42 protein-coding genes (1 of these 42 running past the window's edge) are annotated in these 57,671 nt (G+C 71.9%); 18 read left to right on the forward strand and 24 right to left on the reverse strand.

The window, feature by feature from the left end; translation table 11 throughout:
* Positions 1–298: 298 nt before the first annotated feature.
* On the reverse strand, positions 299–1,015 hold the full coding sequence (locus ACYVOO_RS34510) for a GntR family transcriptional regulator (protein ID WP_461019668.1): 717 nt from the start codon (positions 1,013–1,015) through the stop codon (positions 299–301).
* A gap of 58 nt (positions 1,016–1,073) precedes the next feature.
* Here ACYVOO_RS34510 and ACYVOO_RS34515 point away from each other — a divergent pair, with 58 nt between their 5' ends.
* On the forward strand, positions 1,074–1,895 hold the full coding sequence (locus ACYVOO_RS34515; RefSeq protein WP_461019669.1) for a class I SAM-dependent methyltransferase: 822 nt from the start codon (positions 1,074–1,076) through the stop codon (positions 1,893–1,895).
* A 911-nt stretch (positions 1,896–2,806) separates the two neighbouring features.
* On the opposite strand, the gene ACYVOO_RS34520 is transcribed toward ACYVOO_RS34515, so the two are convergent.
* The gene (locus ACYVOO_RS34520) at positions 2,807–3,112 is read right to left on the reverse strand and encodes a hypothetical protein (RefSeq protein WP_461019670.1); all 306 of its coding nucleotides are present in this window, start codon (positions 3,110–3,112) and stop codon (positions 2,807–2,809) included.
* On the reverse strand, positions 3,102–3,650 hold the full coding sequence (locus ACYVOO_RS34525) for a bifunctional DNA primase/polymerase (protein ID WP_461019763.1): 549 nt from the start codon (positions 3,648–3,650) through the stop codon (positions 3,102–3,104). The genes ACYVOO_RS34520 and ACYVOO_RS34525 overlap by 11 nt, the downstream gene beginning before the upstream one ends.
* A gap of 392 nt (positions 3,651–4,042) precedes the next feature.
* On the opposite strand from ACYVOO_RS34525, the gene ACYVOO_RS34530 reads away from it, so the two are divergent.
* The gene (locus ACYVOO_RS34530; protein WP_461019764.1) at positions 4,043–5,281 is read left to right on the forward strand and encodes a hypothetical protein; all 1,239 of its coding nucleotides are present in this window, start codon (positions 4,043–4,045) and stop codon (positions 5,279–5,281) included.
* A gap of 16 nt (positions 5,282–5,297) precedes the next feature.
* On the opposite strand, the gene ACYVOO_RS34535 is transcribed toward ACYVOO_RS34530, so the two are convergent.
* A complete protein-coding gene (locus ACYVOO_RS34535) occupies positions 5,298–6,242 on the reverse strand; it encodes a phosphotransferase (RefSeq protein ID WP_461019671.1) in 945 nt (314 codons plus the stop codon).
* A gap of 365 nt (positions 6,243–6,607) precedes the next feature.
* Between ACYVOO_RS34535 and ACYVOO_RS34540 the strand changes: the two genes are divergently transcribed.
* Positions 6,608–8,128 (forward strand): CBS domain-containing protein, encoded by a 1,521-nt coding sequence (locus tag ACYVOO_RS34540; RefSeq protein ID WP_461019672.1) that lies wholly within the window; start codon positions 6,608–6,610, stop codon positions 8,126–8,128.
* Positions 8,129–8,173: 45 nt separating this feature from the next.
* Here the strand turns inward: ACYVOO_RS34540 and ACYVOO_RS34545 are convergent, their stop codons facing one another.
* Both ACYVOO_RS34545 and ACYVOO_RS34550 read right to left on the reverse strand, forming a co-directional pair.
* Positions 8,174–9,361 (reverse strand): LCP family protein, encoded by a 1,188-nt coding sequence (locus ACYVOO_RS34545; RefSeq protein ID WP_461019673.1) that lies wholly within the window; start codon positions 9,359–9,361, stop codon positions 8,174–8,176.
* Between the two features lie 64 nt (positions 9,362–9,425).
* The gene (locus tag ACYVOO_RS34550; protein ID WP_461019674.1) at positions 9,426–10,025 is read right to left on the reverse strand and encodes a transglycosylase SLT domain-containing protein; all 600 of its coding nucleotides are present in this window, start codon (positions 10,023–10,025) and stop codon (positions 9,426–9,428) included.
* Between the two features lie 762 nt (positions 10,026–10,787).
* On the opposite strand from ACYVOO_RS34550, the gene ACYVOO_RS34555 reads away from it, so the two are divergent.
* A complete protein-coding gene (locus ACYVOO_RS34555) occupies positions 10,788–13,736 on the forward strand; it encodes a tetratricopeptide repeat protein (protein ID WP_461019675.1) in 2,949 nt (982 codons plus the stop codon).
* 46 nt (positions 13,737–13,782) lie between these two features.
* Here ACYVOO_RS34555 and ACYVOO_RS34560 read toward each other — a convergent pair whose 3' ends face one another.
* Positions 13,783–14,310, reverse strand: coding sequence for a cupin domain-containing protein (locus tag ACYVOO_RS34560; RefSeq protein ID WP_461019676.1), 528 nt, complete (start codon positions 14,308–14,310; stop codon positions 13,783–13,785).
* A gap of 135 nt (positions 14,311–14,445) precedes the next feature.
* Positions 14,446–14,649 carry a hypothetical protein gene (locus ACYVOO_RS34565; RefSeq protein WP_461019677.1) on the reverse strand — a complete coding sequence of 68 codons (204 nt, stop codon included), beginning with the start codon at positions 14,647–14,649 and terminating at the stop codon, positions 14,446–14,448.
* A 196-nt stretch (positions 14,650–14,845) separates the two neighbouring features.
* Here ACYVOO_RS34565 and ACYVOO_RS34570 point away from each other — a divergent pair, with 196 nt between their 5' ends.
* The gene (locus ACYVOO_RS34570; RefSeq protein WP_461019678.1) at positions 14,846–16,042 is read left to right on the forward strand and encodes a Gfo/Idh/MocA family protein; all 1,197 of its coding nucleotides are present in this window, start codon (positions 14,846–14,848) and stop codon (positions 16,040–16,042) included.
* A 56-nt stretch (positions 16,043–16,098) separates the two neighbouring features.
* Here the strand turns inward: ACYVOO_RS34570 and ACYVOO_RS34575 are convergent, their stop codons facing one another.
* Positions 16,099–17,214, reverse strand: a complete 1,116-nt coding sequence (locus ACYVOO_RS34575; protein ID WP_461019679.1) for a ferritin-like domain-containing protein — start codon at positions 17,212–17,214, stop codon at positions 16,099–16,101.
* 178 nt (positions 17,215–17,392) lie between these two features.
* Here ACYVOO_RS34575 and ACYVOO_RS34580 point away from each other — a divergent pair, with 178 nt between their 5' ends.
* The 7 genes from ACYVOO_RS34580 to ACYVOO_RS34610 all read left to right on the forward strand — a co-directional run bounded on the left by ACYVOO_RS34580 (position 17,393) and on the right by ACYVOO_RS34610 (position 23,825).
* Entirely contained in the window at positions 17,393–18,367 is a 975-nt protein-coding gene (locus tag ACYVOO_RS34580; RefSeq protein WP_461019680.1) for an AurF N-oxygenase family protein, read from the forward strand.
* A gap of 156 nt (positions 18,368–18,523) precedes the next feature.
* The gene (locus ACYVOO_RS34585; RefSeq protein WP_461019681.1) at positions 18,524–19,276 is read left to right on the forward strand and encodes a TetR/AcrR family transcriptional regulator; all 753 of its coding nucleotides are present in this window, start codon (positions 18,524–18,526) and stop codon (positions 19,274–19,276) included.
* A 59-nt stretch (positions 19,277–19,335) separates the two neighbouring features.
* Positions 19,336–19,812, forward strand: coding sequence for a redox-sensitive transcriptional activator SoxR (gene soxR, locus ACYVOO_RS34590; protein ID WP_453345472.1), 477 nt, complete (start codon positions 19,336–19,338; stop codon positions 19,810–19,812).
* An 18-nt stretch (positions 19,813–19,830) separates the two neighbouring features.
* The gene (locus tag ACYVOO_RS34595; protein WP_461019682.1) at positions 19,831–20,103 is read left to right on the forward strand and encodes a hypothetical protein; all 273 of its coding nucleotides are present in this window, start codon (positions 19,831–19,833) and stop codon (positions 20,101–20,103) included.
* 191 nt (positions 20,104–20,294) lie between these two features.
* Complete coding sequence (locus tag ACYVOO_RS34600; protein WP_461019683.1) at positions 20,295–21,494, forward strand: chitinase; 1,200 nt, start codon at positions 20,295–20,297, stop codon at positions 21,492–21,494.
* Between the two features lie 35 nt (positions 21,495–21,529).
* The gene (locus ACYVOO_RS34605) at positions 21,530–22,414 is read left to right on the forward strand and encodes a protein kinase domain-containing protein (RefSeq protein WP_461019684.1); all 885 of its coding nucleotides are present in this window, start codon (positions 21,530–21,532) and stop codon (positions 22,412–22,414) included.
* 265 nt (positions 22,415–22,679) lie between these two features.
* Positions 22,680–23,825, forward strand: coding sequence for a C40 family peptidase (locus ACYVOO_RS34610; RefSeq protein ID WP_461019685.1), 1,146 nt, complete (start codon positions 22,680–22,682; stop codon positions 23,823–23,825).
* A 35-nt stretch (positions 23,826–23,860) separates the two neighbouring features.
* Here the strand turns inward: ACYVOO_RS34610 and ACYVOO_RS34615 are convergent, their stop codons facing one another.
* The 6 genes from ACYVOO_RS34615 to ACYVOO_RS34640 all read right to left on the reverse strand — a co-directional run bounded on the left by ACYVOO_RS34615 (position 23,861) and on the right by ACYVOO_RS34640 (position 31,319).
* Positions 23,861–25,099, reverse strand: coding sequence for an RNA-guided endonuclease InsQ/TnpB family protein (locus tag ACYVOO_RS34615; RefSeq protein WP_461019686.1), 1,239 nt, complete (start codon positions 25,097–25,099; stop codon positions 23,861–23,863).
* A 377-nt stretch (positions 25,100–25,476) separates the two neighbouring features.
* Positions 25,477–26,733 (reverse strand): styrene monooxygenase/indole monooxygenase family protein, encoded by a 1,257-nt coding sequence (locus ACYVOO_RS34620; RefSeq protein ID WP_461019687.1) that lies wholly within the window; start codon positions 26,731–26,733, stop codon positions 25,477–25,479.
* Between the two features lie 63 nt (positions 26,734–26,796).
* Positions 26,797–27,390 carry a GTP-binding protein gene (locus ACYVOO_RS34625; RefSeq protein WP_461019688.1) on the reverse strand — a complete coding sequence of 198 codons (594 nt, stop codon included), beginning with the start codon at positions 27,388–27,390 and terminating at the stop codon, positions 26,797–26,799.
* Between the two features lie 19 nt (positions 27,391–27,409).
* Complete coding sequence (locus ACYVOO_RS34630) at positions 27,410–27,835, reverse strand: DUF742 domain-containing protein (RefSeq protein WP_453345465.1); 426 nt, start codon at positions 27,833–27,835, stop codon at positions 27,410–27,412.
* Positions 27,832–28,401 carry a roadblock/LC7 domain-containing protein gene (locus ACYVOO_RS34635; RefSeq protein ID WP_461019689.1) on the reverse strand — a complete coding sequence of 190 codons (570 nt, stop codon included), beginning with the start codon at positions 28,399–28,401 and terminating at the stop codon, positions 27,832–27,834. Before ACYVOO_RS34635 ends, ACYVOO_RS34630 begins: the two co-directional genes overlap by 4 nt.
* Positions 28,398–31,319, reverse strand: coding sequence for a sensor histidine kinase (locus ACYVOO_RS34640; RefSeq protein WP_461019690.1), 2,922 nt, complete (start codon positions 31,317–31,319; stop codon positions 28,398–28,400). The genes ACYVOO_RS34635 and ACYVOO_RS34640 overlap by 4 nt, the downstream gene beginning before the upstream one ends.
* A 422-nt stretch (positions 31,320–31,741) precedes the next feature.
* Between ACYVOO_RS34640 and ACYVOO_RS34645 the strand changes: the two genes are divergently transcribed.
* On the forward strand, positions 31,742–32,581 hold the full coding sequence (locus ACYVOO_RS34645) for a protein phosphatase 2C domain-containing protein (RefSeq protein WP_461019691.1): 840 nt from the start codon (positions 31,742–31,744) through the stop codon (positions 32,579–32,581).
* Positions 32,582–32,645: 64 nt separating this feature from the next.
* Here ACYVOO_RS34645 and ACYVOO_RS34650 read toward each other — a convergent pair whose 3' ends face one another.
* Entirely contained in the window at positions 32,646–33,149 is a 504-nt protein-coding gene (locus ACYVOO_RS34650; RefSeq protein WP_461019765.1) for a MarR family winged helix-turn-helix transcriptional regulator, read from the reverse strand.
* Between the two features lie 260 nt (positions 33,150–33,409).
* Here ACYVOO_RS34650 and ACYVOO_RS34655 point away from each other — a divergent pair, with 260 nt between their 5' ends.
* On the forward strand, positions 33,410–34,258 hold the full coding sequence (locus ACYVOO_RS34655; RefSeq protein ID WP_461019692.1) for a lysozyme: 849 nt from the start codon (positions 33,410–33,412) through the stop codon (positions 34,256–34,258).
* A 244-nt stretch (positions 34,259–34,502) separates the two neighbouring features.
* Here the strand turns inward: ACYVOO_RS34655 and lon are convergent, their stop codons facing one another.
* Positions 34,503–36,914 carry an endopeptidase La gene (gene lon / locus ACYVOO_RS34660; RefSeq protein WP_461019693.1) on the reverse strand — a complete coding sequence of 804 codons (2,412 nt, stop codon included), beginning with the start codon at positions 36,912–36,914 and terminating at the stop codon, positions 34,503–34,505.
* Between the two features lie 235 nt (positions 36,915–37,149).
* Here lon and ACYVOO_RS34665 point away from each other — a divergent pair, with 235 nt between their 5' ends.
* From ACYVOO_RS34665 to ACYVOO_RS34680, 4 genes are all read left to right on the forward strand, one after another.
* On the forward strand, positions 37,150–37,860 hold the full coding sequence (locus tag ACYVOO_RS34665) for a spermine/spermidine synthase domain-containing protein (protein ID WP_461019694.1): 711 nt from the start codon (positions 37,150–37,152) through the stop codon (positions 37,858–37,860).
* Positions 37,861–37,948: 88 nt separating this feature from the next.
* The gene (locus ACYVOO_RS34670; RefSeq protein ID WP_461019695.1) at positions 37,949–38,728 is read left to right on the forward strand and encodes a response regulator transcription factor; all 780 of its coding nucleotides are present in this window, start codon (positions 37,949–37,951) and stop codon (positions 38,726–38,728) included.
* Between the two features lie 26 nt (positions 38,729–38,754).
* Positions 38,755–39,951 carry a HAMP domain-containing sensor histidine kinase gene (locus ACYVOO_RS34675; protein ID WP_461019696.1) on the forward strand — a complete coding sequence of 399 codons (1,197 nt, stop codon included), beginning with the start codon at positions 38,755–38,757 and terminating at the stop codon, positions 39,949–39,951.
* 284 nt (positions 39,952–40,235) lie between these two features.
* Positions 40,236–44,087, forward strand: a complete 3,852-nt coding sequence (locus ACYVOO_RS34680) for a multifunctional oxoglutarate decarboxylase/oxoglutarate dehydrogenase thiamine pyrophosphate-binding subunit/dihydrolipoyllysine-residue succinyltransferase subunit (protein ID WP_461019697.1) — start codon at positions 40,236–40,238, stop codon at positions 44,085–44,087.
* A gap of 162 nt (positions 44,088–44,249) precedes the next feature.
* On the opposite strand, the gene fxsT (ACYVOO_RS34685) is transcribed toward ACYVOO_RS34680, so the two are convergent.
* The 7 genes from fxsT (ACYVOO_RS34685) to fxsT (ACYVOO_RS34715) form a co-directional block, all read right to left on the reverse strand.
* Positions 44,250–47,267, reverse strand: a complete 3,018-nt coding sequence (fxsT, locus tag ACYVOO_RS34685) for an FxSxx-COOH system tetratricopeptide repeat protein (protein ID WP_461019698.1) — start codon at positions 47,265–47,267, stop codon at positions 44,250–44,252.
* Between the two features lie 68 nt (positions 47,268–47,335).
* Entirely contained in the window at positions 47,336–48,736 is a 1,401-nt protein-coding gene (locus ACYVOO_RS34690) for an aKG-HExxH-type peptide beta-hydroxylase (RefSeq protein ID WP_461019699.1), read from the reverse strand.
* 125 nt (positions 48,737–48,861) lie between these two features.
* Positions 48,862–49,074, reverse strand: coding sequence for a hypothetical protein (locus ACYVOO_RS34695; protein WP_461019700.1), 213 nt, complete (start codon positions 49,072–49,074; stop codon positions 48,862–48,864).
* 138 nt (positions 49,075–49,212) lie between these two features.
* A complete protein-coding gene (locus ACYVOO_RS34700) occupies positions 49,213–52,422 on the reverse strand; it encodes an SAV_2336 N-terminal domain-related protein (protein ID WP_461019701.1) in 3,210 nt (1,069 codons plus the stop codon).
* Between the two features lie 6 nt (positions 52,423–52,428).
* Positions 52,429–53,463 (reverse strand): AAA family ATPase, encoded by a 1,035-nt coding sequence (locus tag ACYVOO_RS34705; RefSeq protein WP_453345451.1) that lies wholly within the window; start codon positions 53,461–53,463, stop codon positions 52,429–52,431.
* A 39-nt stretch (positions 53,464–53,502) separates the two neighbouring features.
* The gene (locus ACYVOO_RS34710; protein ID WP_461019702.1) at positions 53,503–55,656 is read right to left on the reverse strand and encodes a VMAP-C domain-containing protein; all 2,154 of its coding nucleotides are present in this window, start codon (positions 55,654–55,656) and stop codon (positions 53,503–53,505) included.
* 253 nt (positions 55,657–55,909) lie between these two features.
* On the reverse strand, positions 55,910–57,671 hold the final stretch of the coding sequence (gene fxsT, locus ACYVOO_RS34715) for an FxSxx-COOH system tetratricopeptide repeat protein (RefSeq protein WP_461019703.1). It continues 3,050 nt past the right edge of the window; only the last 1,762 of its 4,812 coding nucleotides appear in the window; its start codon lies beyond the right edge, outside the window — the gene reads right to left on this strand; its stop codon occupies positions 55,910–55,912.

A 57,671-nucleotide genomic window follows, 5' to 3' on the forward strand; every position in this document is an offset into this window, starting at 1 on the left:
GGTGACGCCCCTCCGCAGATCTCTTGCTCGGGAACGTCGGCTAGTCGTAGCGCCGGGAAGCTCACTGTTCAGTTCTCAACCAGCAACCACTCCGGCGAACTGCGGTCTGACGCCCTCCGAGGAGGGAGCCGCCGGGCGGTGCGCTTGCAGGTCATAGACTGGACCGGTGGACCGGTCCAGTCAACCCATGCGAATGTGCTCGGAGTTGATACGACATCAAACATGCAGGTAGAACGGTTATTTGAGAAAATAAAAAGCTGGACCGGCGGACCGGTCCAGCTCTATGTGAGGGCGGGGGCTACATCGCATACGTCTCCACCTGCTCGTGAAGAGCACCGGGCGTGACGCCCTCCTCGCAGACCAACGGGCGCCCCTCTTGGTCGTATGCGGTGTGCAGGACCACGGCGACAGCCGCTGGGTGCGACAAGGCGAGGTGCTCGCGCTCTTCCTCTGTCGCCAAGCGCACCGTCGTCACGTCCACCCCTTCGGCGGGGAAGCGGCCGGTTTGTCGGCGCACGTAGCGGGTCGTCCCCTCGGTGATGGGGGCGACCTGGGCTAGCCGAGGTGAAGGTTCAGCGATGTCGGGCGGGAACCACGCCTGCACGTAGCTGTGCGGGCTGCCCTCCGGCAGTTGCAGCACGCGAACTCGCCGCAGAGCCTTTACGTCAGCGTCCAGCCCAAGCGCCGTCGCCACGTGGGGGGGTGGTGCGACCCAATCCGGCTCGCCCACGCGCAGGAACGGCATCCCGCCGCTCACCCGTGCCGAGCCTGCCCGACGGGCACCCGCTGGCCGCGCCACGGGCGTCTCGGTGACGACGAACCCCGTCCCCTGTCGCGCTTCGACCACACCGTCATTGCGCAGCGTATCCACGGCTTTGATGGCCGTAGCTCGCGAAACGGACCACTGTTCAGCGAGGTCTCGCCCGGACGGGATCGTCTCGCCCGGTGCGAACTCGCCTGCGGCGATACGGGACCGAAGGGACTCCGCGATCTCCTCGTACTTCAGCAGTGCCATGGCTCCCCTATCGGTAGCTAGGGTGGACTGGTCCACCGGTACACAGGATACTGCTGCCATGTCGAAACCAGAGCTGGCGCCCGAGGTCGAGCAGTTCTACTCCCGTGACGCGGATGAGGACCAGCGGCTGCGCGCATCGGCGGACGGGCGTCTCGAACTGCTCCGCACGAAGGAGTTGATGCGGCGGTTCTTGCCGAAGCCCCCGGCCCGGGTCCTGGACGTTGGCGGAGGAACTGGCGTTCACGCTGAGTGGCTGACCGGCGACGGCTACGAGGTTGAGCTGATCGACCCCGTAAGCCGACACGTCGAGCAAGCCGCCAAGGTGTGTGACGCCCGAGTAGGAGACGCACGTCACCTCACCGCGGCGGACGGAACCTATGACGTGGTGCAGCTCTTCGGGCCGCTCTACCACCTGCCGGAGCAGAAGGACAGGCAAGCGGCTCTCAGTGAGGCTCGCCGCGTAGCCAAGCCGGGCGGCCTCGTGGCTGCCGCTGCGATCAACCGGTACGCGTCCATCTTCGAGCACGTCTCATACGCGCACCTTCAAAAACAGCGAATGCAGGAGTCGATTTCCTCCATCCTCCGCACTGCCGTCTACGACGGGAAACGAGGCTTCACGCTCGCTTACTTCCACCGTGCGGAAGAACTCGCCCAGGAGATGCGGGAAACAGGGCTGACCGACGTTGCGGTGTTCGGCATCGAAGGTCCCGCATGGTCCCTCCTGAAGACTGCGGAGCAGCAGCCCGGCCCCGGGCCAACGGACGACCTATTTGAGTCTGCGCTGACAGCCGCACGACTGGCTGAGCCCTACCCCGAGCTGCTTGCAGCCAGCTCGCACCTCTTGGCGGTGGGCAGGGCGCCCGCTGACATCAACCTCTGATATCAACACGCGTACAACCCGCGAATCATGGGCGGTGGATGCGCCCTGCGACACACGCCCGACACGCCTCACTGCCAACCATGCCCGCCTGATGCTCCGCCGCAGGTCAAGAGGGGTTCCGATAGTGATCGGCGCGTTCTCTCCGGAGCCGTGTGCGCAGGTTCGAATCCTGCCGGGGGTACCTCACGCAAGGTACCGAAACGCCCCGCCACCAGGGATGTCCTGGGAAGCGGGGCGTTGTTGTGTGCGAGGGCGGGTGCGGAGGAAGCACTCGCCAAGTGCTTCGGAATACACCGCCCGAAGCTGCTCGCCTCCGGACTGGCCAGGGTGACGGCAAGGCGCAGCAGATTCGTCCACTCACCCCAGCCACACGCGCCCGCGCGGCATCCGCCGTGACACCGCAGGTCACTACGCCGAGGCCGACGGGCTCCAGCGGACGAACGCCGCGGACGCCGCCACCACCCGCACGAACACCGCACTCGCCCTAGCCGACCTCCCCCGTTCCCACCGGACGAATCACTGTTGGCCTTCGACGCCTTGGCCGAGCTAGGCCACGAACTTCACTTCACAGAACACGTCCGCACCCGCACGCCCCTCCCCGACCAAGCGCGGGCGCTGCGTCTGCCAGACGGGGCCCCGGTGCCCCAGCTCCGCCAGGTGGTCCGCGACGGGGTGAGTAAACCGCCAGCCTTGGAGGAGCCGCCCTTGCCGGGGACGACTTGGAGCTGAGCTATCGGGAAGTCGGAGTCCAGGCCGACGGCGGACAGTACCTCGGCCAAGGCATCAGCGCCCCGCCTGCCCTCCGCCCAGCCACGCACGTACGGGACTCCAGGCATCAGTTCTTCCGCGCTACAGGCGCATACGCCCCGTGGGTCGGTCATGGCTTCCGCTCCTCGTCGCCTCAGCATCGGTCAGTTGTCGGTCTTCGAGCCGCCGTCGTCGGCATGCCCCCCGTGCGGACCGTGCGGGCAGTCCAGCGCCAGCCGCAGCAGTTCCGCGACCCGTTCGGCGGTCTCCGGGGAGATGCGGCCGACTTCGATGAGGCCGTGGCCGAAGACGTTCAGGTCGGCGCGGAGGTAAGGGAACTCGCGCTCCAAGCCAGCGGCGATCAGGACGTCGCGCAGCGCGCTCACCGCGTCCCGCGCCGCGCGCCATTCGCGGCTGTCGAGCGGGGACCAGTGAGCATCGTCGCGAGGCTCTGCGGAGTCACCGTGCACCGGGAGTCTCCTCGTCCTTCGCCGGGACCGTCACGACCCTCTCGCGCTCCAGCCCGTAGCGGTCCGCGCGTGCCACCAGAGCCGCCGAGGCGACGAACATGGCCGCCAGCGCCGCGACGCGAGCCGCAGTGGCCTCCGGCCGACGCATCGGCGCGCGCAGCCAGGTGTAGCGGTCCCCGCTCAGCGGCATCGGCCCCGGCACCACGACGACGGAGTCGACGCTCAGGTAGCGGTACTCCAGCCGGTCGCTCGTCTCGCGCCGCATCATGCCGTCGAAGGTCGCTTGCATGCCGGAAGGCAGGAAGAAACCGGTCAGCCGGGAAGCCCAGTCGGCCATGACCGGGCCGAGCGGCATGGCGCGCCGGGCCAGTTGGTCGAAGGTCTCCAGCCCTACCCGCTGCTCTATCGCGACGACGTCGAAGTAGTGCCCGGTCGGCAGTGCGTACGGGCTGCGGGGGTCGGCGGCCCACGTCGCGCGACACTCGGCGGGGTCCTCGGCCGACGCCGACAGCCAGACCAGTCCGCGCCTCGTCATCATCTGCACGTCGCTCGCCTCCGTGTCTCACCTGGCGGCCTGTCGACCGCGGTACGACCACCGTGGCCCGCGGCCCCCTGGCCTGTTCAGATGACGAGGGGTGACGGGGGATGACGTGTCACGGCAGCGGGCGTCACCCCCCGTCACCCCTTCCAGGACCGTGCGTGACGCGGGCAACCCGCAGACGCAGGCGGAACGTGTTCCGTAGAGTCGGCGCGGGAGCAGGTGACCCAGCGTGAGCGGCAGGGGAGGCGATCACCGTCGAGACGAACCAGCCCTTCGGGCCGCTGCTGCGCGCCTCGCGCAAGGAACGCGGCTGGGGGCAACTGCGGCTCGTGAGCGAGATGCGTCGGTCCGCCGCGCACAGGGGCCAATCCCTCCCGACGGACGACAGTGTGAAGCGCCGGATCGCGAGCTGGGAGAACGGGCACAGCGTGCCGGACGAGTTCTACGGGCCGCTGATCTGCGAGGCACTGGGCAGGACGCCTGCGGAGCTGGGACTCAGCCACCTCGCCGGACAGGACGCCCACCTCCTCGACGCGCGGTATCCGCCGACACCGGAGGACGCGTTCCGGGCCGTCGACCAGCTCTGGCGGGCGGACCTCCACGGCTACGAGCCGCTGCTCCACTCCGAGGCGTCCCAGCCCGCGTGGAACGAGGCGTCGCTGCGCTGGCTCGTAGCCCCTGAACCGGCTGCTCCCGCTCCGCCCAAGCCGGGGAGCGTACGCGTCGGCATCGCGGACGTGGCCACGATCAGGTCGACCAGCGAGGTGTTCGCCCAGTTAGACGACCGGTTCGGCGGGCAGCACGCACGCCAGGCCGTCGTGCAGTACCTCAGCCGGGACGTGGCACCGCTGCTCAACGGGCAGTACACAGAAGCAGTCGGGCGGGCACTGTTCTCCACCGTCGCGGAGTCGACGCTGCTCGCCGGGTGGATGTCGTACGACGCCTGCCACCACGGCCTGGCCCAGCGGTACTTCCTCCAGGCGCTGCGGCTCGCCCAGGACGGCGGGGACCGCAGGCTCGCGGGGAGCATCCTCTCCGCGATGAGCCATCAGGCCACGTTCCTCGGTAACTACACCGAGGCGGCAACGCTGGCGCGGGCCGCCCGTATGGGCATCTCGGGGGTGGCGACCCCGACGCTCATGGCGCAGTTCCACGCGATGGAGGCCCGCGCGCTGGCTCGGACGGGCGATACGCGAGCGTGCGAGAAGGCACTCGCCGAGGCGACGAGGACGCTGGAGAGCCGGAACAGTGGGGACGAGCCCGAGTGGATCACCTACTTCGACGAGGCCGAACTCGCCGCCGAGGCCGCCCACTGCTTCCGGGACGTGGACAGCGCCCGGCAGGCCGTCGCGCACGCGGAGAACGCCATGAGCGGCAGCCACGTCCGCAGCGACTTCTTCGCCACGATGGTCCTGGCGGACGCCCACCTCCGGGCCGGTGATCCGGAGGAGGCGTGCCGGGTGGCGCTGGACGCGCTCGACCTCGGGGAGCAACTGAAGTCGGCGCGGTGCGTGAGCTACCTCGCGGAGTTCCGGCGGCATCTCGGCGCGCTGGGGACGGCGCCCACCGTGCGCGAGTTCTACGCGCAGGCAGCGGACCACAGACTGTGGGCGGCCACAGGGGCGTGATGGTCGCGCCGTGGCCTCAGAACGGCTTCCAGTCGCGCCGACTGCCGTTCGTACGGATCGCCTCCACCCGGTGCGCGAACTCTCTCGCGGACTTGGTGCTCGTGGCCGCCTGCTGCCCCAGCCACAGCGTCATCATCAGCTCGCGCACGTCGGCCAGCACCGGGTAGCCGGGCCAGTTCATCAGGTCGAAGCCGTAGTGGTGGACGAAGGACTCGTACTCGGCGCGGGTGTGCCAGCCGAAACGGTCGTAGTAGAGCGAGGTCAGGACGAGGTCCCACTCCCGGTGGGCGAGGGCGAAGCCGTCGAGGTCGATCAGGATGGCCCGGCCGTCGCGGTCGCGGAGGGCGTTGCCGATGTTGGCGTCGCCGTGGATCAGGCCGAAGGGGAGCACGAAGTCCAGGGCGTCGTACCCCTTGCGCAGCTTCTCCGCGCGCTCCTCCAGGAAGGTCCGGTCCTCCGCCGTCACGCCGTCCAACGCCCGCAGGCCGCTCCACACCTTGGCGAACGGGTCGAAGTACGGCAGGCCCAGGCTCTCCGGTTCCTCCAGCCAGTGGAGGCGACGCAGCAGGTCGGCCAGCTCGTCCAGCCGCGCGTACTCCTCCGCGTCCTGCGCGTTCTCCCAGAAGGTCACCACGCGGCCCCTGATGACCGAGGGCTGCTCCACCCCCGACAGCACGCGCGTCGCGGGGAAGTCCTCCGTCTCCAGCCAGCGCGCCACTCCGACAGCCCTGCGCATGCTCTCCAGACTTTCCGGGTCACGGGCGATACGGACGACGACGGGAGCCGTCGAGAGCCGGTACACGGCGTTGGAGCCGAGCCTCAGCAGCTCCGCGCCGGACGGGTCGAGGTCGACGGTCGAGCACGCGTCCCGGAGGACCGCCTCCGCGCTCTGCTCCGTGAACTCCGTTGCGTCGCCGTGCGATGCGCCACCGTCCGAGAGATCCGATGCGTCCGAGACCATGGTTCCGACGCTACCCGGCAGGCCGGGGCCTGACAGGCCGATCACGTAGTAATAACGTAATGATCTTGCTCGCCGGTCGGCCCGGCCCTCACTCCCCCGCAGGTCAGCCGCCATTTCGCGCATCCCGCTCCCCCGGCCTCCGGAGCCGTGTGCGCAGGTTCGAATCCTGTCGGGGGTACCTCACGCAAGGTACCGAAACGCCCCGCCACCAGGGATGTCCTGGGACGCGGGGCGTTGTCGTGTGCGCGGACGGATGTGTCCGGCACCAAATGGTGGTGTTCTCCGCGTAAGGCATGGCACAGCGCCCAGCGGGCATGGTGTGCTGCCCAGGTACCGAAGCGACAACGCGGACGTCAGGGGAGAGCATGCGCGCGTGGGGAGTCAGGGCCGGCCGGGAAGGGCGGCAGGCGGAGACAGCGCTGGCCCGAGGGGTCGTGCTCCTCGGCTGGAAAGAGATCGGCGATCTTGGTGAACTCGGCACCCGTACGCATATCAAGAACGCCGTAGCCACCGCCTATCCCACACACAGCACGTTCACCCGCGCCAACTGGACCGGTCAGCTCAACCGCTTCTACAACGACATCGCCGTGGGTGACCTCGTGGTGGTGCCGCTGCCTCACGCGCGGCTCGCGATCGGCACGATCGCGAGCGGCTACGAATACCGGCCGGACATCAATGAGGACTTTCCTCACATCCGCCACGTCACGTGGACGGTGAAGAACACCGAGCGCGACCGGTTCCAGCTCGATATCCAGGACAGTATGGGCTCTCTGCTCACCGTATTCGAGCTGCGAAGGTTCGGCGCGGCGGAGCGCATCGCGAAGGTCGCCTCGGGCGGTACGGACCCTGGGCGGCCCGATGCCGATCCGCTGACCGCCGGTCTCGATGAACCGGAGAAACTCTTCGAAGCGGCTCGCAGTGCGGACAAGGCGTCGCCTCTGACGATCTCCGTCCGCGACCTCCTCAAAGTCTGGGACGAGCAGCGCCGCGAGGCTGCCGTCATCTCGCGCGTTCAAGAGGCTCTCACCGAGCAAGGGCTCGCCACAGTCCCTCACTTCACCGAGGGAAGCCTTGACAGCATGGTGAGCCTGGTGCCCGTCGCGAGCGTGGTGGAGGACGAACAGAAAGCCTCTCCGGAGGAGCCGGCCGTCGCGCCGGTGGAATCCGACGAGATCGCTTATCTCGTGAGCAATGTGGAGTCGGCGAATGCCGTTCCCGAAAGCGTGCGGGCCGGGGACGACCTTCGTACGGCCGTGACACTGATGACGCTCAAGGGGTACAGCCAACTCCCCGTCCTGGACGGCGACGGCCGTCTCCTCGGCGCGGTGAGCTGGGAGTCCATCAGCCGTGCTCACCTCGTCGACGCCGGGGCGGGTTTGTCAGCGGCCACGGTTCCCGTCCGGGAGGCCAACCGGTCGGACGACCTGCTGGACTGGATCGTCGAAATTCAGCAGACGGGATATGTCTTCGTACGCGATGACGCGCACAAGGTGTGCGGCATTGTCACCGCTGCCGATCTCACGGGCGAGTTCGAGACGCGAGTACGTCCCTTCGTACTGGTCGAAGAGATCGAACAGCATCTGCGGCGGGCTCTCGACGCGCGAATTCCCCTGGACGACATCCGAAAGCGGGCCAGGATGGGCTCGCGCGTCAGCTCTGCGGCGGATCTCTCGATGGGGGATTACAAGCACGTCCTGCGGGACGAGAAGAACTGGGAAGCCCTTGGGTGGAACATCGACAAGGAACTCTTCCTCGCGGCACTCGACCAGTGCCGTGTCTTCCGCAATCAGCTCATGCATTTCAGCCCGGACCCGGTGACGGAGCAACAGCTCAGGCCGCTCAGGGGACTGCTCGACCTTCTGCGGTCTCTGCGTCAGCCGAGCTGAGACCCGCGCCCCGTCCGATGCGGGACGGGGCACGGGACTCCGGCGTCAGCCGCCCGCCGTGACGCCCGTGTCCGCCTGGTCGCCGACCGAGTTCTTCGTTGCCGACTTCGGGATCGGGTCGTCGTGGCGCAGGGCCGTCCACACCTTGTGGGAAGCGTGCTTCAGGGGGAGGACGCGTTCCTGGTTCTGGGGGTCGTAGGTGACCGGGAGGGTGGTCATGTTCATGTGGGAGGGCTTGATGCCCTTGAGGTCCTTGGCCAGGCCCAGGAGCTTGTCCGTGGAGGCCAGGTCGGAGTCGGCGCTGACGGTACGGGTGGCGGTGTCGGCCAGGTCGTAGGTCTTCGCCGGGTTGCTGAGCAGGCCGATCGAGTCGACCTGGTGGATCAGCGCCTTGATGAACGCCTGCTGGAGCTGGATGCGACCCAGGTCGCTGCCGTCGCCCACGCCGTGGCGCGTACGGACGAGCTGGAGCGCCTGCTCGCCCTTGAGCTTGTGCGTGCCCGAGGTCAGGGACAGTTGGCTGGCGTCGTCCTTGATGGCCTTGTCCGTGGTGATGTCCACGCCGCCCAGCTCGTCGATGAGCTTCTTGAAGCCCGTGAAGTCGACCTGGAGGTAGTGGTCCATGCGCAGGCCGGACATCTTCTCCACGGTCTTCATGGTGCAGGCGGGGCCGCCCACCTGGTAGGACTCGTTGAACATCGCCTGCTGTTCGCCCCGCACGGTGCCGCCCTGGGGGTCGGCGCACCGAGGCCGCTGGACCTCGGTGTCGCGCGGGATGCTGACGACGCTGGCCTTCTTGTGGGACTTGTCGACGTGCAGAACCATCGCGGTGTCGGCGCGGGCGCCGCCCTGGTCCTCCCCGTACTGACTGTTCGCGCCCGCGCGGGAGTCGGAGCCGAGCAGCAGGATGTTCATCGAACCGTCCTTCTGCCCGCTGGGCCGGTCGTGGCCGAGCTTGGCGTCGACGTCGACGCCCTTGAGGTTCCCGTTCAGGTGGGACCAGAAGTAGGCGAGCCCTCCGCCGCCGAGCAGCAGCACTCCGAGCACGGCCCAGGCGGTGATCTTCAGGCCCCGCCGCCTGCCGCGGCGCGCCTTCGCCGGTCCTCCGTAGGAAGGCGGCCCGTAGGCGGGCGACGGCTGCTGCCCGTAGGGGTCCCCGGGGGTCCCGGGGTCGGGCGGCGCGGGGCTGCCCGGCGCGGGGGTACGCGCCTCGTTCCCGCTTTCGTGCGACATGAGCTGCTGCCTGTTCCTCGCTGTTCGCGGTTCTCGCTCACCGAGCGCTCGGTGGGTCTACGGCTCAGTACGCCGAGTCGACGTTGTCGATGGAGCCGTACTTGTCGGCGGCGTAGTTGGCGGCGGCGGTGATGTTCGCGACGGGGTCGGTCAGGCTGTTGGCCGTGCCGTCCACGTGGTACGCGTCGAACGTCGGCTGGATGACCTGGAGCAGGCCCTTGGAGGGCGTGCCCGCCTGGGCGTTGACGTCCCAGCCGTTCTGGGCGTTCGGGTCGCCGCCGGACTCGCGCATGATGTTGCGGTGCAGGCCCTCGTAGCTGCCGGGGATGCCCTTCGCCTTCATGATGTCCAGCGCCTCGTGGATCCAGCCGTCGAGGTTGCCGGAGGAGGAGCCCTTGCCCACCGAGGCGGCCTGCGCGGAGACGCTCGCGGCGGAGGTGGTGGCAGCGGACGCGCTCATCGTGCCCTGGTCCTGCGCGTGGGCGGGGGACGGGGCCAGCGTGAGGGCGACGGCCGCCGCGCCCGTGGTCACCAGACCGGCGACGGAGAACCTGCGGATGCGGGCGTTCCGGGCCGGGGCGGCCGTGGCCGTGGCGGTGGCGGTGGCGGCGTCGGTGGTGGTCGCGGTGGCGGTGGCGGCGGGGGCGATGGTGCGGAAGGACATGCGGAAGTACCTCTCCGAGAAGGGGGGACGTGAGGGGAGCGCGGCGCGGAGGTCGGTTCCTCGCCGGGTGCCGGAACGGTGCGAGCCGAGCGGTGGTCGCTCGATCCGGCGTGGTGCTCCCCGGTACGTCAGCCATGGTTAGCGGCGCCTCGGAGGGGTGGCAAGAATGTGACGTACTACCCGATTACGTAGGGTCTTCGCCCGTTTTGCCCGGCGAGCCCTCATGGGTGGGCCGCGGCTTCCGTGCGGGGCTACTACCGGTCTTCCGATATGACGTGGGCCCTATGGGCGGGCTCACAAGGGAGGGGTCCCGGAAGAGGGCGGCGAGTGGGCTGGGTCACCGGGCCGCGGGAGGGGGCCGGGAACGGAAAAAGCTGGTTCTGGCTGGTGGAGGTCGCCCCCGTGCGGCTCCAACAGCCAGAACCAGCTGGCATCGGTGAACGGGCCTCCCCATGGGGTGGGAGGACCCGCACCGGCGGTGCGGTCGGTCAGTGGTGGCGGGCGGTCGAGGCGAGGGTGGGCATCGTGGCGGTTGTGGCCGCCGTGGTGATGCGAACTGCCTTGCTCATTACCCGCTGTCTTTCTTGTGCTGTTCGTCCCCGGCCGTTCTCGCGGGCGGGTACGGGTAGACAGTGCCCGAAGGGGTTACGATCCGGGAAGGTTTTACGGACGGTCCCGGACAGTGAGTTCGTGTCTTCGCAGGTCAACGGCCTAGGCTGTCCGCCTTCCAAGGCGTCCGTGTCTGCTTGTCAGGGGGGAACGTTGCCCGCAGCCGACCACGGCGAGCGCGACAATCCGTTCGCCGTCGAACTTCGCAGTGCCTGTGCCCAGGCCGCCGCGCCGGATCCCGGGCTGCCCCTGCGCATGATCGAGTCGGTCTCCGGCATCGGCCGTACCGCGATCGGCCAGTGGATGAAGGGCGCGAGCCTCCCCCGTTCCTGGCACGAGGGAGCGGCGCCGGTCGTCGAGGCCGTCATCAAGATCGCGGCGCAGCAGGGGCGTCCGTTCCCCAACGCCGCCGCGATCCGCCAGCGTTGCCGTGACGCGTACGACGCCGCCAAGGGGACGCACCCGGCGCCGCCCAGGGCGCGGAGGGGGAACGGCACCCCGCCCGTACGGCGTCCGCAGGGGGCCGTCGCGCCGAGCGGCACGTCCAGCACGCCTGGCACGCCAGGCACGGCCGAAGCGCCCGTCGCACCAGCACCAATACCCGCACCAGCACCAGCACCAGCACCCGCACCCGCACCCGCGCCCACTCCCCCGCCCACCTCCGCCGTCCTCGCACCCCCGCTCGGCCAACTCCCGCGCGTCCACGGCCGCGCGCAGTTGCTCGGCGAGCTGTACGCGCGTCTGCGCGACGGGGACGGGGCGGGGCACGAGGGCGCCGCGGTCGTCGACGTCCTCGCGGGCATGGGGGGCATCGGCAAGAGCACCGTCGCGCTCAAGGTCGCCGAGTACGCGCGCACCCGTGGGCACCCGGTGTGGTGGGTGTCGGCGGCCGACGTCTCCAGCCTGGGCGGCGGCATGCTCACTCTCGCGGCCGAACTCGGCGCCAGCGAGACGGAGTTGACGCGGGCGCGTACGTCGTCGGCAGCCGGTATCGATCTCGTCTGGCGGCTTCTGGACGCCTGTCCGCACCGCTGGCTGCTGGTCTTCGACAACGCCGACGACCCCGCGACGCTGGCCCCGGCCGGTGACCTCGCGGGCGGCACGGGCTGGATCAGGCCCAGCCGTTCCGGCACCGTGCTGGTGACGAGCCGCATCGTCGACGGCGCCGTGTGGGGCAACCACGCGCGGCTGCGCCGGGTGGGCACCGTCGAGCCCGGTGTGGGCGCGCTGATCCTGCTGGACCGGATGCGCACGGAGCCCCCTCCGGACGGCGCCGGGGCGGCTGGGACAGCCGGGGCCGACGAGACGGACGCGGCTTCCCGTACGGCCGGGTCCGACGAGACGGGCGGGGCTCCTGGTGCGACCGGCCCCCCTGGCGCCGTCGCAGCACCCAGCACCGTCGCAGCCCCCGGTACCGGCCCCGCCGTCGTCTCAGGGCCCTCCCTCCCCGGACCGCCCCCCGGCCCAGGCCCAGGCCCAGGCCCCCGCACGACGGGCCACGACACCCTCCGCGCCCGCACCCTCTCCCAGCAGCTCGGCGGCCTGCCCCTCGCCCTGCATCTCGCCGGGAGCTACCTCGGCTCCGACCTGGCGGCCCTCGACCTCGCCGGGTACCTCCGGGAGGCCCAGCGCTCCATCCACCTCCTCGACCTCGCCGCCGTCGGCGGCCACCGCGCCGACGACCCGCGCAGCCGGGTCACGACGACGTGGGAGCTGTCGCTGAACAAGCTCGCCGAGCAGGGCGTGCCGTCGGCGCGACCGCTGCTGCGGCTGCTGTCGTACTACGCGCCGACCCAGCCGTTCCCCGTCCACGTCCTCGACCCCGAGCTGCTGGCCGCGCACGGACTGCTCGACGGGGACGATCCGATGGCCGCGCAGTTCGCCGGGCTCAGCGGGCTGGCCAGGTTCGGGCTGATCAGCAGCGCGCCCGCGCAGCGCCCCGGTGAGCCGTCCGTGCTCGTCCACCCGCTCGTCGCGGAGGCGTCCCGGGTGCGGCGGGGCGAGGCGGACAGGCCGGAGGCCGTGCAGGCGGCGGCGGCCGAGCTGCTGTCCGCCGCCACCGACCGGCTCGATCTGCACCGCACGGCCGACTGGCCCAGGTGGCGCACCCTCACCCCCCACGCGCACGCGCTGATGGACCGCCTCACCACGGGGGACGCCGGGGTCGTGGCGCACGCCTGCCACGCCCTCAACCGCGCTGTGGAGGCCCTTATCGAGGCGCGCTCGGACGAGGAGAACGAGGTCCTCATCCGGCACGCCCTCGCGCACGCCGACGCGCTCAGCGCGGATCACGACGAGGTCGTCACGGCGCGGAAGAACCTCGCCATGGTGCTGTGGCAGCGCGGCAAGCACGCCGAGGCCGAGAAGCTGACCCGCGCCGTGCTCGCCGTCGAGGAGCGGCTGCGCGGGCCCGAGCACCCGGACACGCTGGTGACCAGGGCGAACGTGAGCTGGTCGCTCTACGAGCAGGGCTCCTACGAGGAGGCCGAGCGCACCATACGCGAGCTGCTGGCGACGGAGACCAGGGTGCTGGGCGCCGACCACCACGAGACGCTCGTCGCGCGGCACAACCTGGCCCTCGTGCTGTGGCGGCGCGGCAACCTCGCGGAGGCGGAGCGGACGCAGCGCGCGGTGGTCGCCGACCGGAAGCGGGTGCTGGGCGCCGAGCACCAGCGCACCCTCACCGCGCTGCTCCTGCTGGGCCGGATCGTCGCGCACGGCGGCGACCCGTGCGAGGGCGAGGGGATCTACCGGGACGCGCTGACGCGGCTGGGCCTCGACGTGGGCGACGACCACCGGCGCGTACAGCGGGCCCGTACGCACCTCGCGGACATCCTCGCGCTACGGGGCGAGCACCGGCAGGCCGAGGAGATGTACCGGGAGTCCCTGGAGACGCTGCGCCAGGAGATGGGCGACGAGCACCCGCACGTCCTGGAGGCGGCGCACGGGCTGGCAGGGGCGCTCCTGGGCTCGGGGGACGGGGTGGGCGCCGAGCGGCTCTATCGCGACACCCTCGGCCACCGCGAGCGGGTGCTCGGGCCCGAGCACCCGGACACGCGCGCCACCCGGTGCGCGCTGGACCGGCTGCGGGTCACGGCCTGACGCACCTGGTGACGCACCCGTCACGCGGCGTCCCCGTAGGGCCGGGTCACGGCTCCGGATCGGGTTCCGGTTCGGCCGTCGTACGGTCGCGCGCCGCGCCCTCGTAGAGGCGGAAGTCGGCGAAGTCGAAGCCTGGCGACACCACGCAGCTCACCAGCACCGCCTCGTCCCCCGCGGGCCGCGCGCTCTGCCACGTGCCCGCCGGAACGAAGCCCTGGAGCCGCTGCCCCGCGCCGAGGTCGGGGCCCAGCGGCGTCTCGATGACGCCTCCGGAACCGGGTCCGCCGGCCGTTCCCGTATCGGGTTCAGGGCCCGCGCCTCCCGTGCGCAGGACGAGCGGGCCGCCCAGGTGCCACAGCCAGATCTCGTCGGAGCCGACGACGTGCCACGCGGACTCCTCGCCCGGCGACAGCAGGTAGTGGATGAGGGTCGCGGTGGGACGGCCGCCGCCGGTGCGCTCCGGCAGCCGTACGTCGATGCCGCTGGTGTAGGTACTCGCGTACCAGCCGCCCTCCGGATGCGGCGAGAGGCCGAGCTGGTCGATGACGTGCTGAGGGTCGAGGCGGGACTCCACGGGTGTCTCCCCGGTCGCGGCGGTCAGGTCATGACTCGCACGGGCCCTCATAAGAGCCCGTGCGCACCTGTGTACCTTCGTGCGTGCCGCGTGCGAGGGCAACGCCTGGGGTTCTTTTCTCCCAGGCCCGTCGGCCTAGGGCAGCAGCTTCTCGATGGCCCTGCGGCCCTCCTCGTCCAGCCGCTTGCGTGCCCACCGGAGGTTCTCCGGGGTGACGTCACGGCCCGCCGCGAGCACGACGTCCTCGGGCGTCACGTCGTCGCTGCCCCCGCTGTGCAGCAGCTTGTCCGGAGTGACCCGGGAATCGGGATCGGAACCGGGGTCGGGTTCGGTGCTCATCCAGCCTCCTCGGACGGATTCCCAGTACCCCCATTGTCGTCGCCCCCCATGCGCCCCGCACCTTGCGCCCTGGGCCCTCGCCCTCTGTCGCGCGCCCGTCCCCATGCCTGATCGTTGAGCCGGACGCACACACCCACGCACCCATCCACCCCCACACCCACGCACGTACGGACTCACACAACAGGAGACGCACGTCATGCCCTTCTCCCTCGGTATCGTCGGCGCGGGCCAGTTCGCGGGCCAGTTCGCCAAGCTGTTCCGCCTCCACCCCGGCGTGGGCGGCGTGCACGTCACCGATCTGCTGCCCGAGCGCGCCGAGCGGCTCGTCGCGCGCCACGACCTGGCCGGTACGGTGCCGGACTTCGCGCGGATGCTGGACTCCGACGTGACCGCCGTCGCCCTGTTCACCCAGCGCTGGACGCACGGCCCGCTGGCCGTCCAGGCGCTGCGCGCGGGCAAGCACGTGTACTCCGCCGTCCCCATGGCCGTCAGCCGCGAGGAGATCGCCGCGATCATCGAGGCCGTACGGGAGACCGGGCTGACGTACATGATGGGCGAGACCAGCCACTACAACCCGGCCACCGTCTACGCGCGGGAGAAGGCCGCCGAGGGTGCCTTCGGCAGGCTCTTCTACGCCGAGGGCGACTACGTGCACGACATGGACCTCGGCTTCTACGAGGCGTACCAGTACAGCGGCGGCGAGAACTGGAAGGCCACAGCGAGCTATCCCCCGCTGCTGTACCCGACGCACTCCCTCGGCGGCGTCCTCGGCGCCTGGCGGACGCACGCCACGAGCGTGAGCGCGATCGGCGTCAGGGACGACCGGGGCGACGGCGTCTTCGACAAGGAGGTCAGCCAGTTCGGCAACGACTTCTCCAACGCGACGGCGCTGTTCGAGGCGGAGGGCGGCGGCTCGTTCCGCGTCAACGAGTTCCGCAGGGTCGGCTACCCGTCGCACATCCGCGAGTCCCGCTTCCGCTTCTTCGGTACGGAGGGGAGCCTGGAGCAACTGGCCACGGTCAGCCTCTGGCAGGACAAGAAGGGGGTGCTCGACGTCTCGGAGCACCTGCGGACCGTGCCCTCCCTCTCCCCCGACGATCCTTCGCTGCGCGACGTGGCCCCGGCGCTGCGGGACGCCTTCGTCTCCGGTACGGCGCCCGTGCACGACAGGTCACGGCTCCCTGCCGAGTTCGCGCAAGCGCCGAACGGGCACGAGGGCAGCCACCACTTCCTCGCCGACGACTTCGTCGGCGCCGTGTCCTCGGGGCGGCTGCCGACCGTGAACGCGTGGGTGGCCGCCCGCTACACGCTGCCGGGCATCGTCGCGCACGAGTCCGCGCTGCGGGACGGGGAGCGGCTGCGGATCCCCGACTTCGGGAACCCGCCCGGCTGACGGCCCGACGCGCGCCGCCCCGCCACCCGTCACCCGCCACCCGTCACCGCGCGGCGTCACCCCGCCGCCGCGCCGCCCTGCGCGATCGCCTCGGCGACCTCCGCCGTGCGTGCCGCCTCCTCCTGTGCGAACCGTTCCGCGTCCAGCTTCTCGGCGATCTCCTCGTCCTGCCGCATGAGGAGGTCCAGGTTCTGGTCGCCCATCTCGAAGACACCCATGTCGACGTAGGCGCGCTGGAGCCGCTCGCCCCACAGGCCGATGTCGCGCACGCACGGCACGATCCGGCTGAACAGCAACTGCCGGAAGAGCTGGAGGTACTCCGAGTTCTCGCTCAGCTTGTCCGCCTCGGCCGCCGGGATGCCGACGAAGTCCTCCAGCACCTCGGTGCCCTTGAGCCGGTCGCGCATCAGATAGCAGCCCTCGATCACGAACTCCTCACGTTCGCGCAGTTCCGCGTCCGAGAGCTGCTTGTAGTAGTCGCGCAGCGCCATGCGGCCGAAGGCGACGTGGCGGGCCTCGTCCTGCATGACGTAGGCGAGGATCTGCTGCGGCAGCGGCTTGGTCGTCGTGTCGCGGATCATGCCGAAGGCGGCCAGGGCCAGGCCCTCGATGAGGACCTGCATGCCGAGGTAGGGCATGTCCCAGCGGGAGTCGCGGAGGGTGTCGCTCAGCAGTGACTGGAGGTTGTCGTTGATCGGGTAGAGCATCCCGATCTTCTCGTGCAGGAAGCGCGCGTAGATCTCGGCGTGCCGGGCCTCGTCCATGGTCTGGGTGGCCGAGTAGAACTTGGCGTCCAGGTCGGGGACGGACTCGACGATGCGGGCCGCGCACACCATGGCGCCCTGTTCGCCGTGGAGGAACTGGCTGAACTGCCACGAAGCGAAGTGCTGCCGCACGTCCCCGCGCTCGGCCTCGCTCATCTTGTCCCAGTAGGGGGTGCCGTACAGCGCGATGGCCTCGTCCGGGGTGCCCAGCGGGTTCTTCGGGTCGACCTCCAGATCCCAGTCGATGCGCTTCTGGCCGTCCCACTGTTTGTCCTTGCCCTTCTGGTAGAGGGCGAGGAGACGGTCGCGCCCGTCGTCGTAGTCCCAGCTGAAGCGCGCGGCGCCGGACGCGGGGACCTGCCAGAGCCGCTCATGGGGGTCGTTGACATAGAGCTCGTGCGTGGACATGACCTACGCCTCCTCTTTCTGACTCCCCATCAAAGGTGGGTAGTCGGCAGGCTCACACGGGCGTTACCAAGGGGTCAACAAGTCGTGCGCGGGGGATTGACGAGCTTGCTGACGCGCAGTCTCATAAGGGCAGGCAGCAGACGTGACCGTTGGTAACCCCGATGAAGAGGTACCTCGCATGACGACCGCCCCTGACCTCACCCCCACCGGCCCCACCGGTCCCACCGGCCCGGCCGAACACCAGGCGCTGCGGGACGCCCTCGGCGCGCTCAAGGACCGCGAACACGTCGCCGAGCGTCTCCTCGCCTCCTCGAAGAAGCACTCCTTCGACCCGGACACCGAACTGGACTGGGACGCCGCCTTCGAAGAAGGCAAGTGGTTCTGGCCGCCGGAGCTGGTCTCCCTCTACGGCACCCCGATGTGGAAGCGGATGTCCGAGGAACAGCGGATGGACCTGGCCCGGCACGAGGCGGCCTCGCTCGCCTCCCTGGGCATCTGGTTCGAGGTCATCCTCATGCAGTTGCTCGTGCGGCACATCTACGACAAGCCGCTGACCAGCCAGCATGTCCGCTACGCGCTCACGGAGATAGCCGACGAGTGCCGCCACTCCATGATGTTCGCGCGGCTCATCACGAAGGGCGGCGCCCCGGCGTACCCGGTCACGCGCTTCACGCACAACCTCGCGCGGCTGCTCAAGACCGTCTCCACCACGCCGGGTTCGTTCACCGCCACGCTGCTGGGCGAGGAGATCCTCGACTGGATGCAGCGGCTGACGTTCCCCGACGAGCGCGTGCAGCCGCTGGTGCGCGGCGTCACACGCATCCACGTCGTCGAGGAGGCGCGGCACGTGCGCTACGCGCGCGAGGAGCTGCGCCGTCAGATGGTCACCTGCCGCCGCTGGGAGCGCGAGTTCACGCGCCTCAGCTCGGGCGAGGCGGCCCGCGTCTTCTCGATCTCCTTCATCAACCCCGAGGTCTACACGAACGTGGGACTGGACAAGCGCGCGGCGCTGGCCCAGGTGAAGGCCAGCGGCCATCGGCGCGAGGTGATGCAGTCGGGCGCGAAGCGGCTCACCGACTTCCTCGACGAGATCGGCGTGCTGCGCGGCCCGGGCCGCAGGCTCTGGGTCAGCTCGGGGCTGCTGGCGAAGTAGCCACCCGGGATGCCCACGGGACACCGCCTGCCCATGGGACGGCTCCGGCACGACGAAGCACCCGGCGCCGCCCCCGGCCCGGTTCCAGCCGTTCCGGTACGGGAACGCCCTGCCGCACCGGCGGCACTCGAACACGTACCGGATACGCTGCACGGCATGAGCAGCAGCGGCACCGCCCCGGCGTATCGCAGGCTGACCGTGGACCAGCGGCGCTCGCAACTGATCACCACCGCGCTCGGCCTCTTCGCGCACCGCCCGCCCGAGGAGGTGTCGCTGGACGACGTGGCCGCGGCGGCCGGGGTCTCGCGCCCGCTGGTGTACCGCTACTTCCCCGGCGGCAAGCAGCAGCTGTACGAGGCGGCGCTGCGCAGCGCCGCCGACGAGCTGGAACTGTGCTTCGCCGAACCCCAGACGGGGCCGCTCACCCAGCGGCTCTCCCGCGCGCTCGACCGCTACCTCACCTTCGTGAGCGGGCACGACGCCGGTTTCATGGCGCTGCTCCAGGGCGGCAGCGTCGTGGAGACGTCCCGTACGAGCGCGATCGTCGACGAGGTGCGGCGCGCGGCGGCGGCGCAGATCCTCCTCCACCTCGACACACCGCACCCGCGCCCGTGGCTGCGGATGGCCGTGCGGACGTGGATCACCACCGTGGAGGCGGCTTCCCTGATCTGGCTGGACGAGGGCAAGCGCCCGCCCGTCGAGGAGCTGCGGGACTGGCTCGTGGACCACTTCGTCGCGATGCTGACGGTGACGGCGGCACGCGACGAGGAGGCGACCGGGGTCACCCGCCGGGCGCTGGAACTGGAGGTTCCGGAGGGTCGGGTGGGCGGGCTGATCCGGCGCGTGGTGCCCGTCGTGTCCGACGCGGCGCATCTGCTGGACGAGCAGCCGTCGGACGACGAGGCGTAGGCGAGGCGCAACAAAAAGAGACTTAAAGGCGACTTGAAGGGTCGGCTACGCTGACCCGCATGTCCACACACCTGTCCTGGAAGGCCAAGGAAGCCACCGTCGGCGAGCTGGCCGAGCGTGCCGGTGTCGCCACTTCGGCGCTGCGGTTCTACGAGCGCGAGGGCCTGATCCACAGCCGCCGCACCTCGGGCAACCAGCGGCGCTACAGCCGTGACACGCTGCGCCGCGTCGCCTTCATCCGGGCCTCCCAGCGCCTGGGCATGCCGCTGTCAGCGATCCGGGGCGCGCTGAGCGTGCTGCCCGAGGGCCGTACGCCCAACCGCGAGGACTGGGCGCGGGTCTCGGAGTGCTGGCGGGAGGACCTGGACCAGCGGATCAAGCTGATGACCCAGTTGCGCGACCACCTCAGCGACTGCATCGGCTGCGGCTGCCTCTCGCTGGACCGCTGTGTGCTGGCCAACCCGTACGACCAGCTCGGCGACGAGGGCCCGGGTGCCCGCAGGCTGGCGCAGCCCAGCGGCCCGGACGCGGACTGAGCGGGGCGGGCGGCCACGGTGCGCAGCGAGGAGACCGCGTTCGTCGGCGGACCGCTGGACGGGCGCGTACTGCCGGTCCTGCTGGGCGCCACGGGGCGCCCGCCGAAGACCTACGAGGTACCGGTGCCCCGCGAGGACGGCGAGGGCACGGCGACGGTGCACGTCTACCGGCTGGAGCCCGCGGGGACGACCCAGCGACTGGGCCTGCCGCGGGGATGGAGGTACGTGTACGACCCGGAAGGGCTGCCGCGCGGCGGCCCGAAGTGGCCGTGGCGGCGCCGTCGGCCCTGACCCGGAGGCCACCAACCCCCCTTCTGGTCCGGACCATTGACATTACTGGTCTAGTCCTGTTTGCTCCGTGCGCAAGGGGCGCCGCCCGGGATGCCTCCCCCGGCACCACCACGACTTCCGGCCGGCGCCCTCTCCAGTTCGACGCGAGACCCGTACGCCCCACGTACCGCCGTCGACCGAGGAGCGACCCCATGCGCCCCCACCGCACCCGCATCCGCACCCGCACTCGCACCCACCCCCGGCCAGGCTCGCGAGCGCGCGTCCCACGTCCCCGCGGACGCGCGCTCGCGTCTCTCGCGGCCGGGCTCGCCGCCGTCGCGCTGCTCGCGGGCGGCGCCCACGCCACAGACACGGGCACGACCACCGCCGCCGCCCTCCCCCAGCACGCCCTCGTCGGCTATCTGCACACCAGCTTCGCCAACGGCTCCGGCTACACCCGCCTCGCCGACGTCCCCGACGACTGGGACGTCATCCAACTGGCCTTCGGCGAACCCACCTCCACCACCTCGGGGGACATCCGCTTCGCGCTCTGCCCCGCCACGGAGTGCCCCGGCGTCGAGACGGAGGCCGAGTTCAAGGCGGCCGTGGCGGCGAAGCAGGCTGCGGGCAAGAAGGTGCTGCTGTCCATCGGCGGCCAGAACGGGCAGGTCCGGCTCACCACGGCGGCGGCCCGCGACACGTTCGTCTCCTCCGTCGGCGCGATCATCGACCGCTACGGGCTCGACGGAGTGGACATCGACTTCGAGGGCCACAGCCTCTCCCTCGACAAGGGCGACACGGACTTCAGGAACCCGACCACCCCCGTCGTCGTCCACCTCATCTCCGCGCTCAAGTCGCTGAAGGCGAGGTACGGCCAGGACTTCACGCTGACGATGGCCCCCGAGACGTTCTTCGTGCAGCTCGGCCACCAGTTCTACGGCTCGGGCCCCTGGGGCGGCCAGGACCCCCGCGCGGGCGCCTATCTGCCCGTCATCCACGCCCTGCGCGACGACCTCACGCTGCTGCACGTCCAGGACTACAACTCCGGGCCGATCATGGGACTCGACGGCCAGTACCACACCATGGGCACGGCCGACTTCCACATCGCCATGACCGACATGCTGCTGGCGGGCTTCCCCGTGGCCGGCGACGCGAACAACGTCTTCCCCGCGCTCAAGCCCTCGCAGGTCGCCATCGGCCTGCCCGCCAGCACCTACGCGGGCAACGGGCACACCCCGCCCGCCGAGGTGAACAAGGCCCTCGACTGCCTCCACAAGGGCACCGGATGCGGCACGTACGAACCGCACGGCACATGGCCTGACATGCGCGGACTTATGACGTGGTCGATCAACTGGGACCGTTTCGGGGGGTGGGAGTTTGCGAAGAACTTCGACAGTTATTACGCGCGCTGACCACCTCGGCGCCCCTTGCCCCTAGTCTGCACAGGGTGATCCATGGGTTTGCCCGTCTTGGCGGTACCGACCCCCGGCAGCTCGGCCCCTACCGGCTGCACGGGGTGCTCGGCACGGGCAGCACAGGCACCGTCTACCTCGGGCGCGGCGCCCCGCGGCGCGGCGAGCGCAAGCAGCTCGCCGCCGTGCGCGCCGTGCGGCCCGAGCTGCTGCGTGACCGCCAGTTGCGCGCCAGGCTGCGGCACGAGATGCAGACGGCGGCCTCCCTGCGCAGCAGGTACGTCGCCGCCGCGCTCGGCTGCGAGCTGGACAGCGAGCACCCCTGGATGGCGACGGAGTTCGTGCCGGGCCCGCCGCTCTCCGCCGCCGTCGCGCGGTACGGACCGCTGCCCGAGCACGCCGTGCGCGCCCTCGGCGCGGCCCTCGCGCAGGGCCTCGCCGACCTGCACGCCGTCCGCGTCGCCCACCGCGACCCGCGCCCCTGCAACGTCCTGCTCGCCGCCGACGCGCCCCGGCTCGTCGACTACAGCCTCGGTCTGGGCCGCACCGACCTCGGCCACGACGACGACCACGCCGAGGGCGGTGCGGCACGCGCCGCCGACGACATCTTCGAGCTGGGCTCGACCCTCGTCGTCGCGGCGGGCGCGCACCAGCCCTTCGCCGGGAGCATGCTGCCCTCGGCCCGCGAGGACCCCGATCTGACGGGCGTGCCCGACGGGCTGTGCCCCGCGCTGCTCGCCTGCCTGCACAAGACGCCCGAGTCCCGCCCGCTGCCCGTCCCCCTGGCCCGCGCCCTCGATCTGGAGGGCGCGGCGGAGCGCCCGGCGGCCGAGTGGCTGCCAGAGGCGTACGTCCACGAGATCGACGAGGTGGAGGACGCGGCCAAGAGCCTCGCGGGACGGCGCCTGTTCGGCAGGTGAGCCGCATCGGGCCGAGCCGCAGGTGAGGGCCCCTCGGCGGCCACGGGTGACGGTCGCGCGGAAGCGCCGACGCATCTGACGGGGCGACAGTTCTCGGGACACGCCGACGCCGCCCGGGTGACCGAAGCGCGCCCATCGGGTGACAGGTCTGCGCTGATCCGCCCCGTCGCGGCGCTGATCATATGACCGGCCGTGTCACGATCACCTCGTACGGCGATCAGCTTCCGAAGCCCGACGAAGCTCGAACCCGAGGTGAGGTGTACCGGTGTTCTTCGCACGGTCCGTCCGCACGGCCGCCGTCGCCGCGGCGACGGCGGGGGTGCTGGGGGCACTCACCGTCCAGCCCGCGACGGCGGCCCCCGCACAGCCCACACAGCCCGCCCGGCCCTCGGACCAGCCGGTGAGCGCGCTCCTCAAGGACCTCCAGACCCTCTATGTGAAGGCCGAGACCGCCTCGGAGACCTACAACGCCACCGCCGAGAAGCTGGCGAAGCAGCGCGCCAAGGCCAGGAAGACCGGCGCCCGGCTGGCCAGGGCCCGCGCCGCGCTGGCCGACGGACGCACCCGCGCCGGCCGTCTCGCCCGCCAGCAGTACCGGCGCGGCGGCACGGGGCTGCCCCCGTCCGTCCAGTTGCTGCTGGCCCGCGACCCTCAGCACGCCCTCCAGAACGGCCACCTCCTCAACCGCGCGGCGGGCGACCAGGCCGCGACCGTCGACCGGCTGACCAGCGGCGAGGCCAGATACAGCGCGCTCGCCGAGAAGGCGCGCGAGGAACTGGCGGAGCGGAAGAAGCTCGCCGCGCGCCAGAAGAGCCAGCGCGACGACGTACGCGCGCGGCTCGGCGCCGTCGAGGAGATGCTCGCCTCGCTCTCCGGTGAGCAACTGGAGGAGCTGCGCGGGCTGGAGTCGCGGCAGACGGCCGACGCACAGCGGCAACTGCTCTCCTCCGGTGTGCTGGACGGCGCCCGCGCCCCCTCCGAGGCGGGCGACCGGGCGCTGCGCTATGCCGTCGGGCAGATCGGCAAACCCTATGTCTGGGGCGCGGAGGGGCCCGACTCCTTCGACTGCTCCGGGCTCACCTCCCAGGCGTGGCAGCACGCGGAGCGCGCGATCCCGCGCACGAGCCAGGAGCAGTGGAAGCGGCTCGACCGTGTGCCGCTGAAGGAGCTGCGCCCCGGTGACCTGGTCATCTACTTCCCCGGCGCGACGCATGTGGGCATCTACGCGGGCGACGGCAAGGTGATCCAGGCCCCGCGCCCCGGCGCCCGCGTCAAGGTCTCGCCGCTCGCGTCCAACCCGCTCCTGGGCGCCGTGCGGCCCGACGCGGACGCCGCGCCGATGGCGGGGTACGTGCCGCCGGAGCTGCCCGCCGGCGCCACGGCGGGAGCGGACACGGGCAACAACGTTTGAATGCTCTCTCTCCTGGTGGGAGGGAGATTCCTGGCTCACGCTGCTCGTTCGTCCAGCGGACGGTCGAGTCTGAAGCGATCGACACCAGCCGGGTCCAGACCTGCCCGGCGGAGCATGACGTACGCGGAGTTCCTGTCTCTGGGGACGATGATTCCGCAAGCGTGGCACCGAAAGGTTCGCTCCCTGAGCGGCAGGCGGGACTTGGCTCTCGCCCCGCATGCCGCGCAGTCCATCGTGGTGTGTGCCGCAGGGATCAGACACACATGGCGCTGGTGTTTGCGGCCCATCTCGATGACCGCGCGCTTGGCCGCGCCGATCGCGGCGTCCGCGGCCTTACGGGCCATGGACGTCGAGGCGAGGAACTTCGGACGGAAGTCCTCCACCGCCAGCACATCGTGCTCCCGCACCGACGCCTTGGCCCACTTCCTGCCCGTGTCCTGGCGCTGCCGGGCGACTTTCGCATGCGCCTTGGCCGCCAGCCGCCGCGCGGCGCGGTAGCCGCGCGAGGCAGGCCTGCCCCGCTCCGGCCGCCGACGGGCCATCATCCGCTGATACCCGGCGAGCCGCGCGGCGGCCTTCCTCCCGTACTCGGGGTGGGGCAGGTCGTGGGCCTCGCTGGTCGTGACCGCCAGCTCGCGTACGCCCCAGTCGACGCCGAGCGACCGGCCGGTCCCGGGCAGCGGCTGGCTCACGGCGGGTACGACCAAGGAGGCGTACCAGTGCCCCAGGCTGTCCTGATAGATGCGCACCGAGGTCGGGTCAGCGGGCAGCGGACGTGACCACACCACCGTCAGCCGGATTCCGCCCGCCAGGTGCAAGGCGCCGTCGGCGAGGCGGAAGCCGCGCCGGGTGTAGTTCAGGCTCGGTCGCGAAGCGCGCTTGCCCTTACGGGTCTTGAAGCGCGGCAGGCCCGCCCGCTGAGTCAGGGGCAGCCGGGCGGCGAGGTCCTTGAGCGCCTTGGCCCGGGAGCGGCCAAAATCCCGGATGATCTGCTGCTGCGGCACACACGATCCGTCCGCCAGCCACGGCGTCGTCTTGCGCGCCCGGGTGAGCAGCCGATCCAGTTCGGCCGGACCGCAGGTCCGCTTGTCCCCGGGGTGCGCCCGGTTGTGGGCGTGGACAGCCTGTGAGCGGGCCACACACTCATTCCACACCCACCGACACCGTGCCCACTCCCCCTCCAACTCCCGCTCCGCAGCGGCTGGAACGCGCAGCCGGTACACGAAGCGGGCCCTGCCGGTCTTCTCACCGTCGTTCCGACTTCGCTTCCCCATCCGTACCGCACCCCCCCTTGCGCGCGTCGGGTCACCCGGCACGCTGCCACCAGCACCTCCACCGGACCTGAACCGATCAGCACAGTAGTACGAACACCGGATCAACGACCGACCGACCACAGCCAATCACCCCCACCAGCGACCCCGTGGACAACTGTTCGCCTTTTTGCCTGGCTCCGCCGGGGCGACATCATGGGCGCTCCGCGCCCTGCCTGCGGCCTGCTGCTGCGACACTCCGCGTCGCAAGCACCGGAGTCGCCCCCTCCCCGGCGTGAACGACGGGACATCCTCACCAGAAGCAGATGAGAGGCGCCGGGCCCTGTGCCGGGGCCGTCCGCGTACGGGACGGCCCCGCGCGCACGCTCAGCGCAGCCCGTTCAGGAAGCGGTGAAGCGGCCCAGGTAGGCGTCGGCCTTGTCCGGCTCGTAGAACCACTCCTCGAAGTCGGAGGGGTCGTTGAAGCCGTTGGCGAAACGGTCCGCCACCGGCTGGAGCTGACCGGCCGCGCCGATGAGGTTCAGCACGTGCTCGGGCGGCGGCGCCAGCATCGCGTTCGTCCACTTGGTGACGTGCTGCGCGGTGGCCCAGTAGCGGTCGAACGCCGCCCGCATCCACTCCTCGTCGAACGGCTCGTCCCCGCGCTCCAGGATCGAGGCGAGGTAGGAGGCGGCGCACTTGGAGGCCGAGTTGGAGCCCTGGCCCGTGATGGGGTCGTTGGCGACGACGACGTCGGCCACGCCCAGCACCGTGCCCCCGCTGGGCAGCCGCCCCACGGGCTTGCGGACGGTGGGCGCGTAGCGCCCGGCGAGCGTGCCGCCCGCGTCCGTCAGCTCGACGTTCGTGGCCCGCGCGTACTCCCAGGGCGTGAAGCGCTCCATCAGCTCCAGCGTCGTGGCGAGGTGCTCGTCGGGGTCCTTGATGCCCTGGAACGCGTCCAGGGGGCCGCCGGGGATGCCCTCCCAGAAGAGGATGTCGCAGCGGCCCGAGGTCGTCAGCGACGGCATCACGAACAGTTCGCCGACACCGGGCACCAGGTTGCAGCGCACGGCCTCGGTACCGGGGTGCTCGGGGCGCGGGTCCAGACCGTGCACGTAGGAGACGGCGAGGGCGCGCTGCGGCGCGTCGTACGGGGAGCGTGCCGCGTCCCGCTCGAACATCGAGACCAGCTCGCCCTTGCCTGCCGCGACGAGCACGAGGTCGTACTTGCGGGCGAAGAAGTCCAGGTCGGAGACGGCGGCGCCGTGGATGACGAGCTGGCCGCCGCGCTGCGCGAAGGTCTCCATCCAGCCCGCCATCTTCACGCGCTGGTCGACGGACTGCGCGTAACCGTCGAGCTTGCCGAGCCAGTTGATGGCCCGCTGGGTCTCGCCGGGTCCCTCGATCGTGTCGGGCGCCGCGACGGAGACGCCGAGGCCCTCGATCTTCGGCGCCTGGCTCTCCCAGAAGTTGAGCTGCCCGTCGCGCTCGTGCTGGAGCGCCTGGTGGAACATGCACTGCGTGGACATGACCCGGCCGCCGCGTATCTCGTCAGCCGTGCGGTTGGACATCACGGTGACCTCGTAGCCGTGCGACTGGAGGCCGAGTGCGAGCTGGAGTCCGGCCTGGCCGGCTCCGACGATGAGTATCTTCCGCATGGCGGATCTCTCTTCTGTGTACGTACGTGCAGTGTCGGCACCCGGTGAGTCCGGTCAGGCGGGTCAGGCGGGCGCCACGTCCAGCGCGTGACCGACCAGTGCGAGCAGCGCCTTCTGGACCGTGTTCCGGTCACGCGCGTCCATGATCACAACAGGCGCTTCCTCGGGCACCGACAGGGCCTCCCGCACGTCGGCCGCTTCGTAGCTGGCCGTGCCCTCGAAGTGGTTGACGGCGACGACGTACGGCAGCCCGCAGCTCTCGAAGTAGTCGAGCGCGGGGAAGCAGTCCTCCAGCCGTCTGGTGTCGGCCAGCACGATCGCGCCGATCGCGCCGCGCACCAGGTCGTCCCACATGAACCAGAAGCGCTGCTGCCCCGGCGTACCGAAGAGATAGAGCACCAGATCGGGGTCGAGCGTGATCCGCCCGAAGTCCATCGCGACCGTGGTCGTGATCTTGTCAGGCGTCGAGGCGAGATCGTCCGTCTCCTCGCTCGCCTGCGTCATCAGCGCCTCGGTCTTGAGCGGCTCGATCTCCGAGACCGCCCCGACGAAGGTCGTCTTGCCGACGCCGAAGCCGCCCGCCACCACGATCTTGGTGGATATGGGCGCGCGGGTCAGGTTCTCCTGCCACTCCTGCGCCTCCTGTGAGTCCAGCACGTCTGTCGCCGTGCTCGGCTCAGAGCCTGCGAAGTCCACCCAGCACCCTCTCCAGCAGCGCGCGGTCGGGACGCTCGGTCCCGTGCCCGGTGCCGTATACGCGGATACGTCCTTGGTCGGCGAGGTCGCTGAGCAGTACCCGCACCACGCCCAGCGGCATCTTGAGCAGGGCCGCGATCTCCGCGACCGAACGCATCCGGCGGCAGATCTCGACAATGGCCTGCATCTCGGGCATGACGCGGTCGCGCAGCCCGCCCGAGGTCAGTTCCGGCCGCTCCGGCGGCGCCTCGATCGCCGCGACGAAGGTCTCGACGAGCAGCACGTGCCCGAACCGGGTACGGCCGCCGGTGAGCGCGTAGGGGCGCACCCGTTTCGCCTTGCCGGAGTCGGGTCGCCGCACCGGCAAGGGCGCGGGACCGGGGTAGGGGGAGGCAGCAGAGGTCACTGATCCAGCTCCATCGACTTGCGCAGTTCTGTGCGGAGTTCGGGGGTGAGGACGTGTCCGGCCCGGCCGACGAAGAGCGCCATGTGGTAGGCGATGACGCTCATGTCGCAGTCCGACGTGGCGTGCACGCCGAGCAGGGAACCGTCGCTGACCGCCATGACGAAGACGGAGCCCTCGTCCATGGTGATCATCGTCTGCTTGACGTCTCCGCCGTCCATCAGCTTGGCGGCGCCGAGCGTCAGCGCGCCGACGCCCGAGACGATGGTCGCGAGATCGGCGCTGGAGCCCTTGGGTCCGCTTCCGCCTGAGCCCGCGCCGGGGCCTTGCGGGCCGTTCCCGGTGTCGGCCCCCGTGTCCGCGCCTGTGCCCGTGCCATCGGAGCCGTTCCCGCCGTCCGCTCCGGACGGCTCGGCCGCTTCCGGATCGGAGGACAGCAGGAGCAGTCCGTCGGACGACACCACGGCGACGGACCGGATGCCCGGCACCTCGTCGACCAGGTTGTCCAGCAGCCAGCGCAGATTACGCGCTTCGATACTGCTGGTCGTACGCGTGGTGGACGCGTTCACTTGCGTGCCTCCTCGGCAGTACCACCGTCAATCTGCGCCCCCGATTGATCCTTCACGTACTGCTCAGCGTCGGCTTCCGCTTCCGCGTCACGCCGACCGTGCTGCGACCCCTGCTGGAAACCTCCCAGACGGCGCCGCAGCTCCTCCGCGTTCGCGCCTCCCTTACGGGCCCTTGCGGGCCCGGGCTGGGCTGCGACGTTTCGCGGGGTGCGCTTGGGCAGGCCCTTGCCGGTGAGCTTCGGGCCCTGCGCGTCGTTCTCCTCGCCCTCGGGGCGAGCGGTTCCGACGGATTCCGCTTCGGCCTCCGCCGGGGCGGGGTCCGCCGTTCCGGGTGCCGTTGCCCCGGTCGTCGCGGGAGCCGCGTCGCCGAGCGCGCGGGTGTGCTCACGGGCGCTGGGCACGCCCTCCTCGTTGACCTCGCCGAGACGGGCGACCGCCGCCTGCGCCCGCTGGATGCTGCGCTCGGCGGCCTCGATGAGCGGATCGGCGGGGGCGGTGGCGTCAGCGTCGGCGTCCACGCCCGTGTCCGCGTCCACATCCGCGTCCACATCCGCGTCCGCCGTGTGCGCGTGTGCTGCTGCGGCGTCCGGCCCGGCGGTCTCCGGCGCTCCCGTCGCCCCCTGCGCTTCCGGCTCCTCCGGAGCGCTCGGGGCGCCCGGGGCGCTCGGGGCCGCGGGCGAGGCGTCGTCCGCCTCCCCCGTGCGACGGTGCGCGGGACGGCGCCTGGGCAGCGCGTTGGAGTTGGCCTCGGCGACAGAGCCGGGCAGCGAGGTGGCCGTACCCGTCGTGGTCCGCGTGGCCCCTGACGGCGCCGCGCTCGGTGCCGGACGGTCGGGGAGCAGCGCGCGGGGCACGACGACGACGGCGGTGACGCCGCCCTGCTTGTGCCTGCGCAACTGCACCCGCAGCCCGTGCCGCGCGGCCAGCCTGGCCACCACGTACAGGCCCATGCCCAGACCGCCGGGCTCCGCCGACTCGTCGGGAGCCGGGGGCTCCTGCGTACCGGGGTCGACGAGCCGCAGGTTCAGCTCGGCCAGCCGCTCCTCGGCGACGCCGATGCCCCCGTCCTCGACGGAGAGCATGATCTCGCCGTTCTCCAGCAGCCAGCCCGAGAGCCGCACCTCGGACTCGGGCGCCGAGAAGGACGTGGCGTTGTCGAGCAGTTCGGCGAGCAGGTGGCTGAGGTCGTCGGCGGCGAAGCCCGAGAGCTGGGCGTGCGGCGGGAGGGTGCCCAGCTCGACGCGTTCGTAGCGCTCTATCTCGCTGATCGCGGCCCGCAGCACGTCCAGCAGCGGCACCGGGCTGCTGTGGTGGCTGCCCGTGTGCTCGGCGCCCGCGAGCAGCAGCAGGTTCTCGCTGTGCCGCCGCATCCGGGTCGCCAGGTGGTCGAGCTTGAAGAGGGTGCCGAGCCGGTCCGGGTCGGTCTCCTTCTCCTCCAGGCCCTCGATGACCCCGAGCTGACGCTCGACCAGGCCCAGGGTGCGCAGCGCGAGGTTGACGAAGGTGCCGTGGGCCGCCCCCGACATGGCGTCGAGGCGCTCCTTGAGCTTCTCGTACTCGCGGCGCAGCTGGTCCCGCTCGCCGGTCAGGTCGTCCTTGGTGCCCATCAGATAGGCGTTGTCGGCCTCGGCCTCGGTGGCCCGCTCCTGGAGCGCGGCGGCCGTCGCGCGCAGCTCGTTCAGCGCGCGGACGACGTCGGCGAACTCGTCGTCCTTCCCGGTGAACTCCACCGGCTCCTCGCCCGCCGGGTCGCCCGCGAGCCGCTGCGAGCCGCGCCGCAGCACGGACAGCGGCCTGGCCATCGAGCGCGCCGCCTGCACGCTGATGCCGACGGCGACCAGCAGACAGACCCCGACGAGGGCGATCCTCAGCTCCAGCGCCGTCACATCGTCGTCGCGCAGCTTCTCCAGCCGCTTGACCTCGTGCGCGGCGAAGGACGCCTGGACGCCGCGCATGCGGTCGATGCGCGCGGAGAGCGTGGTCTCGATCCGCTCGCGGTTCATGGCGCGGTCGGAGATGTCGATGTACGGGCGGTCGGTGAGCTTCGTCAGATAGCGCTCCGCGAGGGTGACGTCCGTGCCGGTGACGGTCTGGTCGAAGGTGTCGCGCGCCGAGGTGCCCGCCGTCTGGTCGAAGTCGGCGAGCGCGGCCTGCTCGCGCACGTTGGCGCGCTGTGCCTCCGAGGCCAGCGCGCGCTGGCTGCCGGTGCCCGCGAGCGCGCCGCGCAGCAGGCCCCGTACGGCCGACGCCTGTTCCACCGCGCGCGCGAGGTCGGGGAGGGAGTCGGCGGTGGCGTTCTCGGCGCGGCCCGGCAGGCCGCGCGCGACGCTCTGCGAGACGGCGTGCAGCGCCTGGATGGTCCCGGTGTAGTCGTCGTACGCGTCCCGCGCGCTGCCCCGTCCGGCTATGGCCTGCTGACGGGTCTTCGGGAGCGCGCGCAACTGCTGCTTCAGCTCCGAGGGCGCGAGCGAGGAGGCCCGCACCTCCGAGATCTGACGGTCCACGCGCGCCCGCTGTGCCTCGCTGACCCCGGCGCCGCCCTCGCTGGTGCGCCCGGCGGCGATGTACTCGACCATGTCGTCGCGCTCGTCGGCCAGCGAGTGGGAGAGCGCGATCGACTGCTGGTTGAGGCCCGCGAGATCGACCAGCGCCTGCGAGTCGTGGACGTCGTCGGAGGCGCTGAGCACGGCGGGCGCGCCGGCGGCGAGCACCGCGACGGCGCACAGCGCCACGGAGACCAGCAGCCTGTTGCGTACGCGCGCCCGGCGGCGCGCGGGCACCGCGGGAGGCGGCGGCCCGGCGAGCAGCGAGGGAGTGGTGGACGCCGTGGAGGCCGTGGGAGTGGTTGAGGTGATGGAGGTGATGGTGGTGCCCGTGGTCCGGGATTCGACCGGTTTCCGAAGTTGCTTCTTCCGCACCCGTGCTCGCAATCTCGTCCCGCCTGCCCCGGATCAAGCACTGCCGGGTGGCTCAGTCCAACCTTGTGTGGCAAGAGATCGGCCCCGCCCCGTGTACGGCATCAGACCCTTTCAGCACGAATCTGGGGTGAGTGTGGATCCTCTGCCGGGCCACCCGAAGGAGTGAACATCAATCGGGAGTTGGCGAACAACTCCGCTCCCGCGCCTCAACGCACCTGCTGAGAGCCCGGGTTGGAAATCCTGCTGAGCGCCTGGCAAGATGCCCGCCCGCAATTTCGCGGAGCAGCGTATTCCGGCCGCACCCCGGCACCGCGCGGCCCTCTGACCTGCCGGTCCGTCCCCTTCGCGGCCCCACGCGGCCGTCCGCGCGCTCCACGCCCGTACGGACGATCACCCGCGACGGGTTCCAGCAGACTGGCCGCATGCGCATCGAGATGACGAGCGAGCCCGGCGACCCCCAACGCCCCAACGAGGACTACGCGTCGGTCGCCCTGCCCGCCTCGGGAAGCGGCGGCGCACTGGTGGTCCTGGACGGGGTGACCCCGCCTCCGGAGGACTACGGCTGCACGCACGGCGTCCCCTGGTTCACGGCGCGCCTCGGGGGCGCGATGCTCGAACTGTCCGGTTCACAGCGGGATATGCCCCTGGCCGGATGCCTCGCCGAGGCCATCGCCCGTACCGCCGACGCACACAGTTCAATCTGTGACCTTTCTCACAGCAGAACGCCGCAGGCGACCGTGGTCGCCGCGCGCTGGGAAGCGGACACGGTCGAGCACCTGGTGCTCTCGGACTCGGCGCTGCTGCTGGAGCGCGCGGACGGCTCCGTCACCCCCGTGCTGGACCCCCGGCTCGGGGAACTCCCCGCCCACGTGCACGCACTGCGCGACAGGGTGCGGGCACTGGCCCCTGACACGGCCGAGCGTGCCGCGGCCTCGGAGGCGTACGTGCGCGCGGTGGAGGCCCTGCGCAACGCGCCCGACGGCACCGGCTTCCACACCGCTGCGGCCGACCCCTCCGTCGCGGCCCGCGCGGTCACGGGCACCACCCCGCGCGGCGACGTACGGGCCCTGCTCGCCCTCACCGACGGGGCGACGCGCTGGGTGGAGACCTTCAGGCTCGGCGACTGGGCGGGGCTCTTCGCGCTCGTACGGAAGGAGGGCCCGGCGGCGCTGGTGGCCCGGGTCCGCACGGCCGAGACCGCCGCGAGCGCCCCGCGCGGCAAGCGCCACGACGACGCGACGGCGCTGCTGGCCGAGCTGTGACGTCGAGCTGCGCGGAGTGGGGCCGGGGGCGGCCCGGTGACGTGACGGGGCGCCGCGGGGCGCGTTACGCGCTCTCGGGGTCCGTCGCCTCCGGGTCGGACTCGGCCGTGCCGTTGAGGCGGTGCAGCAGCCGGGCCAGCTCCGCGATCTCGGCGGGGTCCCAGGCGGCGAGCTTGCGCCCGTACTCGGCCCTGCGCGCGTTGCGCACCCGCGTGAAGCGCTCCCTGCCCTCGGGGGTGAGCTGGAGCAGCGAGGCCCGGCCGTCGGCGGGGTCGGGGGTGCGGGCGATGAGGCCGAGGACGTCGAGCGCACGCAACTGGCGGCTCATCGTCGCCTTGCCGACGCCGAAGTAGGCGGCCAGGTCCGTGGCCCGCTGCGGCCCCGCGTCCTCCAGGCGCACGAGCAGCCCGTAGGCGGCGGGCTCCAGCTCGGGGTGCACCTCGCGGGCCATCTCGCCGGAGGAGGCACGGGCGCGGCGCAGGAAGACCGCCAACTCGCGTTCCAGATCGAGGAACTCGGAGGCATAGGTGTGCCCCTCGGAGTGGTCCACACCATCCTCGGGCTTCATCGCGGGGTCGTCCTGGGTCCGGGCCTTGTGCACGTCAGCGCCCTCTCCGGCGTTTACCGTCAAGAAAGTTTCTGCCAGCGGCAGGGATCGTCGCAGCTCCGCCAGTATTTCGCAGGAGTAGACCAACGGCACCACCCGGGCGCCCTTCCCACCCCTTGTCTACGCGCGTACGTTCACCTGACATGCCCATACCACGGGCATGCCGGACCACCCGCACCGCCCCCATCTCTCCACCCCCACAGAGGTCTTCGGAGGCAGCGATGCCCAGAACCGGATCCCGCACCATCCGCCGCAGACGCGGCTTCCTCAGCGCGGCGGGGGCCCTCCTCGCCGCGATCGCCCTCCTCCTCGCCCTGCCGGGCGCGGCGGCGGCAGCCCCCCACGACGATTCGCCGATCAAGCCGGGCGAGGCGTGGATGGGCGCCGGCGTGCAGCAGCACGAGGGCGACCCCACCGACGGCACCCCGCCGCCGACCCTGGCCGCGACGGTGGAAGGCGTCGACGTCAGCAGCCACCAGGGGAACGTCAACTGGTCGTCGCTGTGGAGCAGCGGCGTCAAGTGGGCCTACGTCAAGGCAACCGAAGGGACGAGCTACAAGAACCCGTACTTCACCCAGCAGTACAACGGTTCGTACAACATCGGCATGATCCGCGGCGCCTACCACTTCGCGCTGCCCAACAACTCCAGCGGCGCGAGCCAGGCCAACTACTTCGCCACCAACGGCGGCGGCTGGAGCAAGGACGGCAAGACGCTGCCCGGCGTCCTGGACATCGAGTACAACCCGTACGGCGCCACCTGCTACGGGCTGAGCCAGAGCGCCATGGTGAGCTGGATCCGCGACTTCACCACGACGTACAAGGCACGCACCGGCCGCGACGCGGTCATCTACACGACCACCAACTGGTGGTCGCAGTGCACCGGCAACAACAGCAGCTTCGGCTCCACGAACCCCCTGTGGATCGCCCGCTACGCCTCCTCGCCCGGCACACTGCCTGCGGGCTGGGGCTTCTACACCTTCTGGCAGTACACGTCGTCAGGGCCGATCGTGGGCGACCACAACGTCTTCAACGGCGCGTACGACAGGCTCAAGGTACTGGCGAACGGCTGACGGCTGACGGCTGACGGCTGACGGCTGACGGGTAGCAGCTATCAGATAACAGATGACGGATATCAACTAACAGATTTCATCATTTGTCATCCGTCACCTCGCCCCCTCGCCAACCCCCCACACACGAAGCGGGTGGCCCTCCCCTTGGGGAGGGCCACCCGTCGTCACCGGCCGCGGCCGTCACACCACGGCCGGAGTCCTCCGGCGCGGACCGGGCCGGGCCCGCACAGCACCCGCGCCCGCGTCACGCCGCCACCGGCACCTCCGCGACCCCCGCGCCCGCCTCCGCCGGGGTCAGCGCCAGCTCCAGCACCCGGCGCACGTCCGAGACGGGGTGGACGTCGAGGCCGGCCAGCACCTCCTCGGGGACGTCGTCCAGATCGGGCTCGTTCCGCTTCGGGATGATGACCGTGGTCACCCCCGCCCGGTGCGCCGCCAGCAGCTTCTGCTTGACGCCGCCGATGGGCAGCACCCGCCCCGTCAGCGAGACCTCGCCGGTCATCGCCACGTCAGGACGCACCTGGCGCCCGCTCAGCAGCGAGGCCAGCGCCGTCGTCATGGTGACGCCCGCACTCGGGCCGTCCTTGGGGACGGCGCCCGCCGGGACGTGCAGGTGGATGCCGCGCTCCTTCAGATCGCCGACGGGCAGTTCCAGCTCGGCGCCCCGCGAGCGCAGGTAGGAGAGCGCGATGTGCGCGGACTCCTTCATCACGTCGCCGAGCTGTCCCGTCAGGGTCAGGCCCGAGGCGCCGGTCTCCGGGTCCGCGAGGGACGCCTCGACGAAGAGGACGTCGCCGCCCGCGCCCGTGACCGCCAGCCCCGTCGCCACTCCGGGCACCGCCGTGCGGCGCTCGGCCGGGTCCTGCGCGGACTCGGGCGTGTGGCGGGGCCGCCCGATCAGCTCGCGCAGCGCGTCGGCGCCGACGGTGAGCGGCAGCTTCTGCTCGCCCAGCTCGTGCTGGGCCGCCACCTTGCGCAGGACGCGGGAGACGGCGCGCTCCAGGTTCCGTACGCCCGCCTCGCGGGTGTACTCGCCAGCGAGCCTGCGCAGTGCCTCGTCGTCGATGCCGACCTCGTCCGCCGCCAGGCCCGCGCGCTCCAGTTGCCTGGGCAGCAGGTGGTCGCGGGCGATGGTGACCTTCTCGTCCTCGGTGTACCCGTCGAGCTGGACGACCTCCATACGGTCGAGCAGCGCCTCGGGGATGGCCTCCAGGACGTTGGCCGTGGCGAGGAAGACCACGTCCGAGAGGTCCAGCTCGACCTCCAGGTAGTGGTCGCGGAAGGTGTGGTTCTGGGCGGGGTCCAGGACCTCCAGCAGGGCAGCCGCGGGGTCGCCGCGGAAGTCGGAGCCGACCTTGTCGACCTCGTCGAGGAGGACGACCGGGTTCATGGAGCCGGCCTCCTTGACGGCCCGGACGATGCGCCCCGGGAGTGCGCCCACGTACGTGCGGCGGTGGCCGCGGATCTCGGCCTCGTCGCGGACGCCGCCGAGCGCGACCCGGACGAACTTGCGCCCCATGGCCCGCGCGACGGACTCGCCGAGCGAGGTCTTGCCGACGCCGGGCGGGCCGACGAGGGCGAGCACCGCTCCCCCGCGCCGTCCGCCGACGACGCCGAGCCCGCGTTCGTCGCGCCTCTTGCGCACCGCGAGGTACTCGGTGATGCGCTCCTTCACGTCCTGGAGTCCCGCGTGGTCCTCGTCCAGGACGCGCTGAGCCCCTGAGATGTCATAGGCGTCCTCGGTGCGCTCGTTCCAGGGCAGTTCCAGGACGGTGTCGAGCCAGGTGCGGATCCAGCTTCCCTCGGGGGACTGGTCGCTGGAGCGCTCCAGCTTGTCGACCTCCTTGAGGGCCGCCTTCTTCACGTCGTCCGGGAGTTCGGCGGCCTCGACGCGGGCGCGGTAGTCCTCGCCCTCGTCCTCCGGATCGCCGTTCAGTTCGGCCAGTTCCTTGCGGACGGCCTCCATCTGGCGGCGCAGCAGGAATTCGCGCTGCTGCTTGTCGACGCCTTCCTGGACGTCCTTGGCGATGGACTCGGCCACGTCCTGCTCGGCGAGGTGTTCGCGGAGCGCCTCGGTGGCGAGGCGGAGCCGTTCGACGGGGTCCGTGGTCTCCAGGAGCCTGATCTTCTGGTCCGTAGTGAGGAACGGGGAGTATCCGGCGTTGTCCGCCAGGGCGCCCACGTCCTCGATCTGCTGCACGCGGTCCACGACCTGCCAGGCGCCGCGCTTGCGGAGCCAGTCGGTGGCCAGCGCCTTGTACTCCTTCATCAGCTCGGCGACCTGGCCGGGCACGGGGTCAGGCGCGGCCTCCTCGGCCTCGGTGCCCTCGACCCAGAGCGCGGCGCCTGGCCCTGTGGTGCCGGAGCCGATGCGGACGCGGTGCAGGCCGCGGATGAGGGCGCCGGGGTCGCCGTCGGCGAGGCGGCCCACCTGTTCGACGCGGCCGAGCACGCCGGTGTCCGCGTAGTTTCCGTCGACGCGCGGGACGAGCAGCACCCGTGGCTTCTCGCCCCGGGGCGCGGCTGCCTGTGCGGCCTCCACGGCGGCCCGTACGTCGCTGTCGGACAGGTCCAGGGGCACGACCATGCCCGGCAGCACGACCTCGTCATCGAGGGGCAGCACCGGCAGGGTGAGCGTTGCGGACGTCGAAGCCATGATCTCTCCCTCGGCAGGCAAGTTGAGCTATGTGGACTCAATGCTCTGGGAGGTGTGGATGTTCCCGCCCCGGAGGCGTGTTCGCTGTGAGCAAACGCCCCACCCCGCCGGGTCCCGGACCCCGCCCCACCCCGTCCCGGGTCAACACGGCGCCCCGCCGTGGGCTTCCCGTCGCCCCCGGAGGCGCCCGTAAACCACCCGCGCGAGCCCGCACGCCGCTGCGAGGATGGCGCCCATGCCGTTCCCGAGCCCTCACCCCGACACCACCACAGGACCCGTCGTCCTGGACCGTCGCGAAGGCCCCTACGGGGAGGTCGTCCTGCGGCGGCACGGCGAGCTGCTCCAGATCATCGCCAACGGGTGCTTCCTCATGGACACCTCCGACGGCCGCTCCGAGCGCCTGCTCGTGCGCGCCGCGCTGGACCGCCTGGACCGTCTCGCCCCTGGCACGGACGCGCCGGCACTGCTGATCGGCGGCCTGGGCGTGGGCTTCTCGCTGGCCGAGGCGGCGGCGGAGCCGCGCTGGGGACGCGTCACCGTCGTCGAGCGCGAGGAGGCGGTGATCGACTGGCACCGGGGGGACGGCCCCCTGTCGGCGGTCACGGCGGAGGCGCTGCGCGACCCGCGCTGCGAGGTCGCGCACGACGACCTGCTGTCCCATCTGCGCGCGGCCCCCGGACGCTACGACGCGGTGTGCATGGACGTGGACAACGGGCCCGGCTGGACCGTCACCGAGGACAACGGCTCCCTCTACGCGCCGTCCGGGCTCGCCCTGTGCCGCGAGGCGCTGCGGCCCGGCGGAGTGCTGGCCGTCTGGTCGGCCCAGCCCTCCCCCACATTCGACGACACATTGCGGAATGCCGGATTCACAAGGGTCCGTACCGAAGAGATCAGCGTCGCCCGAGGCGTCCCCGACGTGGTCCACTTCGCAACCAAACCGGCGTAGCCGCAGCCCACACGAGGCCCTTACGCTGCTGCCACACGCACACGAACAAGCCACAACACACCGCGGCGCACAGCAGGGGCGGGGCCGAATGGACCAGAAGAACACAACTCAGACACAAGGCAGCACGGCAGCCGCCGCAGCCACCCCTGGTGCCCAGCGCCGCATCCTGGTCGTCGAGGACGACCCGACGATCGTGGACGCGATCGCCATGAGGCTGCGCGCCGAGGGCTTCCAGGTGCAGACGGCGGGCGACGGGCCCGCCGCCGTGGACACGGCGGAGGCATGGCAGCCGGACCTCATCGTCCTCGACGTGATGCTGCCGGGCTTCGACGGGCTGGAGGTCTGCCGCAGGGTGCAGGCCCAGCGCCCGGTGCCGGTGCTCATGCTCACGGCGCGGGACGACGAGACCGACATGCTGGTCGGCCTGGGCGTCGGGGCCGACGACTACATGACCAAGCCGTTCTCCATGCGCGAGGTGGCGGCCAGGGTGCACGTACTGCTGCGCCGCGTCGAGCGGGCCACCCTCGCCGCGCACACGCCGCGCAGCGGGATACTCCGGCTCGGCGAGCTGGAGATCGACCACGCGCAGCGCCGGGTCCGGGTCACGGGCGAGGACGTGCATCTGACGCCGACGGAGTTCGACCTGCTGGTGTGCCTGGCGCACTCGCCGCGCGCGGTGCTCTCGCGGGAGCAGTTGCTCGCCGAGGTGTGGGACTGGGCGGACGCCTCCGGCACGCGCACGGTCGACAGCCACATCAAGGCCCTGCGCAGGAAGATCGGAGCCGAGCGCATCCGTACGGTGCACGGCGTGGGATACGCGCTGGAGACTCCGTCGGCCTCCCCGGCGTCCACCGCCGACGGATCCTGACGGCGACGGCACAGGGGCACTGGGACATGACCGACCTGGCCGGGCTGTCGCGGTCCCTGCGGACCCCCCTCGTACGCCTCGCACGCCGCGTCAGAGCGCGTGTCGAGCGCGACTGGGAGGAGAAGTGGGGGCCGCGCTGGGGCCCCGTGCTGCGCCGCGTCTGGGCGCGTGTGTGGGAGTGGCTGAAGCCCCTCGACCCGTACCGCTCGGTGAAGGCCGCGCTGGGCGCGCTGGTGATCGTCTCCGTGGTGATCACGACGCTGCTCGCCCTGTTCGCCGTCTATTCGGCGACCGAGCTGCGGGTGATCACGATCTTCTCGATCATCGCGTCGCTGCTGGTCACGCAGTTCGTGGCGCAGGCACTGACGGCGCCGCTCGACGAGATGACCGAGGCGGCGCGCGCCATGGCCGACGGGGACTACTCGCGCCGGGTGGGGCAGGTGCGGCGCGACGAGTTCGGGGAGCTGGCCGAGACCTTCAACCGGATGGCCGCCGATCTGGAGGCGGTCGACCAGCACCGCAAGGAGCTGGTCGCCAACGTCTCGCACGAGCTGCGCACCCCCATCGCGGCGCTCCGCGCCGTACTGGAGAACGTCGTGGACGGCGTCTCGGAGGCCGATCCGGAGACGATGCGCACCGCGCTCAGCCAGACCGAGCGGCTGGGGCGCCTCGTCGAGCACCTGCTCGACCTCTCGCGGCTCGACAACGGTGTCGTACCGCTGCACTCGCGCCGCTTCGAGGTGTGGCCGTATCTGGCGGGCGTGCTCAAGGAGGCGAACATGAGCAAGGGCTCCGGGCACGCCCGTACGGACGTCCATCTCCACCTGGACGTGTCACCGCCGGAGCTGACCGCGCACGCCGACGCGGAGCGGCTGCACCAGGTGGTCGCCAATCTCATAGACAACGCGGTCAAGCACAGCCCGCCGCACGGCCGGGTCACGGTCAGGGCGCGCCCCGGCGAGGGGGTGGAGAGCCTGGAGGTCGAGGTGCTGGACGAGGGCCCCGGCATCCCGGCCTCGGAGCGGCACCGGGTCTTCGAGCGGTTCAGCCGTACGCAGGGCGCCAAGGGCGGGCAGGGCGCGGGCGACGGGGGCACGGGGCTCGGTCTCGCCATCGCCCGCTGGGCCGTCGATCTCCACGGCGGGTGGATACGGGTGGCCGAATCCCCTCGGGGCTGCCGCATCCAGGTCACCCTCCCGGGGCTGGGAAAGGCACCCGGTTGACGTAAGCTCGAAGCCGAGGTGCGGTGGTGACACCGCAGGAAGCGCCCGTGACGCGGGATGTTCAGCGCCGACGCGAGATCCGTGACGCCGGAGAACCGGCCCACGGTTCCGGGCGCTGGGCAAAACCTTGTGTGTTTCCCGCCAAATCCTGGGCCGAAACCAGGCTTCGGATGTGACTTGCACGACGACAGGGCCATGCGGACTGCACCTCACGGCAAGAGGGGCGTAGCCTTTATTTCCGCTGTCCACCATCTTTAGGAACGCGGAAGAGGGCGGTTGCCGCCGTGTCGTCACAGTCCCCCAACAGCTCGAGCGTCTCGACCGATCAAGAGGGCCAGGGCAAGGACCCTGCCTCTGTTTTCGGACCAAACGAGTGGCTCGTCGACGAGATCTACCAGCAGTACCTCCAGGACCCGAACTCGGTAGACCGAGCCTGGTGGGACTTCTTCGCCGACTACAAGCCAGGTTCTGGCTCGGCGAGCGAGCCGGAGGGCGGGGAGACCCCCGCCGCCCAGGGCTCGGCTCCGGCATCGCCGGGCACCACCAGCGCCTCCGACGGAGCGGGCAAGCAGGCGGGCACGGGTGTTCCCGCGCCGTCTGCGGCTCCCGCCGCGCCTGCGGCGCCCGCGCAGCAGGCCCCGGCTCAGGCTCAGGCCGCGCCGAAGGCCAAGGCCGCGGCGCCCGCGCAGCCGAAGCCCGCAGCGAAGGCGGCGCCGGCGAAGGGCTCCGAAGCCGCTGACGAGGCTCCGTCGGGGCCCGAGTACCAGCAGTTGCGCGGCCCCTCGGCCGCCGTCGCGAAGAACATGAGCGCCTCCCTGGAGCTGCCCACGGCCACGTCCGTGCGCGCCGTTCCGGTGAAGCTGCTGTTCGACAACCGCATCGTCATCAACAACCACCTCAAGCGCGCCCGTGGCGGCAAGGTGTCCTTCACGCACCTGATCGGCTACGCCATGGTGCAGGCGCTGAAGGCGATGCCGTCGATGAACTACTCCTTCGCGGAGAAGGACGGCAAGCCGACGCTGGTCAAGCCGGACCACGTGAACCTCGGTCTGGCCATCGACCTGGTGAAGCCGAACGGCGACCGGCAGCTCGTGGTCGCCGCCATCAAGAAGGCCGAGACCCTCACCTTCTTCGAGTTCTGGCAGGCGTACGAGGACATCGTCCGGCGGGCCCGCGAGAACAAGCTCACGATGGACGACTTCTCCGGGGTCACGGTCTCGCTGACCAACCCCGGCGGCATCGGCACCGTCCACTCCGTGCCGCGCCTGATGCCAGGGCAGAGCGTCATCATGGGCGTCGGCGCGATGGAGTACCCGGCGGAGTTCCAGGGCACCTCGCAGGACACCCTGAACCGGCTCGGCGTCTCGAAGGTCATGACGCTGACCAGCACGTACGATCACCGCGTCATCCAGGGGGCCGCCTCCGGCGAGTTCCTGCGCCAGGTCGCCAACCTGCTGCTCGGCGAGAACGACTTCTACGACGAGATCTTCAAGGCCCTGCGCATCCCGTACGAGCCCGTGCGCTGGATGAAGGACATCGACGCGTCGCACGACGACGACGTCACCAAGGCGGCCCGGGTCTTCGACCTCATCCACTCCTACCGGGTGCGCGGCCACATCATGGCGGACACGGACCCGCTGGAGTACAAGCAGCGCAAGCACCCTGACCTCGACATCAACGAGCACGGGCTGACGCTGTGGGACCTGGAGCGCGAGTTCGCCGTCGGCGGCTTCGCGGGCAAGTCGATGATGAAGCTGCGCGACATCCTGGGCGTGCTGCGTGACTCGTACTGCCGGACCACCGGCATCGAGTACATGCACATCCAGGACCCGAAGGAGCGCAAGTGGATCCAGGACCGCGTCGAGCGGTCCCACGACAAGCCCGAGCGCGACGAGCAGCTCCGCATCCTGCGCAGGCTGAACGCGGCCGAGGCGTTCGAGACGTTCCTCCAGACCAAGTACGTCGGCCAGAAGCGCTTCTCGCTGGAGGGCGGCGAGTCCGTCATCCCGCTGCTGGACGCGGTGCTCGACGCGGCGGCCGAGTCCCGGCTGGACGAGTGCGTCATCGGCATGGCGCACCGCGGCAGGCTGAACGTCCTGGCGAACATCGTCGGCAAGTCGTACGCGCAGATCTTCCGGGAGTTCGAGGGCAACCTCGACCCGCGGTCGATGCACGGCTCCGGCGACGTCAAGTACCACCTGGGCAACGAGGGCACCTTCACCGGTCTTGACGGCGAGCAGATCAAGGTCTCGCTCACCGCCAACCCCTCCCACCTGGAGGCCGTGGACCCGGTCGTCGAGGGTGTGGCCCGCGCCAAGCAGGACATCATCGGCAAGGGCGGCACGGACTTCACGGTCCTGCCCGTCCAGCTCCACGGCGACGCGGCCTTCGCGGGCCAGGGCGTGGTGGCCGAGACGCTCAACATGTCGCAGCTGCGCGGCTACCGCACCGGCGGCACGGTGCACATCATCATCAACAACCAGGTCGGCTTCACGGCGGCGCCCGAGTCGGCGCGCTCGTCGATGTACTCCACCGACGTGGCCAGGATGATCGAGGCCCCGATCTTCCATGTGAACGGTGACGACCCGGAGGCCGTGGTCCGCGTGGCGCGGCTGGCCTTCGAGTACCGCCAGGCGTTCAACAAGGACGTGGTCATCGACCTCATCTGCTACCGCCGCCGCGGGCACAACGAGACGGACAACCCGCACTTCACGCAGCCGCTGATGTACAACCTGGTCGACAAGAAGCGCTCGGTGCGCAAGCTCTACACCGAGTCGCTGATCGGCAGGGGCGACATCACCCTGGAGGAGGCCGAGCAGGCGCTCCAGGACTTCCAGGGCCAGCTGGAGAAGGTGTTCACGGAGGTCCGCGACGCGACGACGGAGCCGGGTTCGCCCGAGGTCCCGGAGCCGCAGGCCGAGTTCCCCGTCCACCTGGACACCAGCGTGAGCCAGGAGGTCGTCAAGCGGATCGCCGAGTCGCAGGTCAACATCCCGGACCACGTGACCGTCCACCCGCGGCTGCTGCCGCAGCTCCAGCGCCGCGCGGCGATGATCGAGGACGACACGATCGACTGGGGCATGGGCGAGACCCTCGCCATCGGCTCCCTGCTGATGGAGGGCACCCCGGTCCGCCTGGCGGGCCAGGACTCGCGCCGTGGCACCTTCGGCCAGCGGCACGCCGTGCTGCTGGACCAGAAGACCGCGCAGGACTACACGCCGCTGCTCTACCTCTCCGAGGACCAGGCCCGCTACAACGTCTACGACTCGCTGCTCAGCGAGTACGCGGCGATGGGCTTCGAGTACGGCTACTCACTGGCCCGCCCCGAGGCGCTGGTCATGTGGGAGGCGCAGTTCGGTGACTTCGTCAACGGCGCGCAGACGGTGCTGGACGAGTTCATCAGCTCCGCCGAGCAGAAGTGGAACCAGACGTCCGGTGTGACGCTGCTGCTTCCGCACGGCTACGAGGGCCAGGGCCCGGACCACTCCTCGGCCCGGATCGAGCGGTTCCTCCAGCTCTGCGCGCAGAACAGCATGACGGTCGCCATGCCGACGCTCCCGTCGAACTACTTCCACCTGCTGCGCTGGCAGGTCCACAACCCGCACCACAAGCCGCTGGTCGTCTTCACCCCGAAGTCGATGCTCCGGCTCAAGGCGGCGGCGTCGAAGACGGAGGAGTTCACCACGGGCGGCTTCCGCCCCGTCATCGGCGACACCCACATCGCCTCCGGCGAGGGCGACCCGGCCGAGGTCCGCAAGGTCGTCTTCTGCTCCGGCAAGGTCTACTACGACTTGGACGCCGAGCGGCAGAAGCGCGGCGCCAAGGACACGGCGATCATCCGGCTGGAGCGGCTGTACCCGCTGCCCGGCAACGAGATCCAGGCCGAGATGGCGCGCTTCCCCAACGCGGAGAAGTACGTCTGGGCCCAGGAGGAGCCCGCCAACCAGGGCGCGTGGCCGTTCATCGCGCTCAACCTGGTGGACCACCTGGACCTGATCATCGGCTCGGAACCGGTGCCGAACGCGGACCGGCTCCGCCGGGTCTCGCGGCCCTCCTCGTCCTCCCCGGCCGTCGGCTCGGGCAAGAGGCACCAGGAGGAGCAGGCCCAGCTCGTCCGCGAGGTCTTCGACCTCTGATCCGGCGGTCGTGACCTCGCGGTCATGACCTGGTGGGCACGACAGGGGCCCGGTCCCGCGCGTGAGGCGCGGGGCCGGGCCCTTTGTCGTACGGGGTGCGTGTACGGGTCGCCGTACGGGTCGCGGCCCCTCGTCGCGTCGCGAGGGGCCGCCGTCCTGCCGTCAGCCCAGGTAGGGCTCGAAGTCCCAGTAGGGCCGCACCCGCTGGCGGGCCGAGAGGGTGTGGGTGTGCTGGGCACCCAGGGAGCGGGTCAGGCGCTGGAGCGCGTCCTCCTCGACCTTGCCCGCCTCGTCCCGCTCACGCAGCGCCCGCAGGTCCCCGGCAAGGGCGATCTCGCAGGAGAGCGTCAGCGGGTGGTCCGAGCCGAGCATCTGACGGGAGCGTCGCAGCGTGTCCCTGGACAGCTCGCACGCCTCCTCCAGGCGCCCGGTGAAGTTGCGCCCGCCCGCCGTGTTCAGGGCGCAGCCCAGCGTCCAGGGGTGGTCGTCCCCGAGGAGGGTGCGCAGGCCCACGAGGGCCTGCTCGAACATGTTCAGCGCCCCGTCCCTGTCGCCCTCGGCCTGGAGGACGAGGCCCGTGTTGGACTGCATGCCCGTGGGCACCGGGTGGGCCTGGCCGAGCAGTGCGCGGTAGCCGTTCTCCGCCTCGGTGATCAGATCGCGGGCCTGGGAGAGGTCGCCGTGCTCCCGCAGGTAGTTGCCGAAGTCGGTCAGCAGGGCCAGCGTGGTGAAGTGGCCGCGGCCGTGCGCCTGCTCGTGCTGCTCCAGCAGGGCGGCCAGCATGCCGCCGATGTCCTGCGGGGTGCTGGCGGCGCGGCGCAGGCACAGGGCGAGGTTGTGGCGTGCCCAGAGCGTCTGCGGGTGCTGTTCGCCCAGCACCTGGACGTGCAGCCGCATGCCCAGCTCCTGGCGGGCCAGCGCCTCCTGGTAGCGGCCCATGAGGCGGAGGTCGCGGGCGCAGGCGGTGCCGGAGTTGAGGGTGGCCGAGTGGCGGGCGCGCAGGACCTCCTCGCGCCTGCGGAGGGTGTCGAGGTCGATCTCGTACGCCTCGCTGTAGCGGCCGAGGAGGCGCAGCCCCACGCCCAGGTTGTGCTGCGCGTTGAGGGTGGTCCACTCCTCGGGGCCGAGCAGCCGGTGCGCCGTGGTGACGACCTCGCGCTGCACCTGGAGCGCCTCCGCGTACTGCCCCAGATAGCGCTGGTCGGAGGCGAGGCAGTTGGTGGCGAGCATCAGGGCGATGTCACGCCCGTCGGCGGAGGCGCGCAGCCGCTCCAGGACGGAGCGGTCCAGTTCGTACGCCTCGCGGAAGCGCCCGCTGGAGCGGAGGATGGAGCCCTGCTGGGCCGCGAGGTCGAGCATGGGCTGTGCCTGCGGTTCCATGATGCGCGACCAGCTGTCGCGCACCTGCTCGGCCAGTTCGGCCCCGGCCCGGAACTCGCCGCTGGAGAAGCAGTAGCGCAGGCAGTGCAGCACGAGGGCCTGCACGCGCCCGTCGGTGCTGCTCAGCGCACCGGACGGGCCCAGGTGGGGCATGAGTTCGGCGTAGCGGGGCCACTGCCTGCTGTCCATCGGGTCGCCCGGGTCGGCCTCGGCGAGCAGCCTGCGCACGACGCGGCGGTAGACGCCCCGGTCCTCGCGCCCGGTGAGCTGGCCGACGATGCTGTGCACCAGGCGGTGCATGTGGACGGACTCCTGCTGCGGACCCGGTTCGCCGACGGAGCCGCTGCGGGCCTCCCTGGTGACCACGGAGTAGTTGACGAGGGAGTCCAGCGCACGCGCCCAGTCGGGCAGGTCAGAGGTGATCCAGCGCAGGTTCTCGGGCAGCTCCGTGGCCGAGAGCCCGCGGGCGAGTCCGATGGGGATGCGGCCCGGCGCGAAGGACGTGCACAGCAGGAGCAGTTCCACCGTGCGGGGCTCGGACTGGCGCAGCTTGTTGAGCATCATCGACCAGGAGGCGAGCGTCGGCTGCGGATAGCCTTCGGTCCCCGACTCCTCGTCGAGGGGGACGATCTCGCCCTCGCGCACCTTGCGCAGATACTCGGCGGCGTCCATGTGGGACTCGCCCAGCCAGGCGGCGGCGTGGGCGAGCTGGAGCGGCACGTCCTGGAACTCGACGGCGACCTCGTCCGCGTCCTGGGCGCTCAGGTGCGGGGCGCGGCGCATCAGATACCCCGTGGACTCGGCCCGTTCAAAGCTGGGCACCTCGACCACGTCCGTCGAGGAGCCCCAGGCGCGGTTGCGGGAGGTGATCAGGACGTGTCCCGAGCCGCCCCTCGGCAGCACCTTGGTGGCCTCCTCGACGTCCTCCCAGCCGTCGAAGATGACGAGCCAGCGCCCGTAGGGCTCGCCCCTGCGCAGTGCCTCGCGCACCACGCGGATGCGCTCGCCCGGCTCGGAGCCGGAGCGGAGGCCGAGCTGGGGTGCCAGTTCGCCGAAGCGCTCGCGCTGGGTGCCGCGCTGGTCCGAGTTGACCCACCAGACCACGTCGTAGTCGGAGCTGAAGCGGTGTGCGTACTCGGCGGCGAGCTGGGTCTTGCCGATGCCCGACATCCCGACGAGGGTGCACGCCGAGGCGCCGCGTGCCGCGTCCATGAGGGTCTGCTGCATGCGGTTGAGCAGTTCGTCGCGCCCGGTGAAGCGGGGGTTGCGGCGCGGGACCTCGCCCCACACGGCGGGCGGGTCGTTCGGATAGCGGGAGCCCGCGCCGTCAGGGACCTGCCTGGAGGTCGCCATGGGCAGTTCGAGCCTGGTCAGCAGCCTGCGCTCGGCCTCGGCCTCGCCGACGCCCCACAGATCGACCGGTTCCAGGACGGCGGTGGCGGGCAGCAGGGAGCGGTTGGTGAGGTTGACGGCGGCGAACCGCTCGGCGTTGTCCGCGACGTAGCCGCGCAGCACGTCGTTCCACTCGCCCTCACGGCGGGGGCCGAGCTGGAAGAACCAGTCGCTGAGGACGAGCAGCACCCGTCCCGTGGCGAGCTGGAGATCGCCGAGCGCGTCCTCCAGCCGCTGTTCCCTGGACGGGTCCCAGCGCTGGAGCGTCACCCGGTGACCGTGGCGCTCCAGTGTGTGGGCGATCCAGGTGGCCCAGGGCCGGTGATAGCCGGGAAAGGCCACCACGACGTGTGCCGCCGGCCCCTGCTCCCGTGCACCGCCCTCGCCCTGCCGCCGCTGAGCGACCATGCGCGCGTCTCCCTCGTTGTGTGCCCCCGCGGCATCCGGTGATGACGCGTTGGCGATATTACCGAAAGTCACCCATGTGTGACATACCGTTGGCGGCGGCGAAGTGGTACGCCGCGCTGCCCCAGGCTCAGCAGATGACGCTCCATCCCTATCGCGAACTCACGGCCCGTGCACGTCAGTTGGCCGGACTCCAGGAGGATCGGCAGCGCTTCGGCCACCTGCTCGCGGTACTCCTCGCGGTGGCCCCGGGCGGCGGCGCGGGCCGCGGGGGTCGCGCCGGGGCGCTCGGCGATCCTGTCCCACAGGTCGGCGAGCGCGAGATGCGCGTAGGTGCCCTGGAGTACGCCGCTGAAGGGCCGCGGGTCGAGGCGCCAGGCGACGCGGTACACCGCCTCCTCACCGGCGTGGTGGAGCGGCGCGAGGTCCCCGAGGACGGCGAGTTTGCTGTGCTGGATCTCGTGGACGAGCACCTCGGCCATGTCCGGGGCGCTGTCCGGCAGTCCGGTGAGCACGGCCCAGGGCGCGGCACGCAGGGTGGCGCTGGAGACTCCACCGGGTGACGGGTCCAGCGGCACCAGCGCGCGGGTCAGCGAGGCGACTTCGGCGGCCCGCGCTGGGTCGGCGGACTCCAGCAGCGCCAGCGCGGAGCACCAGCGCGTCAGCCAGGGCCCGGCCGGGGTGCCGCGCGCGCCCTCGCCGCCTCGTGCGCGGGCCCCGCCGCGCGGCACGGGGCCGCCCCGGCCCCTGAGGCGGTACGGGCCTGAGTCGTCCAGCCTGGCCCTGCTGCCCGGCAGAGTGCTGAGGCCGCGCCAGCCGACGCCCGCCGCCCTGCTGTACGGGCGCGTCAGCAGCAGTCCGCTGCGGCGGCCCTCGGGGGTGAGGCGCAGGCTGCGCGGCCCGGCGACGAGGCGTACGCGCGGCGCGTGGGCCTCGTACGTGCCGATACCGGGGAGGACGAGGCGCCCTTCGTCGGTGGGCAGGGTGATCCGGAATCCGGTGCGGGCGTGGAGGGCGACGGCGACGGCGACGGCCCCGAAGCGCAGGAGTGCCTGTTCGAAGGGTTCGCGGGACGGGGCGAGAGCGGAGGGGCCGGAGGGGGCGGGGGTGTCCGGGGCTCCGGGGGGCGCGGGTGTCGCAGGGGGCGCGGGTTTCACGGTGTCCCCGTAAGGACCGGCCTCCCCCTGGGGCCCAGCCGCACCGTGCGTCGGGTCGGCGACATCGGTGTTCAGCGCGTGCGCCAGCCAATCGCCGACGGCCGGGTAGGCCAGCGCCTCCCTGACCTCGGCGGGGCGACGGCTCTCGGCGCGTTCCAGCAGTTCCCAGTGCTGCGCGAGCCGTTCGCGCGCGCAGTCGCCGAGCCCGGCGCGCCCGGCGCGGTCGAGCAGCGACTTCAGCAGCACCAGGCGGTGGCTGTGCAGCCCCGCGTGCAGCAGCGCGAGGTCGGCGGGGCCCGGCCGGGTGCGGGACATGCGCGCCAGGGTCCCGGAGTCCACGGCAAACGTGTTCGCAGCAGTACGCACCGCTCCCCCTCCCAAGCCACAGATGTGGCCGAATACCGCCCCTGGAGGCTGTCCGGCGCCCCTGGGCGCCCCCGTCAGCCGCCGTGGAACGTGCCGTCGCTCCCGTCGCACCAGATCTCGGCGAGCTGCGCCGGGCGACGGAGCACGTGGGCGACCGCCTCGGTGAGAACCGGGTCGTCCATGGCACGCAGGGTGCGCAGGTCAACGCCTGAGAGATCGGGCAGCGCGGGTACCCCGGCGGTCTCCCGGACCCGCTCGGCGGTCGCGGTGTCGCTCTGCTGCACCACGCTCTTTCTCCTCCCTGACGCCCCGCGCCGGAGGCTTGTCACCGCGGATGAAGTTTCCTTCCCGACGCCCTGGATACGGAAACCCGTTCGGCCGCCGAGCCTCGGTGATTCGGCCGACGCGCCGCCTGTGCCGTCCCGTCACCCTCCCAGGGCTGCGATGCGCGCGTCCGTGGCGCGCACCTCGTCCTCGGGGACGCCGAGCCCGAGCCCGCGCAGGCGGCGCCATTCGGCTCTGGCCGCGCGGTAGTCGGCGAGGGCAGCGCCGGGGCGGCCCCTGGTCTCGTGGAAGGCGCCGCGTCCGAAGCGGGCCCTGGCGGTGACGTACGGGTCGGGCCCGGCGGCGCCGGTCCCGCCCTCCCAGGAACCGGAACCTGAGCCGGAACCGGCCTCGGCCCCGGACGCGGGCCCCGGTCCGTCCTCGGGTCCGTCCGCAGAGCGTGCCTCGGACAGCGCCCGGTTGAACGCCTCCTCGGCGCGCCCGTGCTGGGGGTCGCCCGGCGGGAAGTGGCGCCGGGCGAGGCCGAGCCGCAGCCAGGCGCGCGCTCGCGGCCCGGGGTCCGCCGCCTTGCGCGCGGCCTGCTCCAGCAGGTGGCAGCCTTCGTAGAGGTCGGGCAGGAAGCCCTCGCGGTCGAACTTGTCCACCAGGACGTCGCCCAGCAGGAGCTGGATACGGGCCAGGAGCGGGCCGCTCGCCGGGGCGCCGGTCAGCGCCTCGCGCAGCACGCCCTCGGCGCGTGCCGCGTCGGCCGCCTCCGTCAGCAGCATCTCGCCCCACTCGGTGAGCAGGGCGCAGCGCCGCACGCTGTCGCGCTCGGTGAGGGACTCGGCCCGCGCGTACGCCTCGTCCGCCTCCCGCCAGGCGCGGGCCTCGCGGTGCACGCGTGCCCGCTCCCGTACGCACTGGAGCCGCAGCGGCACGCTCTCCCCTGCCGCCGCCTCGGCGTCGTCGAGGATGGCCAGCACCTCGTCGGTTCCGGCGCCGGTCAGCCGCAGCGCGTCCGTCAGGTCCAGGAGCGCCGCGCAGCGCTCGCGTTCGTCGGCGCCCGTGGCGGCCAGCAGTCCGGCCGCGGCGCGGAGTTCGGCCGCCGCCTCGTCGGCGCGGTGGCCGTTGCCCGTGCCGGAGCGGGCGAGGGCGAGCAGGACGCGGCCCAGGCGCAGCCGTCTGGTCCGCTCGGTCTCGGCGGGCAGCGGCAGGCTGTCCCGGACGGTGTCCGGATCGCCGGGGCCCGAAGCGGCGGCCATCAGGGTGGAGCCGCCCATCGCGCGCAGGGTGCGTTCCGCTTCGAGGAGGTGGGCGGGGTCGCGCTCGGCCTCCCACAGGTCGTGCTGGACGGCGGCCAGTTCGAACCGGCTCGCCACGCTGTCCCCGCCGCCCCCGCTGTCCCCGCCGTCCCCGCTGAGCAGGGCCGCCGCGTCGTGGAGGAGCCCCCGGGCGCTTCCTGGGCTGCGGCGCGCCTCCCCGGTCTCGGCGAGGGCGTGCAGCACCTGCCCGAGGACGAGCCTGGCCCGTACGGGGTCCGCAGGGTCCACGGGGCCGGCGGTGCCGTCGTCCGGGGTGTCTTGGGCTGCGGCCGCCGCCCCGCCCTCGGCGGCGGCCAGCGCCGCCTCCGCGTACGCGCGTGCCTGGTGGAGCAGTTGGGGGTCGCCCTGTGACCACCACTGGCGCAGCAGCCGCTCCGCCTCGGCCAGACCGCCGGGCGCGGCCCGCTCAGGCCGGTACCAGCGCACGACGCGGGCCGGGATCTCCGCGAACAGTTCGTCCTCGGTCCCGTCGGCGGCCCGTCCTGGCTCGCGCCCGGCCGCGGCTCCTGCGACCGGCGGCAGCGGGTCGCCCGCGCGGCCCGAGAGGCGGGCGACGGCGAGCGCGGGGAAGTTGCGGGTGCCCCGGCCGAAGTGCCGGGCCACGTACTCCGAGAGGTACTTGAGCACCAGCACGGCGGCGCCCTGGTCCAGGGACTGGAGGAGGAGTTCCTGCACGCCCGGGACGAACGCGTAGCGCGGCCCGGCGGCGCCCTCGATGTCGGGCAGCCGCTCCAGCAGCCCGCTGAGCAGCACCTCGGCCAGTTCCATGGGCCCCGTGTCAGGCAGCATCGCCTCCTGGACGAGCTGGATGACGGGCAGCACCAGGGGCACCGCCGCGAGGTGCACTGCCAGATGAAGGGCGCCTGGCGAGGCGCTCGCACGGAAGGCGCCCAGCAGCTCGCGCGGGTCCCCGGGGACACCCGAGGCGTCGGGCGGAGGCGGCATGGCGCGGTGGCGGGGACGCACCCAGGCCGCCGCACCGCGCACGGTGCGCCGTCCGCTGCCGCCCAGCAGCTTCGCCCAGTTGCCGAGCGCCGCCGCGGTGGGCAGCAGCACGGGCACGGGCAGCGCGTCGTGCGCGGGCGGCGGGCCGTAGCCGTCGGGCTCGAAGGTGACCTTGCCGCCGTCGCCGCCGTCGCGCACCAGGAGGCCGGGTTCGGCCGGGAGCGCGGTGCGCGGCCACAGCCGGGGCGGCAGCGGCTGGACGACGGCCAGCGGGGAGCAGCCCGACCAGCGGTGCAGCAGCCGCTGGGCCGCGCCGTCCTGCCAGAGCGGGCCCACGCAGTCGCTGACGAGGAGGGTGAGGCGGCGGCCCGTGGTGTCGCGGTACCTGTCGGCGGGGCGCAGCCGCGCCGTGCCGCGTTCGGGTCCGGTGCCGATGAGCGGGGTGCCGTCGGCGGCGCGGTGCAGGTACAGCGCCTGTACGTCGCGGAAGGCGCCGAGCTGTTCGCAGGTCTGGCGCAGTGAGTCGAAGGTGAGCTGCCACACGGACGTGGTGGGCGAGGCGTCCATCAGCAGCAGCACCTCGGCCTCGCGCCGCACCACGGGGCCGAAGACGGGGTGCACGGAGGCGCCGCGCGCGCTCAGGTCAGCGGTCGCGTCCTCGTCGAGCGGGCCCGGCACGGGCGGGAGCGGCGGGCGGTAGCCGAGGAGGGGGCGCAGGGCGCGCTGGAGCCCGAGCAGGCCCGAGAGCGTCCCCGCGGCCGGTGCCCGGACGGGGAAGGCGCGCGGGGGCCCGCCGCCGTGCCTGCCGGGCGCGTACAGCGAGACGGGGGAGGCGCGTTCGTCCTGCGTGAGCGTGCGGTCCCCGCGCGCGGCGGCGTGCGGGGGCGCCTGCTCCCGGCTGCCCTGGCGGCGCGGCTCGCCCGTGGTGTACGGAAGCTCCGCGAGCACCGGCTCGGCCTCTTCGGGGGCCTCGCCGGTCCAGCGGGCGAGCCAGATCGCCTCGGCGACCTCCTCGGCCGTCGGGTCCCAGCCCGCTTCCCGCAGCCGGGTGATCAGCTCGGCGAGCCGGCCTGTGAGCCGCCTGTCAGGCGGCGTCGACATAGGCCATCACCTCGGGCGGTCCAGCGGACGCAGCAGCATCTCGGCGAGGCGGTTGCGGGTGACCCGCTCAGCCCCGGGAGCGCGCTGCGTCAGGAACAGGGCGTTGAGCAGTTGGTCGGTCGCTATCACCTGGCCCGGTTCGCGCTGGAGGAAGCGCTCCACGAACTCCTCGCCCTCCGCCAGCGCCTCCTCGCCCAGATGGGCTGTGACCATGGCGGCGAGCTGCTTCTCGCCGGGCGGCTTCAGCTCCAGTTGGATGCAGCGGCGCAGCAGGGCCGCCGGGAAGTCGCGCTCCCCGTTGGAGGTGAGGACGATGAAGGGGAACGTCGTGCAGCGCACCCTGCCGCCGGTGACGGGGACCTTCCTGCCGTCGTCCGTGAGCACCTCGGTGACCGGCTCGCGGTCGGCGCTGCGCTCCAGCTCCCTGATGGTGAACTCGCCCTCCTCCAGGACGTTCAGGAGGTCGTTGGGGAGGTCGATGTCGCTCTTGTCCAGCTCGTCCACGAGGAGGACACGGGGCAGCCCGTCCTCCTCCGCGGGCAGCAGTGCGGTGCCCAGGGGGCCCAGCCGGATGTACGAGCCGACGGGGGGCCGTTCGACGCGCTCCCCCTCGATGGCGCGGTCCAGCTGGACGTCCTGAAGCCTGCCGATGGCGTCGTAGTGGTAGAGGCCGTCCTGGAGGGTGGTGCGGCTGACGATGGGCCAGCGCAGCACGCGGCCGAGCCCCAGCTCGTAGGCGACGGCGTGGGCCAGCGTGGACTTGCCCGTTCCGGGGTTTCCCGTGACCAGGAGGGGGCGGCGGAGGTACAGGGCCGCGTTGACGGCCTCGACCTCCTCGGGGCGCGGGTGCAGGTTCTCGACCAGCGCTCTGCGCACGCCCAGGCGCCTGGCCGCGTCGCCGCCTTCGCCGTCCTCGGCGCCGGGCCCGCTCGTCTCGTCACCCGACGGGAGGGTGAAGTCCCGCCAGGGGGGCGGATCGGGTAACCGCCGCACGCCGTCGTGCGGGAGGCCCGCTCCCCGGTAGATGCGCCAATCGCTCACTGTGGACTCCTCATGGCTGTTGGACCGGCATCTTAGGTGTCATGACGGCCGTCCAGGGCGCAGCCGCGGCGCGCGCAGCGGTCCGTCGGGGAGCGGTGGCCCATGCGGCGGATCGTAGATGAGGACGATGTCCCGTGCCCAGGCCGAATCGGGGTCGGGTACGGCGGGATCGGCGTTGAGGTTGCGCAGGGTCCTGATGCGTTCGGGGAGCCGGTGCGCCGTGCCCGCCTCGGCGAGGAGCGCCGCGGCCCTGTCGTGGAACTCGGCGCAGTCGGTGTGCGTCTCGTCGCAGCGCCGCCACAGCGCCACGGCGTGTCCCGCGGTGAGCGCCGCGGTCATGGCCCCGGCGCCGCGCCCCCCTGACGTACGGGAGCAGTGGACGGGCACGGCGCCCGGCGGCACGGCGGACAGGCGGCCGTAGACCGCGCTGTCGCTCTCGGGAAGGGCCGCCTCGTGTCCGTCGCGCAGGACCTCGCCGCGCAGCGGCACGGTCTCCAGGGGCCCTTCGGCGGCGCCGTTCCAGCGGGAGCGCCACTCCGGGGTGAGGCCCTGGCGCCAGCGCAGCCCGTCGCGCAGGACGACGAGGCGGCGGCGGCCCAGGGGCAGGGTGTGCGGGTTGAAGGGCTCGCCGGGGTCGGGCGGGCGGGCCCGCCATTCGTCCAGGGGCTCGTCGAACAGCCCGCGCGGCACCATGAAGTCCACGGCGGCCAGGTGCTCGCCGACGTCCCCCTCGTCCAGCGCGGTGGCCAGCGCTGCGCGGATGTCGCGCTCCAGCTCCTCGCGGGGGACGCCGGTCTCGTTGTGGCGTACGGGGGTGATCTGGCCGTCCTCCTGGAGGAGCTTGACGCGCCAGGCGTGGGTTCCGTAGACGTCCGGATCGATCTCGATGAGGACGTCCGCGTGGGCCGCGCGTGCGGCGCGGGCTCCGTCGAGGATGCCGGGGACCTGGGCGCGTACGACCTCGTTCTGGAGCGTGACGGCGGTCCCCAGGACCCAGTCGCGCAGGGCCCCGTGCGCGGCGTGCGCGGCCTCCGGGGTGCCTTCGAGGGGCTCGGGCTCCACGAGGGCGGCGAGCGCCGTGGCTCCGGGGGCGCCGGGGAGGCCCGGGTTGTGGGGCGCTGAGCCAGCGCCCGAGGTGCCGGGGACGGTCGAGAGCGCCGCGCAGACCTTCGCCGCGTACAGGACGACGGCCTCCAGCTCCAGGTCCGAGGTGCCCTCGGGCCCGCCGTTCCCGGCCGACTGGCCGTCGTGCGGGGCGTAGAGCAGCCCGGCGCCCTCGCGCCAGCCGCGCGGGGCGTGGGTGTCCATCGCGTAGGAGGACTGGAGCACGAGGCGCCGCACGTCGTTGACCATCTCCAGCACCTGGCCCGCGCTGCCGGGTGGCGCGAGGGCGCCCAGCAGCCCGTAGAGCTGCGTGCGGCGGTCGGGCGTGAAGCCGTAGGGGCGCAGTTCGGCGGGGGCCTGTACCTGTGTACGGGGCCAGCTCGCGCCGAGGGCGAGATAGCGGCGCAGATGGTGCCGGTCGTGTGCGCGCAGCACCTCGTGCCAGAGGCGTGCAGCGCGCGGGCCCTCGTCGCACAGTGCCCTCAGCGAGGTGGCGGGGACGGCGAGCCCGGAGCCGCCCTGCGCCTTGGCCTGCCCCTTGCTGAGGCCGATGACCGCGCCGCGCGCGAGGTCCACGACGGGGCCGCCCGAGCAGCCTGGCGGCAGGAAGCCGCCGCGCAGCACGAGGGGGCCGCCGCTGCCGCCGCTGGCCATGCCGGTGCCGCCGAGATAGACCTGCCCGCCGCCGGGCGCTGACGTCCAGCCGTAGAGGCCGATCTCGGCGGGGGTGAGGGAGGAACGGTCGCTGAGCCAGAGGCAGTCGGGGTCCGTGGCGCCGGGGACGCGGATGAGCGCGACATCGGGCAGCGGCCAGTGCGCCGGCGGGCCCTCGGGATCGGCCGGTGCGGGCAGGCCGAAGGCCAGCTCGCCGGTGTGGGTCACGCCGTCCGCCGTGGTGACACCGATGACGCGCTCGCCCCTCCACACGGCACCCGCCCCCTTGGCCACGACATGCGCGCACGTCAGCACCCATTCGGGGGCGACGAAGAAACCACTGCCCCAGAACGCGGCGCTCCGTCCGTCATACCCGTCACCGGCCCTGCCGATGCGCACGACACCGCGCCGGACGAGCTCTTCGAGGGCGCTCACGTGACACGCGAGGCGCACGGCGGCACGGCGACCCGCGGGCGGTGCGGCGGATGTGTGCGTGCCCCGGCCCGTGCGCGGGCTCGACGTACTGAGCGGAGTGTGACCATGCGACCCACCATGCGACCCCCGATTCCCCCCGGACCTCCCCCGAGTGAGGCGTGTGGGAGTGAAGGCTAGTGCCCTGCTCCGACAGGCGGGAGGGGGCGGAAGCGGCGGTGACAGAGCTGTGGCCTTGGCTGCCGCCTTGGCGGGGTCACCAGAGGAAGGGTTCGAAGTTCCAGTACGGGCGCTCCCGTTGGCGCGCTGCGAGGGTGTCGGGGTGCTGTGCGCCCAGCGAGCGGCTCATGCGTCGGAGGGTGTCCTCCTCGGCCCTGGCCGCCTCCTCCGGTTCACGCAGCGCCCGCAGATCGGCGGCGAGGGCGATCCCGCAGGAGAGGGTCAGCGGGTGGTCGTCGCCGAGCGTCGTCTGTGCGCGGCGCAGGGTGTCGCGGGTCAGCTCGTACGCCTCCGTCGGCCGCCCGGTGCGGTCGCGTCCGCCCGCCGCGTTCAGGGCGCAGCCCAGCGTCCAAGGGTGGTCGTCGCCGAGCGGTGTCCGCAGCCCCGCGAGGGCCTGCTCGAACAGGTTCAGCGCCCCGGCCTCGTCGCCCAGGTCCCGGCGCACCAGGCCCTGGTTCGTGAGCATGGCCGTGACGACCGGGTGGGCCTGGCCGAGCAGTTCGCGGTAGCCGTCCCCCGCCTCCTTGACCAGATCGCGGGCCAGGGTGAGTTCACCGCGCTCGCGCAGGTGGTTGCCGTAGTCGGTCATCACGGCCAGCGTCGCGGCGGCGTGAGGGCCGTAGCGGCCCTGGTGCTCGGCGACCAGGGGGGCCAGTTGTGGGCCGAGGCCCCTGGGGCCCCCATCCGCTCCGGAGTGGCGGCGGCACCGGAGGAGCGTGTGCCGCGCGGAGAGGGTCATCGGGTGCTCAGGGCCTAGCGCGCTCTCGTGCAGTTGCAGGGCGATCTTCTGGCGCTCCTCCGCCTCGTGGGGGAAGCCCATGAGGAGCTGGTCCCGTGCGCAGGCGTGGGCGGATTCCAGGGTGGCGGGGTGGCGAGCGCCGAGGGTCTCCTGCCGGGTGTGGAGGGTCTCCATGTCGTTCCGGTAAGCCTCCTCGTAGTGGCCCAGCAGACGCAGGCCGCTGCCGAGCCCGTGCCTGGCCTCCATCGCGAACGGGTGCTCGGGGCGCAGCGTGCGGAGCGTCTCGCTCACCAGCTCGCTCTGTTCCGCGTGGGCCCGCGCGTACCTCCCCTGAAGGCGCAGGTCGGTGAGATGACGACTCTCCAGCGTCAGGCGTGCGAGGGGGTCGGCCCTGGCGCTTCCCTTCCGTCGCAGGGCGCCCGTGTCGAGGTCGTACGCCTCGCGGAAGCGGCCCAGGGCGCGCAGGAGGTCGCCCTGGACGACGGTCAGGTCAAGCATCGGGCGGGCGTCCTGGGCCATGGCCGTCGCCCACTCCTGGCGCACCCGCGCGGCCAGTTCGGCACCGTCCCGGAACGCGCCGCTGGAGGCGCAGTAGCGCAGACAGTTCAGGACCAGGCCGCGTGCGCGGGTGTCGGTGCCGCGCGTCGCTCCGGAGGGGCCGAGATGGGGCAGGAGCGCGGCGTAGCGGGGCCACTGCCGGGGGACTTCGGGCTCGCCCGGATCCGCTTCGGTGAGCGCGCGGAGCGCGACGGCACGGTACGCCGCGCGGTCCTCGTCGCCGGTCAGCCGTCCGATCATGCTGTGCACCACGGGGTGCATGCGGACGGCCTCCTGCTGCGCGTCCGGCCCGTCGGGGAAGCCGCCAGGTCGCTCCCTGGTCAGGACGGAGTAGCCGACGAGGGTGTCCAGCGCGCGCGCCCACCCCTGCGGCTCTGAGACGATCCAGCGCAGGCTCTCGGGCAGCTCGGCGGCCGGGAGTCCGGACACGAGGCCGATGGGGATACGGCCCGGCGCGAACGCGGCGCACAGCCGCAGGAGTGCGTAGGACGAGGGTGCGCTC

Source organism: Streptomyces daliensis, assembly GCF_054782395.1.

What these genes read in the sequence shown, in the direction of transcription:
- ACYVOO_RS34510 (WP_461019668.1), bottom strand. Translation starts at nt 1,015, where the DNA reads ATGGCACTGCTGAAGTACGAGGAGATCGCGGAGTCCCTTCGGTCCCGT.
- ACYVOO_RS34515 (WP_461019669.1), top strand. Translation starts at nt 1,074, where the DNA reads ATGTCGAAACCAGAGCTGGCGCCCGAGGTCGAGCAGTTCTACTCCCGT.
- ACYVOO_RS34525 (WP_461019763.1), bottom strand. Translation starts at nt 3,650, where the DNA reads ATGATGACGAGGCGCGGACTGGTCTGGCTGTCGGCGTCGGCCGAGGAC.
- ACYVOO_RS34535 (WP_461019671.1), bottom strand. Translation starts at nt 6,242, where the DNA reads ATGGTCTCGGACGCATCGGATCTCTCGGACGGTGGCGCATCGCACGGC.
- ACYVOO_RS34540 (WP_461019672.1), top strand. Translation starts at nt 6,608, where the DNA reads ATGCGCGCGTGGGGAGTCAGGGCCGGCCGGGAAGGGCGGCAGGCGGAG.
- ACYVOO_RS34545 (WP_461019673.1), bottom strand. Translation starts at nt 9,361, where the DNA reads ATGTCGCACGAAAGCGGGAACGAGGCGCGTACCCCCGCGCCGGGCAGC.
- ACYVOO_RS34550 (WP_461019674.1), bottom strand. Translation starts at nt 10,025, where the DNA reads ATGTCCTTCCGCACCATCGCCCCCGCCGCCACCGCCACCGCGACCACC.
- ACYVOO_RS34565 (WP_461019677.1), bottom strand. Translation starts at nt 14,649, where the DNA reads ATGAGCACCGAACCCGACCCCGGTTCCGATCCCGATTCCCGGGTCACT.
- ACYVOO_RS34570 (WP_461019678.1), top strand. Translation starts at nt 14,846, where the DNA reads ATGCCCTTCTCCCTCGGTATCGTCGGCGCGGGCCAGTTCGCGGGCCAG.
- ACYVOO_RS34575 (WP_461019679.1), bottom strand. Translation starts at nt 17,214, where the DNA reads ATGTCCACGCACGAGCTCTATGTCAACGACCCCCATGAGCGGCTCTGG.
- ACYVOO_RS34580 (WP_461019680.1), top strand. Translation starts at nt 17,393, where the DNA reads ATGACGACCGCCCCTGACCTCACCCCCACCGGCCCCACCGGTCCCACC.
- ACYVOO_RS34585 (WP_461019681.1), top strand. Translation starts at nt 18,524, where the DNA reads ATGAGCAGCAGCGGCACCGCCCCGGCGTATCGCAGGCTGACCGTGGAC.
- soxR (WP_453345472.1), top strand. Translation starts at nt 19,336, where the DNA reads ATGTCCACACACCTGTCCTGGAAGGCCAAGGAAGCCACCGTCGGCGAG.
- ACYVOO_RS34600 (WP_461019683.1), top strand. Translation starts at nt 20,295, where the DNA reads ATGCGCCCCCACCGCACCCGCATCCGCACCCGCACTCGCACCCACCCC.
- ACYVOO_RS34615 (WP_461019686.1), bottom strand. Translation starts at nt 25,099, where the DNA reads ATGGGGAAGCGAAGTCGGAACGACGGTGAGAAGACCGGCAGGGCCCGC.
- ACYVOO_RS34620 (WP_461019687.1), bottom strand. Translation starts at nt 26,733, where the DNA reads ATGCGGAAGATACTCATCGTCGGAGCCGGCCAGGCCGGACTCCAGCTC.
- ACYVOO_RS34645 (WP_461019691.1), top strand. Translation starts at nt 31,742, where the DNA reads ATGCGCATCGAGATGACGAGCGAGCCCGGCGACCCCCAACGCCCCAAC.
- ACYVOO_RS34650 (WP_461019765.1), bottom strand. Translation starts at nt 33,149, where the DNA reads ATGAAGCCCGAGGATGGTGTGGACCACTCCGAGGGGCACACCTATGCC.
- ACYVOO_RS34655 (WP_461019692.1), top strand. Translation starts at nt 33,410, where the DNA reads ATGCCCAGAACCGGATCCCGCACCATCCGCCGCAGACGCGGCTTCCTC.
- lon (WP_461019693.1), bottom strand. Translation starts at nt 36,914, where the DNA reads ATGGCTTCGACGTCCGCAACGCTCACCCTGCCGGTGCTGCCCCTCGAT.
- ACYVOO_RS34665 (WP_461019694.1), top strand. Translation starts at nt 37,150, where the DNA reads ATGCCGTTCCCGAGCCCTCACCCCGACACCACCACAGGACCCGTCGTC.
- ACYVOO_RS34670 (WP_461019695.1), top strand. Translation starts at nt 37,949, where the DNA reads ATGGACCAGAAGAACACAACTCAGACACAAGGCAGCACGGCAGCCGCC.
- ACYVOO_RS34675 (WP_461019696.1), top strand. Translation starts at nt 38,755, where the DNA reads ATGACCGACCTGGCCGGGCTGTCGCGGTCCCTGCGGACCCCCCTCGTA.
- fxsT (WP_461019698.1), bottom strand. Translation starts at nt 47,267, where the DNA reads ATGGTCGCTCAGCGGCGGCAGGGCGAGGGCGGTGCACGGGAGCAGGGG.
- ACYVOO_RS34690 (WP_461019699.1), bottom strand. Translation starts at nt 48,736, where the DNA reads ATGTCCCGCACCCGGCCGGGCCCCGCCGACCTCGCGCTGCTGCACGCG.
- ACYVOO_RS34700 (WP_461019701.1), bottom strand. Translation starts at nt 52,422, where the DNA reads ATGTCGACGCCGCCTGACAGGCGGCTCACAGGCCGGCTCGCCGAGCTG.